At 59.8% G+C, this 55,576-nt stretch carries 55 protein-coding genes (1 of these 55 cut by a window edge); 30 read left to right on the forward strand and 25 right to left on the reverse strand.

Translation table 11 applies throughout. From position 1 onward, the window contains the following. Positions 1 to 30 precede the first annotated feature (30 nt). Positions 31 to 261, reverse strand: a complete 231-nt coding sequence (locus tag EKL15_RS03855) for a DNA polymerase III subunit theta (RefSeq protein ID WP_033638067.1) — start codon at positions 259 to 261, stop codon at positions 31 to 33. 344 nt (positions 262 to 605) lie between these two features. On the opposite strand from EKL15_RS03855, the gene ftnA reads away from it, so the two are divergent. From ftnA to EKL15_RS03885, 6 genes are all read left to right on the forward strand, one after another. Further along, on the forward strand, positions 606 to 1,124 hold the full coding sequence (gene ftnA, locus EKL15_RS03860) for a non-heme ferritin (protein ID WP_197794413.1): 519 nt from the start codon (positions 606 to 608) through the stop codon (positions 1,122 to 1,124). A gap of 291 nt (positions 1,125 to 1,415) precedes the next feature. Next, complete coding sequence (gene yobA / locus EKL15_RS03865) at positions 1,416 to 1,832, forward strand: CopC domain-containing protein YobA (RefSeq protein ID WP_046686875.1); 417 nt, start codon at positions 1,416 to 1,418, stop codon at positions 1,830 to 1,832. 2 nt (positions 1,833 to 1,834) lie between these two features. Further along, on the forward strand, positions 1,835 to 2,716 hold the full coding sequence (gene copD, locus EKL15_RS03870; RefSeq protein WP_203088840.1) for a copper homeostasis membrane protein CopD: 882 nt from the start codon (positions 1,835 to 1,837) through the stop codon (positions 2,714 to 2,716). 69 nt (positions 2,717 to 2,785) lie between these two features. Then, positions 2,786 to 3,127, forward strand: a complete 342-nt coding sequence (locus EKL15_RS03875) for a YebY family protein (RefSeq protein ID WP_025302452.1) — start codon at positions 2,786 to 2,788, stop codon at positions 3,125 to 3,127. Between the two features lie 489 nt (positions 3,128 to 3,616). Beyond that, positions 3,617 to 4,024 (forward strand): hypothetical protein, encoded by a 408-nt coding sequence (locus EKL15_RS03880; protein ID WP_102984833.1) that lies wholly within the window; start codon positions 3,617 to 3,619, stop codon positions 4,022 to 4,024. Positions 4,025 to 4,159: 135 nt separating this feature from the next. Then, a complete protein-coding gene (locus EKL15_RS03885; protein ID WP_060419421.1) occupies positions 4,160 to 4,510 on the forward strand; it encodes a DUF4377 domain-containing protein in 351 nt (116 codons plus the stop codon). 50 nt (positions 4,511 to 4,560) lie between these two features. On the opposite strand, the gene EKL15_RS03890 is transcribed toward EKL15_RS03885, so the two are convergent. Then, positions 4,561 to 4,863, reverse strand: coding sequence for a hypothetical protein (locus tag EKL15_RS03890; protein WP_049202506.1), 303 nt, complete (start codon positions 4,861 to 4,863; stop codon positions 4,561 to 4,563). 286 nt (positions 4,864 to 5,149) lie between these two features. Between EKL15_RS03890 and fabV the strand changes: the two genes are divergently transcribed. From fabV to EKL15_RS03910, 4 genes are all read left to right on the forward strand, one after another. Beyond that, entirely contained in the window at positions 5,150 to 6,349 is a 1,200-nt protein-coding gene (gene fabV / locus EKL15_RS03895) for an enoyl-ACP reductase FabV (protein ID WP_048322950.1), read from the forward strand. 226 nt (positions 6,350 to 6,575) lie between these two features. Further along, positions 6,576 to 6,794, forward strand: a complete 219-nt coding sequence (locus EKL15_RS03900) for a hypothetical protein (protein ID WP_203088841.1) — start codon at positions 6,576 to 6,578, stop codon at positions 6,792 to 6,794. A gap of 171 nt (positions 6,795 to 6,965) precedes the next feature. Further along, positions 6,966 to 7,271 carry a hypothetical protein gene (locus tag EKL15_RS03905; protein ID WP_084826386.1) on the forward strand — a complete coding sequence of 102 codons (306 nt, stop codon included), beginning with the start codon at positions 6,966 to 6,968 and terminating at the stop codon, positions 7,269 to 7,271. 43 nt (positions 7,272 to 7,314) lie between these two features. Next, complete coding sequence (locus EKL15_RS03910; protein ID WP_060419415.1) at positions 7,315 to 7,650, forward strand: hypothetical protein; 336 nt, start codon at positions 7,315 to 7,317, stop codon at positions 7,648 to 7,650. Positions 7,651 to 7,687: 37 nt separating this feature from the next. On the opposite strand, the gene dcuR is transcribed toward EKL15_RS03910, so the two are convergent. The 3 genes from dcuR to EKL15_RS03925 all read right to left on the reverse strand — a co-directional run bounded on the left by dcuR (position 7,688) and on the right by EKL15_RS03925 (position 10,981). Beyond that, positions 7,688 to 8,407 carry a two-component system response regulator DcuR gene (gene dcuR, locus EKL15_RS03915; protein WP_060419412.1) on the reverse strand — a complete coding sequence of 240 codons (720 nt, stop codon included), beginning with the start codon at positions 8,405 to 8,407 and terminating at the stop codon, positions 7,688 to 7,690. Continuing rightward, entirely contained in the window at positions 8,400 to 10,013 is a 1,614-nt protein-coding gene (locus EKL15_RS03920; RefSeq protein WP_149572279.1) for a sensor histidine kinase, read from the reverse strand. The genes dcuR and EKL15_RS03920 overlap by 8 nt, the downstream gene beginning before the upstream one ends. A gap of 125 nt (positions 10,014 to 10,138) precedes the next feature. Further along, the gene (locus EKL15_RS03925) at positions 10,139 to 10,981 is read right to left on the reverse strand and encodes a class I fructose-bisphosphate aldolase (RefSeq protein ID WP_047727766.1); all 843 of its coding nucleotides are present in this window, start codon (positions 10,979 to 10,981) and stop codon (positions 10,139 to 10,141) included. 484 nt (positions 10,982 to 11,465) lie between these two features. Here EKL15_RS03925 and EKL15_RS03930 point away from each other — a divergent pair, with 484 nt between their 5' ends. The 5 genes from EKL15_RS03930 to EKL15_RS03950 all read left to right on the forward strand — a co-directional run bounded on the left by EKL15_RS03930 (position 11,466) and on the right by EKL15_RS03950 (position 16,899). Then, a complete protein-coding gene (locus EKL15_RS03930) occupies positions 11,466 to 12,395 on the forward strand; it encodes a sugar ABC transporter substrate-binding protein (RefSeq protein ID WP_033642730.1) in 930 nt (309 codons plus the stop codon). Positions 12,396 to 12,470: 75 nt separating this feature from the next. Beyond that, the gene (locus tag EKL15_RS03935) at positions 12,471 to 13,955 is read left to right on the forward strand and encodes a sugar ABC transporter ATP-binding protein (protein ID WP_203088842.1); all 1,485 of its coding nucleotides are present in this window, start codon (positions 12,471 to 12,473) and stop codon (positions 13,953 to 13,955) included. Between the two features lie 15 nt (positions 13,956 to 13,970). Further along, positions 13,971 to 15,011: an ABC transporter permease gene (locus EKL15_RS03940; protein WP_025160279.1), complete on the forward strand. Its 1,041-nt coding sequence runs from the start codon at positions 13,971 to 13,973 to the stop codon at positions 15,009 to 15,011. Between the two features lie 63 nt (positions 15,012 to 15,074). Next, complete coding sequence (locus EKL15_RS03945) at positions 15,075 to 15,995, forward strand: sugar ABC transporter substrate-binding protein (protein ID WP_203088843.1); 921 nt, start codon at positions 15,075 to 15,077, stop codon at positions 15,993 to 15,995. A gap of 139 nt (positions 15,996 to 16,134) precedes the next feature. Next, entirely contained in the window at positions 16,135 to 16,899 is a 765-nt protein-coding gene (locus EKL15_RS03950; RefSeq protein ID WP_100396270.1) for an SDR family oxidoreductase, read from the forward strand. A gap of 29 nt (positions 16,900 to 16,928) precedes the next feature. On the opposite strand, the gene lhgO is transcribed toward EKL15_RS03950, so the two are convergent. The 5 genes from lhgO to metQ all read right to left on the reverse strand — a co-directional run bounded on the left by lhgO (position 16,929) and on the right by metQ (position 22,840). Then, complete coding sequence (lhgO, locus tag EKL15_RS03955) at positions 16,929 to 18,119, reverse strand: L-2-hydroxyglutarate oxidase (RefSeq protein ID WP_100396271.1); 1,191 nt, start codon at positions 18,117 to 18,119, stop codon at positions 16,929 to 16,931. After that, complete coding sequence (locus EKL15_RS03960; protein ID WP_064291239.1) at positions 18,119 to 18,838, reverse strand: FadR/GntR family transcriptional regulator; 720 nt, start codon at positions 18,836 to 18,838, stop codon at positions 18,119 to 18,121. The genes lhgO and EKL15_RS03960 overlap by 1 nt, the downstream gene beginning before the upstream one ends. Beyond that, positions 18,835 to 20,790 (reverse strand): TRAP transporter permease, encoded by a 1,956-nt coding sequence (locus tag EKL15_RS03965; protein ID WP_203088844.1) that lies wholly within the window; start codon positions 20,788 to 20,790, stop codon positions 18,835 to 18,837. Before EKL15_RS03965 ends, EKL15_RS03960 begins: the two co-directional genes overlap by 4 nt. Before the next feature lie 13 nt (positions 20,791 to 20,803). Then, a complete protein-coding gene (locus EKL15_RS03970; RefSeq protein WP_203088845.1) occupies positions 20,804 to 21,838 on the reverse strand; it encodes a TAXI family TRAP transporter solute-binding subunit in 1,035 nt (344 codons plus the stop codon). A gap of 186 nt (positions 21,839 to 22,024) precedes the next feature. Continuing rightward, positions 22,025 to 22,840 (reverse strand): methionine ABC transporter substrate-binding lipoprotein MetQ, encoded by an 816-nt coding sequence (gene metQ, locus EKL15_RS03975; protein WP_180548436.1) that lies wholly within the window; start codon positions 22,838 to 22,840, stop codon positions 22,025 to 22,027. A gap of 236 nt (positions 22,841 to 23,076) precedes the next feature. Here metQ and EKL15_RS03980 point away from each other — a divergent pair, with 236 nt between their 5' ends. Further along, the gene (locus tag EKL15_RS03980; RefSeq protein WP_049202527.1) at positions 23,077 to 23,595 is read left to right on the forward strand and encodes a hypothetical protein; all 519 of its coding nucleotides are present in this window, start codon (positions 23,077 to 23,079) and stop codon (positions 23,593 to 23,595) included. Between the two features lie 147 nt (positions 23,596 to 23,742). Continuing rightward, positions 23,743 to 24,168 (forward strand): universal stress protein, encoded by a 426-nt coding sequence (locus EKL15_RS03985; protein ID WP_141958920.1) that lies wholly within the window; start codon positions 23,743 to 23,745, stop codon positions 24,166 to 24,168. A gap of 43 nt (positions 24,169 to 24,211) precedes the next feature. Here EKL15_RS03985 and ygjK read toward each other — a convergent pair whose 3' ends face one another. Both ygjK and ygjJ read right to left on the reverse strand, forming a co-directional pair. After that, positions 24,212 to 26,587: an alpha-glucosidase gene (gene ygjK / locus EKL15_RS03990; RefSeq protein WP_100396273.1), complete on the reverse strand. Its 2,376-nt coding sequence runs from the start codon at positions 26,585 to 26,587 to the stop codon at positions 24,212 to 24,214. Between the two features lie 17 nt (positions 26,588 to 26,604). Beyond that, positions 26,605 to 27,675, reverse strand: coding sequence for a protein YgjJ (ygjJ, locus tag EKL15_RS03995; protein ID WP_203088847.1), 1,071 nt, complete (start codon positions 27,673 to 27,675; stop codon positions 26,605 to 26,607). A 336-nt stretch (positions 27,676 to 28,011) separates the two neighbouring features. Here ygjJ and ebgR point away from each other — a divergent pair, with 336 nt between their 5' ends. From ebgR to EKL15_RS04035, 8 genes are all read left to right on the forward strand, one after another. Next, complete coding sequence (gene ebgR, locus EKL15_RS04000) at positions 28,012 to 28,992, forward strand: transcriptional regulator EbgR (RefSeq protein WP_049202529.1); 981 nt, start codon at positions 28,012 to 28,014, stop codon at positions 28,990 to 28,992. Positions 28,993 to 29,161: 169 nt separating this feature from the next. Continuing rightward, entirely contained in the window at positions 29,162 to 32,251 is a 3,090-nt protein-coding gene (gene ebgA, locus EKL15_RS04005) for a beta-galactosidase subunit alpha (protein WP_203088849.1), read from the forward strand. After that, positions 32,248 to 32,700, forward strand: a complete 453-nt coding sequence (locus EKL15_RS04010; protein WP_055312129.1) for a beta-galactosidase subunit beta — start codon at positions 32,248 to 32,250, stop codon at positions 32,698 to 32,700. Before ebgA ends, EKL15_RS04010 begins: the two co-directional genes overlap by 4 nt. A gap of 58 nt (positions 32,701 to 32,758) precedes the next feature. Further along, positions 32,759 to 34,261, forward strand: a complete 1,503-nt coding sequence (locus EKL15_RS04015) for an amino acid permease (RefSeq protein WP_049202532.1) — start codon at positions 32,759 to 32,761, stop codon at positions 34,259 to 34,261. Positions 34,262 to 34,362: 101 nt separating this feature from the next. Continuing rightward, positions 34,363 to 34,677 (forward strand): helix-turn-helix transcriptional regulator, encoded by a 315-nt coding sequence (locus EKL15_RS04020; protein WP_060440186.1) that lies wholly within the window; start codon positions 34,363 to 34,365, stop codon positions 34,675 to 34,677. Beyond that, positions 34,674 to 35,003 (forward strand): SRPBCC domain-containing protein, encoded by a 330-nt coding sequence (locus EKL15_RS04025; protein ID WP_180548441.1) that lies wholly within the window; start codon positions 34,674 to 34,676, stop codon positions 35,001 to 35,003. Before EKL15_RS04020 ends, EKL15_RS04025 begins: the two co-directional genes overlap by 4 nt. A 45-nt stretch (positions 35,004 to 35,048) precedes the next feature. Next, complete coding sequence (locus tag EKL15_RS04030) at positions 35,049 to 35,642, forward strand: ATP-dependent Clp protease proteolytic subunit (RefSeq protein WP_197756447.1); 594 nt, start codon at positions 35,049 to 35,051, stop codon at positions 35,640 to 35,642. A 616-nt stretch (positions 35,643 to 36,258) separates the two neighbouring features. Beyond that, positions 36,259 to 37,524 carry an MFS transporter gene (locus EKL15_RS04035; protein WP_203088851.1) on the forward strand — a complete coding sequence of 422 codons (1,266 nt, stop codon included), beginning with the start codon at positions 36,259 to 36,261 and terminating at the stop codon, positions 37,522 to 37,524. 25 nt (positions 37,525 to 37,549) lie between these two features. On the opposite strand, the gene EKL15_RS04040 is transcribed toward EKL15_RS04035, so the two are convergent. The 6 genes from EKL15_RS04040 to EKL15_RS04065 are packed head-to-tail and all read right to left on the reverse strand — an operon-like array spanning position 37,550 to position 44,482. Beyond that, on the reverse strand, positions 37,550 to 38,416 hold the full coding sequence (locus EKL15_RS04040) for a hypothetical protein (protein WP_060419394.1): 867 nt from the start codon (positions 38,414 to 38,416) through the stop codon (positions 37,550 to 37,552). A 44-nt stretch (positions 38,417 to 38,460) separates the two neighbouring features. Further along, on the reverse strand, positions 38,461 to 39,213 hold the full coding sequence (locus EKL15_RS04045) for a molecular chaperone (RefSeq protein ID WP_238423616.1): 753 nt from the start codon (positions 39,211 to 39,213) through the stop codon (positions 38,461 to 38,463). Further along, positions 39,213 to 40,553, reverse strand: coding sequence for a fimbrial protein (locus EKL15_RS04050; RefSeq protein ID WP_197848431.1), 1,341 nt, complete (start codon positions 40,551 to 40,553; stop codon positions 39,213 to 39,215). Before EKL15_RS04050 ends, EKL15_RS04045 begins: the two co-directional genes overlap by 1 nt. Before the next feature lie 28 nt (positions 40,554 to 40,581). Beyond that, positions 40,582 to 43,116 carry a fimbria/pilus outer membrane usher protein gene (locus EKL15_RS04055; protein WP_197848432.1) on the reverse strand — a complete coding sequence of 845 codons (2,535 nt, stop codon included), beginning with the start codon at positions 43,114 to 43,116 and terminating at the stop codon, positions 40,582 to 40,584. A gap of 20 nt (positions 43,117 to 43,136) precedes the next feature. Continuing rightward, positions 43,137 to 43,889: a molecular chaperone gene (locus EKL15_RS04060; RefSeq protein ID WP_238423617.1), complete on the reverse strand. Its 753-nt coding sequence runs from the start codon at positions 43,887 to 43,889 to the stop codon at positions 43,137 to 43,139. 59 nt (positions 43,890 to 43,948) lie between these two features. Then, complete coding sequence (locus EKL15_RS04065) at positions 43,949 to 44,482, reverse strand: fimbrial protein (RefSeq protein ID WP_015377562.1); 534 nt, start codon at positions 44,480 to 44,482, stop codon at positions 43,949 to 43,951. Between the two features lie 618 nt (positions 44,483 to 45,100). Here EKL15_RS04065 and EKL15_RS04070 point away from each other — a divergent pair. Continuing rightward, positions 45,101 to 45,538: a LuxR C-terminal-related transcriptional regulator gene (locus EKL15_RS04070; protein WP_204275756.1), complete on the forward strand. Its 438-nt coding sequence runs from the start codon at positions 45,101 to 45,103 to the stop codon at positions 45,536 to 45,538. 7 nt (positions 45,539 to 45,545) lie between these two features. Here EKL15_RS04070 and EKL15_RS04075 read toward each other — a convergent pair whose 3' ends face one another. Further along, positions 45,546 to 46,016 carry a helix-turn-helix domain-containing protein gene (locus EKL15_RS04075; protein WP_208523541.1) on the reverse strand — a complete coding sequence of 157 codons (471 nt, stop codon included), beginning with the start codon at positions 46,014 to 46,016 and terminating at the stop codon, positions 45,546 to 45,548. A 189-nt stretch (positions 46,017 to 46,205) separates the two neighbouring features. On the opposite strand from EKL15_RS04075, the gene EKL15_RS04080 reads away from it, so the two are divergent. Then, the gene (locus EKL15_RS04080; RefSeq protein ID WP_100396280.1) at positions 46,206 to 46,658 is read left to right on the forward strand and encodes a tautomerase family protein; all 453 of its coding nucleotides are present in this window, start codon (positions 46,206 to 46,208) and stop codon (positions 46,656 to 46,658) included. 86 nt (positions 46,659 to 46,744) lie between these two features. On the opposite strand, the gene EKL15_RS04085 is transcribed toward EKL15_RS04080, so the two are convergent. Then, positions 46,745 to 47,626, reverse strand: coding sequence for a LysR family transcriptional regulator (locus EKL15_RS04085; RefSeq protein ID WP_100396281.1), 882 nt, complete (start codon positions 47,624 to 47,626; stop codon positions 46,745 to 46,747). A gap of 181 nt (positions 47,627 to 47,807) precedes the next feature. Between EKL15_RS04085 and EKL15_RS04090 the strand changes: the two genes are divergently transcribed. Next, on the forward strand, positions 47,808 to 48,752 hold the full coding sequence (locus EKL15_RS04090) for an amidohydrolase family protein (RefSeq protein ID WP_203088853.1): 945 nt from the start codon (positions 47,808 to 47,810) through the stop codon (positions 48,750 to 48,752). 128 nt (positions 48,753 to 48,880) lie between these two features. Here the strand turns inward: EKL15_RS04090 and ychF are convergent, their stop codons facing one another. Then, complete coding sequence (gene ychF / locus EKL15_RS04095) at positions 48,881 to 49,972, reverse strand: redox-regulated ATPase YchF (RefSeq protein ID WP_004941048.1); 1,092 nt, start codon at positions 49,970 to 49,972, stop codon at positions 48,881 to 48,883. Between the two features lie 334 nt (positions 49,973 to 50,306). On the opposite strand from ychF, the gene EKL15_RS04100 reads away from it, so the two are divergent. Beyond that, positions 50,307 to 51,836 (forward strand): SulP family inorganic anion transporter, encoded by a 1,530-nt coding sequence (locus EKL15_RS04100; RefSeq protein WP_100396283.1) that lies wholly within the window; start codon positions 50,307 to 50,309, stop codon positions 51,834 to 51,836. Between the two features lie 37 nt (positions 51,837 to 51,873). On the opposite strand, the gene pth is transcribed toward EKL15_RS04100, so the two are convergent. Continuing rightward, positions 51,874 to 52,464: an aminoacyl-tRNA hydrolase gene (pth, locus tag EKL15_RS04105; protein WP_004941053.1), complete on the reverse strand. Its 591-nt coding sequence runs from the start codon at positions 52,462 to 52,464 to the stop codon at positions 51,874 to 51,876. A gap of 301 nt (positions 52,465 to 52,765) precedes the next feature. Between pth and ychH the strand changes: the two genes are divergently transcribed. Next, on the forward strand, positions 52,766 to 53,044 hold the full coding sequence (gene ychH / locus EKL15_RS04110) for a stress-induced protein YchH (RefSeq protein ID WP_025160276.1): 279 nt from the start codon (positions 52,766 to 52,768) through the stop codon (positions 53,042 to 53,044). 185 nt (positions 53,045 to 53,229) lie between these two features. Here ychH and prs read toward each other — a convergent pair whose 3' ends face one another. The 3 genes from prs to lolB form a co-directional block, all read right to left on the reverse strand. Beyond that, positions 53,230 to 54,177 (reverse strand): ribose-phosphate diphosphokinase, encoded by a 948-nt coding sequence (gene prs, locus EKL15_RS04115; protein WP_004941061.1) that lies wholly within the window; start codon positions 54,175 to 54,177, stop codon positions 53,230 to 53,232. Positions 54,178 to 54,351: 174 nt separating this feature from the next. Continuing rightward, complete coding sequence (gene ispE, locus EKL15_RS04120) at positions 54,352 to 55,218, reverse strand: 4-(cytidine 5'-diphospho)-2-C-methyl-D-erythritol kinase (protein WP_033638162.1); 867 nt, start codon at positions 55,216 to 55,218, stop codon at positions 54,352 to 54,354. Further along, positions 55,215 to 55,576: the 3' portion of a lipoprotein insertase outer membrane protein LolB gene (gene lolB / locus EKL15_RS04125; RefSeq protein ID WP_100396284.1), read on the reverse strand. Its footprint extends 262 nt past the window's final position; only the last 362 of its 624 coding nucleotides appear in the window; its start codon lies beyond the right edge, outside the window — the gene reads right to left on this strand; its stop codon occupies positions 55,215 to 55,217. The genes ispE and lolB overlap by 4 nt, the downstream gene beginning before the upstream one ends.

Here is a 55,576-nt window from a genome sequence, read left to right on the forward strand (position 1 = left end):
AAAAACCCCGCCGTTACGGCGGGTTTTTTGTTATTTGACCTTCGGCTCGTACGGCAGGCGCGAAAACCTGTGGGATTCCGCGCGGTAGTGCGCCACGCGCTCGCGAAAATAGTCGCGCAGCGCTTCCGGCTGCTCACGCTCCACCACTTCCGGGATCACCGGCATGTTGTAGCGCTCTTTGTACGCCACGCCTGAGGCGGCGAGATCCACGTTCACCCGGTCCATCTCTTCTTTAGACAGCTCGGCCAGATTGTAACCCACGCTATGCTCCTTACTTACTTTGCCGCTTTGAACCTGCGCAGAAGGTAATCCACCCGGCGGCGCTTGGCAAGCCCGTTGCGCCGCTGCTGCGGGCGATATTTGTCCGGGAGTAATGCAATCTATTTATTCTTTTAAATAAGAATGATTCGCTTTTTGATTAAAATAAAAGATGAAAATAATTATCATGTTAATTCTCAATGTGGTGTTGATATTTTAATTTATTGATATATATGATTTTTATAATTAATGTGATTTGAGTGTAAATAAGGTGTTTTTATTTTTGCGGCAGCAGGGCATAATGCGCGGAAATTAAATTCATGACCTGCAAAATAAAAGGAATCATTATGCTGACGCAAGAAATGACTCAAAAGCTGAATGAGCAACTGAATCTGGAGTTCTACTCCGCCAACCTGTACCTGCAGATGAGCGCATGGTGCAGCGATAAAGGCTTTGAAGGCGCCGCCGCATTTCTTAAAGAGCACTCTCAGGAAGAGATGCAGCATATGCAACGTCTGTTCGACTACCTGAGCGACACCGGCTCTCTGCCGCTGCTGGGCACCATCGCCGCGCCGCCGGTGACGTTCGAATCGCTGGCGGACGTGTTCCAGCAGACCTACGAACACGAACAGTTGATCACCCGTCAGATCAACGAACTGGCGCACGCCGCCATGACCGCACACGATTACTCCACCTTCAATTTCCTGCAGTGGTACGTGGCGGAGCAGCACGAAGAAGAGAAACTGTTCAAATCCGTGCTGGATAAGCTGGCGCTGGTGGGCACCAGCGGCAAAGGCCTGTTCTTCATCGACAAAGATCTGAAGAAAATGGGCGCGATGGGCCAGGGCGGCAACGGCCAGGCTTAATCCGCATCAGAAAATCGAAAACCGCGCGCGGGCGAGCCTGACGCGCGGTTTTTTTTACCCTGCGTTTATCGCGGTTATGCGGCGATACGTGCTGCCGGATCGCAAAATGCCAGTGATGCGCTCGACTTGCCGCAGCCTGGTCGTTATGATTTACCGCGATACGCTACAGGGATGGTAGAGTCAAAACAGCGGGTTAGCCGATACAACCCGTTTTTCTGTTTACCCGTGGCGCAATCATTTGCGGTGGGTTGGGGCCGCTGATACATCGCCTTGGCTGTGGCCTTAACCCTTATGACCCTCTTTATACTGTTAAGGGATACCACTGTGATCGGTAAAATTCGTTCCTCCTGTCGCCTGCTTTCCACCGTTTTCGTCCTGTTCGTCGGCCTGTCTTCGCAGCAAGCGCTGGCGCACGCCCATCTGAAAGTGGAAACGCCGAAGGCCGACGCCAGCGTCAGCCCGGCGCCGAAGGCGCTGACCCTCAGCTTCTCCGAAGGCATCGAGCCGAACTTCAGCGGCGTGAAAATCACCGGCCCGGACAACGCCGTGGTGAAAACCGGCAAGCTGCAGCTCGATCCGAACAACAACACCCAGGTCAACGTGCCGATCGAAGGCGAGCTGAGCGCGGGCAAATACAACGTCAGCTGGCATGTGGTTTCGGTCGACGGGCATAAAACCAAAGGCCAGTACAGCTTCACCGTAAACTGATCGTGAGTCTGGCGACCCTGTTCGTTCTGTGTCGCTTGGTGCACTTTGCGGCGGTGATGCTGATGTTCGGCATCAGTCTGTTCACCGCCTTATTGTCACCGCAGCGCCTCTCCCCGATCCTCTCCCGCGATGTGCGCCCGCTGCTGCTTGCGGGCACCTGGATTGCCGGGCTTTCCGCCGTGGCGCTGCTGGCCATTCAGGCCGGGCAAATGGGCGACGGTTGGCAAGACGCCTGGCGGCTGGAGGTTTGGTGGGCGGTGCTCGGCACCACCTTCGGCGAAGTGTGGCGCTGGCATCTGGGCCTGTCGCTGCTGGCGATCCTGAGCCTGCTGCTGCCGGAAAGGCCGCGTGCGCAGGCGTTGGCGCTGTGTTCGGCGCTGCTGCTGGTCAGCCTGGCGTTCATCGGCCATGCGGCGATGCACGAAGGCACGCTGGGCGTGCTGCACCGCGCCAACCATGCGGTGCACCTGCTGGCCGCCGGCTACTGGTTCGGCTGCCTGGCGCCGCTGCTGGTTTGCCTGCGCTACCTGCAGCCGCCGCAGTGGCGCAGCGACGCTATCACCACGCTGATCCGTTTCTCGCGCTGGGGGCACCTGGCGGTGGCGGCGGTGATCGTCACCGGCATCGTCAACAGCCTGATCATTCTCGGTGGTTGGCCGCTCAACCTCGGCTCGCCTTATCAGCGCCTGCTGCTGATCAAAACCGCGCTGGTGGCGCTGATGGTAATGGTGGCGCTGGCCAATCGCTACGCCATCGTGCCGGCAATGAGCCGCGTGCCGGCGCTGGCGCAGCGCGGCGTGGTGCTGGCCTGCTGGCTCGAAGTCGGGTTGGGGATGGCGGTGCTGCTGCTGGTCAGTTTATTTGCAACCTATGCGCCGGTTTGACATTTCGGCTTGCCGCAACCGGGCAAGCTGCGGGAAAATCGATGTGAATAGCAACCTTAGGGCCAACACATGAAATCGGTATTACTCGGCATTACGCTGCTGGCAACCGCGACCGGCGCGCTGGCGGCAGACAAACTGGTGAACATCACCAAACTGGAATACGGCAAACAGTGGGCGTTCACCAAGGAAGAAGTGACGCTGCAGTGCCGCAGCGGCGGCGCGTTGTTCGTGCTCAACAACAGCACTCTGATGCAATACCCGCTCAACGACGCAGCGGAGCAGCAGGTGAAGAAGGGCCATCAGCGCGCGCAACCGCTGGAGGTGCTCCTGCTGGACGACCCTGCCGAACCGGGGAAAAAAATGAGCCTGGCGCCGTTTATCGAACGCGCCGAGAAGCTGTGCGCTGACTAACCGCTTGTTTGCCAACGTCTTGCCCAACGTACGCGGATTGATGCGCATTTGCCGCATAGTTATTTCGTCACGAAACTATCACGCGGCCGCCGGGCGGCTGGCAAAACTGGCGCGGTAGGCTACTCTTAAAGTGCACGGCTGAACAAGCCCTGCATTAAATGCCAACTTTTAGCGCACGGCTCTCTCCCAAGAGCCATTTCCCTAGACCGAATATAGGAATCGTATTCGGTCTTTTTTTGTGTGATTGATTTATAAGGAAATTTCATTTAAGGCACCACCAGCAATCCCCGCTCCTCTTTTCGAGTCATAGCCACCAACCCGATCTCCATCCTTATTCCCCACCCGCACATATCGCTAATTTCGCCGCACCAAAAGTTATTACGTCATTTATGGCGCTGATAAGCTCCGATCATTGCTCCCATCACCGTTAAATGAGAGTGGCATTATGGGGAATATCAAAGCATTAGGTGTTGTAAAAGGAAACCAGCGTTGAACGATCGGTTGAGCCAGTTGAAGATGGCGTTGCCCGGCTATCTCGAGGCGTGGCGTGAGGGGGCTTTACCCTCTGACTGGGGGAAGATGGCCAACCCCGAAGTGGTTGCCGCCCTGTTGGCGGAGTGGGAGGCGCTAAGCGAATTGGCGTCTCGGTTCGAAACAACCACTGAAACTCCCTCCGATCTCGCCGCGTTTTGGCAGGCGCGTGCTGAGCTGATGGCGCAGCGCAATCTCGAACTCAGTGTCCAACTGGCGACGCCAGTCCGTCTGCCTGGCACGCGGGTAGCCTTTTTTGGCTATGTGAAAACGGCGGTGATGGATGCCAGGCAGGTGAAGGCGGCGATTCGTGATGCCGGTTTTCTCATTGATGGCGATGATAAAAACGACAGCGTACCGTCATGACCGCTGTCCTGTAACGCGTGAGTTTGGAGAATAAACGCGAACGAATAATGTCGCTCCTGTGATACGGAGCAAGGTTCAATTCATCCAGTCAATTTGTTAGGATCGCCTGACCTACATGACTATTGGTGCAGTACATTGAAAATTAAAGCGTTGTTATTTGTTGCGTTGGCCGCGCTGGCCGGCTGCAGCCAGGAGGGAACCTCGATGAATCAGCCCGCGAACGAGAAAGGCGGCCAAACGGAGGTGTTGCTGGTGAACAGCGCGCTGGTGGACTGCGTGGGCGTCGGCCCGATGAAGTGCATGCAGGTGCGCCGTTCCGCGCAGCAGCCGTGGGAGTTGTTCTATACCGGTATCGAGGGTTTCACCTTCGAACCGGGCTATCAGTATCGGCTGAAAGTGCTTGTTACTCCGGTGGAGAACGTGCCGGCCGATGCTTCATCGCTGCGCTATACGCTGATTGAGCAGATGGAAAAGAACAAGGCGTAATGGATCTACCTTGTCACCACCAAATGGCGTTTCATTTGGTGGTGACGTCTTCAGGAAAGTTTGTCTTTTTTCTTTCTTCTGGAGGATTCGAAAGTGGCGAAGGCATGTGCAAGAGCAAACCCCAACGCACAGTAGCGTAGAGGCCAATTTTCTTTGGCCCATGTTTCAGAGTCAGCAATAAACATCGCGTTGCCGTTGGCAAAAAGGGTAAATTGCCAGCAAAGGATTAAAAAGCATATCGTAACCAGAACGACATAACCCTTGGAACCCAGAGGCGGTCTGAAGCCGTATTTCACGGCCAGACAGGCCGCGGCAGCGAGAGTTGAAAGAATATAATATAAAGTCGGTTCCATTACTGTTCCTGGTGATTTTATCTTCCCTGATATTCGACCGAAAAACAGCCACACCATAACGCAACGCCAGAAGCATGATCAACTTTTGCTGATTTGAAGAGGGAAGGCTTGAACGCGCTGAGGGTGCGACGCGTGGCGCGTGGAGGCAGCACGATGCGGAGTTGGGCAACCCTGATCCCTCGACTAAACTGGTCTGTTCACTGCGCTTGTTTTCGCACTTTCTTAAGTATATCGAGAAAATCAGGTATATTGTCCTTCGGTTTTTAGCTACCAAGAAAAAATTACTATGATTATCAAACCTAAAATTCGTGGTTTTATCTGCACCACCGCTCACCCGGCAGGCTGTGAAGCCAACGTCCGTGAGCAAATCGCCTACGTTAAGTCGCGCGGCGAACTGAAAAACGGGCCTAAAAAGGTGCTGGTCATTGGTGCATCCACCGGTTACGGTCTGGCCTCGCGCATCAATGCCGCTTTCGGCAGCGGTGCGGCCACCATCGGCGTATTTTTCGAGAAGCCTGGCAGCGAAGGCAAAACCGGTTCCGCCGGTTGGTACAACTCCGCCGGTTTCGACAAGGCAGCTAAAGAAGAAGGCCTGTACGCGAAAAGCATCAACGGCGATGCATTCTCCAACGAGTGCCGTCAGACCGTGATCGATCTGATTAAAAAAGACCTGGGTCAGGTTGACCTGGTGGTTTACTCGCTGGCTTCGCCGGTGCGTAAGATGCCGGAAACCGGCGAAGTGGTGCGTTCCGCACTGAAGCCGATCGGCGAGCCGTACAAATCCGTCGCGCTGGACACCAACAAAGACGTGCTGGTTGAAGCCGTGGTCGAGCCGGCCAACGAGCAAGAAATCGCCGACACCGTGAAGGTGATGGGCGGCCAGGACTGGCAGCTGTGGATGGACGCGCTGGACGAAGCGGGCGTGCTGGCGGATAACGCGCAGTCTGTCGCTTACTCCTACATCGGTACCGATCTGACCTGGCCAATCTACTGGCACGGTACGCTGGGCAAGGCGAAAGAAGATCTGGATCGTGCGGCGCACGCCATCAACCAGAAGCTGCAGGCCAAAGGCGGCGCGGCTTACGTTGCGGTGCTCAAGTCGGTGGTGACTCAGGCTTCCTCCGCCATTCCGGTAATGCCGCTGTATATCTCCATCGTGTTCAAGATCATGAAGGAGCAGGGCATTCACGAAGGCTGCATCGAGCAGATCCAGCGTCTGTTCGCCACCAAGCTGTACAGCGGTGCGGCGCCGGACACCGACGAGAAACACCGTCTGCGTCTGGATGACTGGGAGCTGCGCGACGCCGTGCAGGAAACCTGCCGTGAAATCTGGCAGCAGCTGAACGACAACAACATCAACGAACTGACCGATTACCAGGGCTACAAGGCGGAATTCCTGCGCCTGTTCGGCTTTGGTCTGCAGGGCGTTGACTACGACGCCGATCTGAGCGGCGAAGCCAACTTCGATGTGATCGAGCTGGTCTAAGCGCGTCGAGCGGTCAAACAAGGTCGGGTTAGCCCGGCCTTTTTTATTGCACGCGAATTATCGGGTGGCTAAGCGAAAATGTTTATTTCAGGTTAATAGGTTAACCAGGTGATTAACATCGACGGGCGGCGTTGAAATAACAGCGGTTATTAAACTAAAGAAAGTCATTTTTTTATTTACCCTTGCCGCCGGCTGCGGGTATTTTATTTCCTTTAAGGAGAAAACTATGACATGGCGTTATTGGGCCCCGGCATCGTTATTGTTGTTGAGCGCTTGCAGCGCGATTCAGCCGACGTCGACGTCCCCAGACTGGTCTCAGCCGCAGCCTGCCACGCGGGAGCAGCGGCAGCACATCATGGCGGGCGAGTCCGCCTCCTCGGTATTGCACGAAGGAAATGTCGGCATTGGCGGCACCTTCGATGGGTCGAAAATATTCGATCGTTAAGCCGCTAAATATATTCAGCCAAATTAATGCGCGCATTCTGCCGATATTGTCGGAGGGTTTACCTTTCCTGCGTTATTCTGCCGTGGCCCGACCATTTATTGCGTTAGCAGACAATTCGTTTTCCTTATAGGGAACTGCCGGTTTATTTCGGTGTAATCAAAGGAGTTGCCCATGGCGAAGGACATGGCCGCGATCTTTCTCTTGCTGTTGCTGCCGCTAAGCCAAAGCGCCGGCGCGGCGCGCTACGACAGGCAATGTGAAGGCGTGTCGCCGGTGCTGTTTCAAAAGCGGCTGAAAGCGCTGGCGCAGGATCTGCGGCAGGAAATGAGCGAGGAAGCGACACCGGCAGAGCGCGATGCGGAAGAGCTGGCGCGGCTGGCGGAGTGCGGTATCGAGCCCGGCAAAGCGCCCGTCACCGGCGGGCAGCGCGCGCCCCGTTCAGAGGAAAAGCCGCCGGCATCGCCGAACGGTTGTTGAGCCGGCGTGCGCGCAGAGTAAAACGATGTAAAAGGAATCATTAATGAAAAGGATAGTGTTGGCCGGCGCGGCCTTGTGTTGCGCCAGCTTCGCGCAGGCGCGGGTGGATTTGGAATACCATGCGGCGGCGCCGAAGGACAGCAAGGTCACCGAGGAGTATCAGAAAAAGCGCGACGCATTGCGCCACAAGGTGTGGAATGTCGATAATCTGACGCTGGCCAACGAGCAGGCGATTGCGCGCGAACAGCAGCGCGAGGCGGCAGAGAGCGCCAAACGGCAGCAGCATCACCTGGAACAGCAGGAGAAAAAGCAGCGCTGCCTGCGGAGACACTCGAAAGATCCTCACCGCGAGGCGAAGTGTTACATGCACAGCTTCTAACATTAACCGTCCGGGCGCCATCAGCGCCCGGCGTCGTTTAGGCCGGGCGGCAATGCTCTTTCAGCATGGCGATCGCGTCCGGTTTCAGCTGATACAGATAGACCGGGCGGCCGGTGGCGCCGTACAGAATACGGGTGCCGAGAATGCCGCTCTCCGCCAGATAGATGAGGTACTTGCGGCAGGACACCCGCGAAATGCCGATGGCGTTGGCCAGGTTGTCGGTGGAGAATTCGCTGTCATGCTGCTGTTCGATCCACTCGCACACCGTGCTCAGGGTAATGCTGGTCAGCCCCTTCGGCAGCTTCTTGCTCTCCTGGCCGCCGGGCTGGCGGCGCAGCAGGCTGTCGACGTCGGCCTGCGAAAACTCGCGCTGCGCCAGAATCTGCGACTGCTGCCGGTAGTGGCTCAGCGCCTCCTTGAAGCGGCTGAACTGGAACGGCTTGATCAGATAATCCACCACGCCGTAGTGCAGCGCCTTTTGCACCGTGTTCACGTCGCTGGCGGAGGAGATGATGATCACATCGGTCTTCTCACCCAGTTCGCGCAGGCCGGGCAGCAGATCCAGCCCGTTCTCCTGCTGCATGTAGATATCCAGCAGCACCAGATCGATGCTGACGTCGGCATCGGCCAGCAGGGCGCGCGCCTGGTTCAGGGTGGCGACCGTCGCCTGGCAGTGAAAACCGCTGACCTGGCTCAGGTAGTATTTGTTCAGCTCCGCCACCATCGGGTCGTCGTCGACAATCAGTACGTTAATCATGGGCTCTGCTCTTGGCCTGATAGGGAAGGTGCACGAAAAATTGGGTCAGCTCGCCCGGTTCGGATTCGAAATCGATGCTGCCGCCCAGTTTCTCCAGATGGCTGCGGATCAGCGCCAGGCCAATGCCGCGTCCCGTTCCCTTGGTAGAAAATCCGTGTTCGAAGATGCGCGCGCCGATCACCGGATCGATACCGGGGCCGTCGTCGCTGACGATACAGTGTAATTGATCGTCGTGGTGATGGAAGCTCAGGCCGATCTCGTGGCCCTCAACGCCGTCGATGGCGTCGATGGCGTTTTCGATCAGGTTGCCGAGCACGCTGATCAGCACATGGGTGGTTTCCGCGTCGTCGGTTTCCGGCAGCAGGCTGGTTTCCTCGATGGTCAGCTCAACGCCGGCTTCGTGGGCGCGGCTGATCTTGCCGATGAAGAAGCCCGCCACTTCCGGCGAGTGAATCTTGCGCAGCAGCGCGCCGATCTCTTCCTGATAGTTGCTGGCGGTATTGATGATGTAGTTTTCCAACTGCTGGTAGGCCTTCATGTGCAGCATGCCGAGTATCACGTGCAGCTTGTTCATAAATTCGTGCGACTGCACCCGCAGCGCATCGGCGTAGTGCGCCATGCCGCTCAGGCGCTGCAGCAGGCGGCTGACCTCGGTCTTGTCGCGGAAGGTGGCGATGGCGCCGGTCACCTGGCCGTTGACGATCACCGGGACGGTATTGGTCAGCAGTTCGCTGCCGTTGAAGCTGATCTGCCGATCGCGCAGCGGTTTGCCGCTGGCCAGCACTTCCGCCAGATGCAGCTGCGCCGGCCAATGCTTGCTGGCGGCTTCCAGCAGCAGGTTTTCCACCGGGCCGCTTTGGCGCAGCAGGCGCTTGGCCTCGTCGTTGACGATGGTGATGCGGGATTCATTATCGACCGCGATCACGCCTTCTTTAATCGATTGCAGCATGGCGTTGCGCTGTTCGAACAGGTTGGAGATTTCGTAAGGCTCGAAACCCAGCATGATGCGCTTGAGTGCGGAGACCAGGAAGAAGGTGCCCAGGCTGCCGACCAGCGCGGCGAAGGCGATGGTCCAATAGATGATCCAGCGGCTTTCCGCCACCACCCGCTGCACGGTATCCAGCGCGATGCCGAGCGCCACTACGCCGATTTGCTGTTTCTGCGCGTCATACACCGGCACGAACACCCGCAGCGCCGGGGCCAGCGTGCCGCGGTTGATGGCGCTGTTGACGTTGCCTTGCAGCGCGGGCGCCAGATCGTCGCCGATAAAATGCTGGCCGATCAGCCAGGGTTTGGGGTGCGAATAGCGGATACCCTGCATATCCACCACCACCACGAACAGCAGCTCGTTTTGATGGCGCACCTGCTCGGCGAAGCGCTGAATGGCGCCGCTTTGGTCGCGCCGCTGCAGGCCGTCAACCACCGTGCTGGAGAGCGCCAGCGTATTGGCGACGGCGATGGCTTTCTGCTGCAGCTGATCTTGCCCCTCGCGGCTCATCTGCACGAAAAACAGCGCGAACACCACCAGCAGCACCGAAGCGATGATGGCGGACACCATCAGCGTGATGGAGGTGCTCAGCTTGAGCGGCACCCGTTGTTTTGGCATGGCGGTTCTCCGAATGGCGATATCACGGCGTATTCTAGCGAGGAATGAGGCAAGCTGCAGTTACCGGCAGCAGGTTATAGCATGCTGCCGGGGAGCGGGGGGCTTATTTTAGTTACAAAAGCGGGTCACTGCTGGTGGTAGATCTCCAGCGCCTGTTGGCCGCTGGCGCCCTGATGGATGATTGCCATCAACGCGCGCACCACCTGCGACGGATTGCTGTGTTGATAGACGTTGCGGCCGTAGACCATGCCGGAGGCACCCTGGGCCATCAGCGCGGCGGATTTCTCCAGCACCGGCCCCAGCTCCCCCTTGCCGCCGCCGCGCACCAGCGTCGGGCAGCGCGCCGCTTCCACCACGCGGTGAAAATCTTCCACCCGCTCGGTTGGATCGGCCTTGATGATGTCGGCGCCCAGTTCGCGCGCCAGCCGCACCAGCGGCACGATCTTCTCCACGTCACCCAGCGAACCGTAGGCGGCGCCCTGGCCGGCCGGGGCCATCACCAGCGGTTCGATCATCAGCGGCATGGCGTATTGGTCGCAGGCGTGGCGCAGGCGGCCGATGTTCTCCACGCACTGGCGGAAAATGCCGGGCTCATCTGGGATCATATACAGATTGACCACCACCGCGGCGGCGTCCATTTGCAGCGCCGCGAGGATCGGCGCCTCCGGGTTGTGCAGCACCGCCCACATTTCGCGGTGGCGCGCGGCGTTATAGGCGTTGCCGACGTCGGTGCGCATCACCAGCGCCGGTTTTTCGCGCTGCGGCGCGCGCTGCAGCAGATCCGCCTGGCCGTAGTTGACCTGAATGGCGTCGGGGCGCGCGGCGATCAGGTTGCCCATCACCCGTTCGATATCTTCCAGGCCGATCAAGAAATCCGGTTCGTTGGCGATGCCGTGATCGATCGCCACGTCCAGGCACTTGCCGTTGTTGAACAGGCGGTTCATCCGCACCTTACTGCTGAGCTGCATGTCAGGTCCTCCTGAGATAGGGATATGTCCATTATTGCCGAGTAAGGATGGTCGGGAAACGCGGAAACCGCAAACTGCGTGGCCGCTCGCAGTTTTTGCCGGCGCACGAAAGAGGAACGCTCGCCGGCGGCTTTCATTTCATTTGTTAGATCCGTGTCATGTTTTTGTTAATAAGCCATTCCAAAATGCATGTTTCGCTTGTTTGGGTTAAAAAGTTTCAATAATCTAAATTATGAAATAAACATTTAAAAACGTGCTGAAGGTGCCGTTTGTTGTGCCAGGGGTTTATTTCAATTGGTTGTTTTTAATCTGTTTTGAGATATTGATCACCATTTTTCCAACGGCCTTTATACGGCGATAACGCGGTAAATTCGCCGTATCAAAGGGATAACACCGACCGTATTGTTGTTTGAATGTAAAAAATATTTTTCATTAGCTGTCAACCAACAGACCTCTTCATTCTAACGATTAAAGGGTAACGAACATGAAGCTGAAGAAACTGATCGCCGCCTCGGTACTGATGTGCATGCTGCCGGCCAGCGTGTTGGCGAAAGACATCAAGATCGGCGTTTCCATGGCTTACTTCGATGACAACTTCCTCACCATTCTGCGCCAGTCGATGCAAAACAAAATGAAGGCCGACGGTAACGTCAGCGGCCAGTTCGAAGACGCCAAAGGCGATATCGCGCAGCAAATTCAACAAATCGAAAACTTCGTCAGCCAGGGCGTCGACGCCATCATCCTCAACCCGGTGGATACCCAGGGCGTCAAGCCGATGATTAAGCTGGCCGAGAAGGCCAAGATCCCGCTGGTGTTCGTCAACCGCAAACCGGAAGTGGCGCTGCCGGCCGGCATGGCCTACGTCGGCTCCGACTCCAAGCTGGCCGGCAAGCTGCAGATGGAAGCGCTGGCCAAGCTGATGAACGGCAAGGGCAACGTAATGATCCTGATGGGCGAGCTGTCGAGCGAAGCCACGCGCGACCGCACCCGCGGCGTGGAAGAGGTGGCGGCCAACTATCCCGGCATCAAAATAGTCGACAAGCAAACCGCCAAGTTCTTCCGCAAAGAGGCGGTGGACGTTACCACCGACTGGATTTTGTCCGGCCAGCAGATAGACGCCATCGCCTCCAACAACGACGAAATGGCCATCGGCGCTATTTTGGCGCTGAAGCAGGCCAAGAAATCCGGCGTGCTGGTGGCCGGCGTTGACGGCACGCCGGACGCGCTGGAGTTCATCAAGAAGGGCGATCTGGCGTTGAGCGTGTTCCAGGACGCCAAAGGCCAGGGCGAAGGCGCGGTGCAGACCGCCGTTCAACTGGTGAAAGGCGAGAAAGTGGAGAGCAACGTGCTGATCCCTTACCAGCTGATCACCCAGGCCAATTACCAGCAATTCGCCGATAAAAACAAGAAATAAGCCGTGAAGCCCGCCGCGGGCGCCGGTGTGGGGCGAACGCGGCGGAAAACGTGGGTCAGTGCGGAGGTAAGCGGTATGTACCCTTATGTTCTTGAGGCCGAAGGCATCAGCAAGCAGTTCCCCGGCGTCAAAGCGCTGGATAAGGTCTCGATTAAAATCAAACCCGGCAGCGTGCACGCGCTGATGGGGGAAAACGGCGCGGGTAAATCGACGCTGATGAAATGCCTGATCGGCATCTACCACCCGGACGAAGGCTCGATCAAAATCAAAGGTCGGCCGGTCACCTTCAGCGACACGCTGCAGGCGCTGCATTCGGGCATTTCCATGATCCACCAGGAGCTGAACCTGATGCCCTACATGACGGTGGCGGAAAACATCTGGCTGGGGCGCGAGCCGGCGCGGCTGGGGTTCGTCAACCACGAACAGCTGAACGAACAGACCCGCGAACTGCTGGCGCGGCTGAACATCAAACTGCAGCCGGAAACGCTGGTGGGCGAGCTGAGCATCGCCAACCAACAGATGGTGGAGATCGCCAAGGCGGTATCCTACAACGCCGACGTGCTGATCATGGATGAACCGACCTCGGCGCTGACCGAAGGCGAAGTGGTGCACCTGTTCGCCATCATTCGCGAGCTGCGCGAGCAGGGCAAAGGCATCATCTATATCAGCCACAAGATGGACGAGATCTTCGCCATCACCGACGAAGTGAGCATTTTCCGCGACGGCACCTTCATCGCCTGCGACAAAACCGAAAACCTGACCAAACAGTCGCTGATCACCATGATGGTGGGGCGAGAACTGACGCAGATGTTCCCCAAATTCAACAACAATATCGGCGAGGAAGTGCTGCGGGTGGCGGGGCTGCGCCGCAGCGGCTGGTTCCATGACGTATCGTTCAGCGTCAAGCGCGGCGAGATCCTCGGCGTTGCTGGGCTGGTGGGCGCCGGGCGCAGCGAAGTGATGGAGAGCCTGTTCGGCATGCACCCGGCGGACGGCGGCGAGATCTTTATCGAAGGCCAGGCGGTAAAAGTGGATTCCCCGGCGAAGGCGATCGAGAGCGGGCTGGCGTTCCTCACCGAAGACCGCAAGAAATCCGGCCTGTTTCTGGTGCTGTCGGTGGTCGAGAACATGAGCATCGTCAACCTGTCGGAATACATCGGCAAGAACGGTTTCGTCAGCCACGTGCAGATGGCCAAAGACTGCATGGATCAGATTAAAAAGCTCAACATCAAAACGCCGACCATGGATCAGATCATCAATAACCTCAGCGGCGGCAACCAGCAGAAGGTCTTGATCGCGCGCTGGCTGCTGGCGCAGCCGAAAATCCTGATCCTCGACGAACCGACGCGCGGCATCGACGTGGGGGCGAAAGCGGAAATCTACCGCCTGATCAGCGAGCTGGCCAACCGCGGGGTCGCCATCATTCTGGTCTCCTCCGAGCTGCCGGAGATCCTCGGCATGAGCGACCGGGTGATGGTGATGCACGGCGGCCGCATCACCGGCATTTTGGACAAAGACGACGCGGACCAGGAGAAGATCCTGGCGCTGGCCTCAGAATAACGAAGGGTGAACACCATGAGTAACGTAAAGATTGAGAAGCCGCTCTCCGCCGATTCAACGGGCAAGGGAACGCTGTTCTCCGGGCTGAGCGGCAAAATGCCGAAGGATACCGGCATCTTCATCGTGATGATCGGCATCGCGCTGATCTTCGAAATCCTCGGCTGGTACATGCGCGATCAGTCATTCCTGCTGAACCCGAACCGCCTGCTGCTGATCGTGCTGCAGGTGGCGATCATCGGCATCATCGCGGTGGGCGTCACCCAGGTGATCATCACCACCGGCATCGATCTCTCCTCAGGCTCGCTGATTGCGCTGACTGCGGTAGTGGCGGCCAGCTTGGCGCAGACCTCGGACAGCATCTCGCCGATGTATCCGGGGCTGCTCGATCTGCCGGCGGCGATCCCGATCGGCGCGGGGATCGGGGTGGGCATCGTCTGCGGCTTTATCAACGGCTTCCTGATCACCCGCACCGGCATTCCACCGTTCATCGCTACGCTGGGGATGATGGTGTCGGCGCGCGGCCTGGCGCAGTACTACACCAAGGGCAACCCGGTCAGCTTCCTGTCGGACGGCTTCACGTCAATCGGCCAGGGCGCGATGCCGGTGATCATCTTCCTGGTGATTGCGGTGATCTTCCATATCGCACTCAAGCACACCCGCTACGGCAAATACATCTACGCCATCGGCGGCAACATGACCTCGGCGCGGGTTTCCGGCATCAACGTCAATAAGTACCTGGTGACGGTTTACACCATCGCCGGCGGCCTTGCGGGGTTGGCGGGCGTGGTGCTGGCGGCGCGCGTCAGCAGCGGCCAGTCGAGCATGGGGATGTCCTACGAGCTGGACGCCATCGCCGCGGCGGTGATCGGCGGCAGCAGCCTGATGGGCGGCGTCGGGCGCATCACCGGTACGTTGATCGGCGCGGTGATCCTCGGCCTGATCAAAAGCGGCTTCACCTTTATCGGCGTCGATTCTTACATTCAGGACATCATCAAAGGCGTGATTATCGTCGCCGCCGTGTCGATCGACATGCGGCGCAACCGTAAAAAACACTGATTGCCGTGAATTGCCGCCGGCGCCAGGGTTGGCCGGCGGCGCTTTTTTACCGGGGGACACATCATGAATTACCTGAAAGGGCTGTGGCTGGCGGTGGCGCTGTGCGCGTCTACCCCGGCATGGGCGCAAACCATCGGCGTGTCGATGGCCTATTTCGACCAGAACTTCCTCACCATCATCCGCCAGGCGATCGACAAGGAGGCTAAGGCGCGCGGCATCACCGTGCAGTTTGAGGACGCGCGCGGCGACGTCGGCCGCCAGACCGATCAGGTGCAGAGCTTTATCAGCACCGGGGTGGACGCGATTATCGTCGATCCGGTCAATTCGGCCAGCACGCCGGTGATGACCAAAATGGTCCAGGCCGCCGGCGTGCCGCTGGTGTACGTGAACCGCACGCCGGGCGACGCCAAACTGCCGCAGGGCGTGGTGTTCGTCGGCTCCGACGAGCGGGAATCCGGCACGCTGCAGATGGAAGAGCTGGCGCGGCTGGCCGGCTATCAGGGCAACGTGGCGGTGATGGTCGGCAACCTGACCGACGCCGGCGCGCTGCAGCGCACCAAAGACGTGGAGCAGGTGGTGAGCAAGTACCCGAAAATGAAGGTGGTGCAGAAGCAGAGCGCCAACTATTCACGCAGTGAAGGTATGGACCTGATGATGAACTGGCTGACCAACGGCGAAGCGATCGACATCGTCGCCGCCAACAACGACGAGATGGCGATCGGCGCAATCATGGCGCTGCAGCAGGCGGGCAAGGCGGACAAGAAAGTGCTGATCGGCGGCATCGACGCCACGCCGGACGGCCTCAAGGCGCTGGCCTCCGGCAAGATGCAGGTCACGGTGTTCCAGGACGCGGTCGGGCAGGGCAAAGCCTCGGTCGATGTGGCGCAGCGCATGATCAACGGTGAAAAGCTCGAGCCGTATTACTGGATCCCGTTCGAGCTGGTGACACCGACCACGATGCAGAAGTATGCGGCCAGGCCGTGAGTTAACCGTCCGATCCGCGTTGCCGGGGCGCTGCTTGCAGCGCCTTTTTTATTGGCGTCAGTTACATGTCCGCTAGCGGCCAGCGCGGCGCGGGATCTTGCTTCACACTGAGGATCTTTAAACCGCGTGAGGATGAGCGATGAACGCATTGAACGGCAAGGTGGCGGTGATCGGCGGCGCCAGTTCGGGGATCGGCAGGGCGGCGGCGCTGCTGTTCGCCCGCCAGGGGGCTGCGCTGGTGTTGGGCGCCCGGCGCGAGCGGCTGTTGGCGGAGCTGGTGGAGGACATTCGGCGCGAGGGGGGGCGGGCACTCGCGGTGGCGGGCGACGTGCGCGATGAAGCCTTCGCCGAACGGCTGACGGCAACGGCGGTCGACGAATTCGGCGGGCTGGATATCGCCTTCAACAACGCCGGCACGCTGGGGCCGCTGGGACCGTCGCTGGCGCTCACCGCGCCAGAATGGCGCGAGGTGCTGGAAACCAACCTGTCGAGCGCCTACTACGGCGCCAAATATCAAATCCCCGCCATGCTGGCGCGCGGCGCGGGCTCGGTGATTTTCACCTCCACCTTCGTCGGCCACACCGCGGCGTTTCCCGGCACGGCGGCCTATGCGGCCGGCAAGTCGGGGCTGATCGGCCTGACGCAGGCGCTGGCGGTGGAGTTCGGCGGGCGCGGCATTCGGGTGAACGCACTGCTGCCGGGCGGCACCGATACGGCGATGGGCCGGCAGATGAGCAATACCCCGGAGGCGCTGGCGCAGGTGGCCGAACTGCACGCGCTGAAGCGGCTGGCGATGCCGGAGGAGATCGCGCAGGCGGCGCTGTATCTGGCGTCTGACGCTTCCTCATTTATCACCGGCACCGCGATGCTGGTGGATGGCGGGGTGTCTATCCAGCGCGGCTGAGACCACGGGCGCCGTGGCCTCAGCGGGCGTCAGAAAGCGGACAGGTGGCGGCGCACGATCTCGCGGCCGATCTCCAGCGAGGCAGTCGCCGCTGGAGAAGGGGCATTGCACACGTGCAGCGAGCGTTTACCCTGCACGAAATGGAAGTCGTCCACCAGCTTGCCGTCGGCGGTCAGCGCCTGAGCGCGCACGCCGGCCGGGCCGGGCCGGATATCCTGCTCCTGCAGCGCCGGGATCAGCCGACGGGCGTTCTCGGCAAAGCGGCGGCGCGACAGCGAACGGCGCATTTCCGCCAGCCCTTCGCCGAGGTAGTTGCCGGCGATTTTCCAAAAGCCGCGATAGCCGAGCACCTCGCTCAGATCGCGCAGGCTGAAGTCGCATTTGCGGTAGCCTTCGCGTTTGAAGGCCAGCACCGCATTGGGGCCGACGTCGCGTTTGCCGTTATACATGCGGGTAAAGTGCACGCCGAGGAAAGGGAAATCCGGGTTGGGCACCGGGTAGATCAGATGGTTGACCAGGTGGTTTTTCGCGTCGTCCAACACATAGTATTCACCGCGGAACGGCACGATCTTCATGCCGGTTTCGTAACCGGCCAATTTGGCGATGCGATCGCTGAACAGCCCCGCGCAGTTGATCAGCAGCCGTCCCTCGAAGGTGTCGCCGGCGGCGGTGACGGTGACGCCGCCGGCGTGCTCGCGGATGGCCTCAACCTGATGGCCGTAGGCGATCTCGCCGCCGCGCCGCACAATGATCTCCGCCAGCTTGGCGGCCACCTCCGCGTAGTTGACGATGCCGGCGTCGGGCACCAGCAGCGCTTCAAGGCCATTGACGTGCGGTTCGCGCTCCCGCAGCTGCGCCTGTGACAGCCGGGTGACCTGCAGGCCGTTTTGCAGCCCGCGCTGATAGATGTTCTCCAGCCGATCCAGTTCGTTTAGCTGGGTGGCGACAATCACCTTGCCGCATTGGTCGTGATACAGGTCGTGTTCGCGGCAGAAGGCGAACATGCTGCGGTTGCCCTGTTTTGCCAACTGCGCTTTCAGGCTGCCGGGCGTGTAGTAAATGCCGGAATGCACCACGTTGCTGTTGTGGCCGCTTTGGTGCGCCGCCGGGCCGCGTTCTTTTTCCAGGATCAGAATGCGCCGCTGCGGATCCGCTTCCTGCAGCGCATTCACCACGCCGAGCCCCACCAGGCCGGCACCGATAACGATCGCGTCGTACATCACGGCTCTTGCTCCTCGTTTTCCAGGCGGCGTAATTTGCCGCGTACGTTGTTCAGATGGCTTTGCATGGCGGCGGTGGCCGCCGCCGCATCGCTGTCGCGAATGGCGATAAACACCCGCTCATGTTCGTCGATCACCCGCTGGCGCTCGGCCTGCCGCCCTAGGTTTTTGCTGAGCGAGTACACCAGCACCCCCAGATACAGCTCGTGCATGTTATCGAGGATCTGCACGAAAAAGGGGTTATGCGAAGCCTGCATGATGGCGCGGTGGAACAGGTAGTCCTGCCGATAGCCGATCTGGCCGTCGTTCAGCGTACAGTGACGAAAGGCGAGGTGCGCCTGTTCGATCGCCTGCAATTCCTGTTCGGTACGGCGCTCGGCGGCCATGCGCGCCGCCTGCTGCTCCATGACCTCGCGCATTTCCAGCAGCGCTTCCACCTCGCGGCGGTCGGCTACCTCCATCACCAGCGGTTCGTATTTGCTCAGCAGCGAATGCTGTTCCACCCGGTGGCCGCCGCCCTGGCGTGAGGAGATGATGCCGCTGACCTCCAGCACGCCGAGCGCCTCGCGCACCGGCACCCGGCTGACGCCGAACGCGTCCGCCAACACGTTTTCCGACGGCAGCTTCTCGCCGACCGGAAAGGTGCCATCGTTGATACCGGCTTTCAGCTGCGCCAGCACCTGATGAGAGGCTTTCTGGCGCGTGACCTTGCGGATCATGACGCGCCTCCCGGCAGCGCGGCGCGCTGTTTATAGCGCAGCAGGTGCATGGCGGCGGCGGCGGCGATCAGGGCCGCACCGCCCAGATCGGTCATCAGGCCCGGTTTGATCAGTAAAATCGCCGCCGCGGTAAACAGCACCCGCTCCAGCCAGTGGGTCTTCATCAGCCAGAAATTGGCGCTGGCGATCGACAGGGCGTAGATCCCCACCAGCGCGCTGATCACCATATGCAGCACCGACAGCGGGTTGAGATCGTCACCCTGCATCAACAGCATCGGGTTGTAGACCAGAATGAACGGGATGATAAAGCCCGGCAGCGCCAGGCGCACCGCGTCCCACGAGGTTTGCATCGGATCGGCGCGGGCGATGCTGGCGGCGGTGTAGCTGGCCAGCGCCACCGGCGGCGTGATGTTGGACAACGCGCCGAACCAGAACACGAAGAAATGCGCCGCCAGCGGCAGCACGCCGGCTTTGATCAGGATCGGCGACACGGTCACCGCGACCACGATGTAGAGCGCGGTCGAGGGTAGCCCCATGCTGAGCACGATGCACACCAGCATCACCACCAGCAGGATCATCCACAGGGTGTTGTCGGTCATGGCGACGATGTTGAACGCCAGCGTGGAGCCGATGCCGGTCATGGTCACCACGCAGATGATCACGCCGATGGCGGCGCAGGCGATGGTGACCTGAATCGAGCCGCGCGCCGCGTCATTCAAGGCCAGAACGATTTTTTTCGGCGTCATGCGCACCGAACTGTCGGGGGTGAGCCAGCTGGCGACGATGATGGCAATGATGCCGAGGAAGCCGGCATAGATCGGCGTTTTGCCCAGCAGCAGCGTGCCGATGACGATGACGAGCGGCAACAGCAGCAGCCCGCGCGCCTTCAGCACCGCGCGCACCTCAGGGATGTTCTCCTTGTTGATGCCTTTCAGGCCCTGTTTCTTGGCTTCCAGATCGATAGCCATGATCAGCGCGGCGTAATAGAGCAGCGCCGGCACGATGGCGGCGATGACGATGGTGGTGTACGAGATGCCGAGGAAACCGGCCATGATAAACGCCGCCGCGCCCATGATGGGGGGCATGATCATGCCGCCGGTGGAAGCGGTGGCTTCCACGGCGCCGGCGAAGCGGGACGACAGCCCGATGCTTTTCATCAGCGGAATGGTGAAGGTGCCGGTGGTGGCGACATTGGCCACCGCGCTGCCGCTCAACGAGCCGGTCAGTGCCGACGAGATCACCGCCACCTGGGCCGGGCCGCCGCGGCGGCGTCCGGCGGCGGCCAGCGCCAGATCGTTGAACAGCGCGGTCGCGCCGCTGACGCTGAGAAAGGCGCCGAACAGAATAAACACCACGATGGCCGTGGAGGCGGTGGACAGGGTGATGCCGAAAATCCCCTCGCCGGTCATGAACAGCCGATACAGCAGGCGTTCTACCGAGAAGCCCCCGTGGCCGAAGATGCCCATGAAGTACTGCCCGAACAGCGCATAGATAATGGCGAAGCTCGCCAGGCCGGGGATGAAATAGCCGGTGGTGCGCCGCGCGGCTTCGAACAGCACGCCGATACCGATCGCCGCCATCACATAATCGGTGGTGTTGGGGATGCTCTTGCGCACCACGTGCAGATCGACGTAGTTAACGTAGAAATAGCCGTAGCTGACCAGCGTCAGGATGATGAACAGATAGTCCCAGCGGTTGAAGCTGCGGGTGGCGTACCGGGCCGAGAAGGGAAACAGGATAAAGCCCAGGATCAGAATACCGCTCAGGAAAGTGGTGTTGCGGTAGAACTCCTGCGTGTTGGACAGCGCGTTGGCGTAGATGGCATAGGCGGAGATGGCGATCGCCAGGACGGTTGCCAGCTGCAAATAGACGCCGCTCAGCGGCCGATTGCCGGCGCCGGCTTCTTTGTCCAGATCGACGGCGGGCTGCGGTGAAGAAGAGTGAGTGCTCATACGTCCTCCTGGATTAAGGGTTGGCGGCCAGCGCGGCGGCTTCCGGCGGGATCAGATAATCGGGTATCTCGACGCCGGCTTCGCGGTAGTAGCGATAGGCGCCGAGGTGCAGCGGCACGGAAACGCCTTTCAGCGCATTTTCCAGCGAGATGTATTTGGCCGAGCTGTGTACCTGGTGCACTTCCGGCAGGTTCTCGAACATCGTTTTGGTCAGGTCGTACACCAACTTTTCATCGAGCCGGCTGAGGGCCACCAGAATATTGGGCTGTGCGATGGTGGCGACCGCCTTGGGCTGGCGCGGGTAGGTCTCCGCCTTGATGTCGAAACGGAACCAGGAGTTGGCGATGGCGTTGATGCTGGCCAGCTGTTCGTCGGTGACTTCCAGGATGCGTGCCGGCACGCCGCTGGCATACATATCGGTGACGGCGGCGGCCGGCACCCCGGCGGGCAGGGCGCCGCCGTCCAGGCGCCCGTCGCGCATCGCGGAAACCGTGTCGCCGTAGCCGAGGTATTCCGCCGACAGCGACTTTTTGGTCAGGTTGACGCCCTGCAGGATGATCATCGTCGACTGTTCGGTGCCGCTGGCCTGCGGCCCGACGGAAAAGCGCGTGCCGGCGATATCGTTCAGCGTGCCGTCTTTCACCCGGCTTTCCAGCATCACGAAGTGTTCGACGTTGGGCCACAGCATGGAGATGGAGCGCAGATCGCCGTAGGCGCGGCCGTCGAAGTTACGCACGCCCTGATAGGCTTCGACGGCGATCAGGCTTTGCAAAATCGCCAACTGCGCCTCGTCTTTTTGCAGCAGGTCGATATTCTCGATCAAGCCGGCGGAGGATTGGCCGGTGACCTGAATCCCCTGGTGCTTCAGCCGGTTGCTCCAGACGTTGGCCAGCCCGACGCCCATCGGGTAGTAGGTACCGCCGGTGGAGGCGGTGGCGACGGAGAGGAAGGTTTTATCGGCGTTTTCCGCTTTGCCGGCGATGGCCAACAACGCGGCGCCGACCACGGCGCAGGTAACAAGTAACGTTTTGATTTTTCTATTTTTCATTATTTTCCCCAGCGGTTTTTTGAAACAAATAGAAAACATTTACGCAAACTTGTATACAACATGGCAGCTTTATTCACCTAAAGCGCAGTGCTTGATTTGTGATCTGAGCGGGCGAAAATTGAACGATGCAGCGGGGGGCGGAAATGAAAAACCCGTGGCCGGGCGCCACGGGCATGCGGGGGAGGGTTACCAGCCTTTGACGGCGTCGCCCTTGTAGATGTCGGCGGCGCTGGCCGCCACTTCGTCGGTCTGATAGGCCTTGACCAGATCCTTCACTTTCTCGCTGTCTTTGTTGTCGATGCGGCTGGCGAAGATGTTGACGTACGGCGAGTTTTTGTCTTCGACAAACAGCCCGTCCTTGGCCGGCGACAGGCCGATCTGGCTGGAATAGTTGGTGTTGATGATCGCCAGCGTCACTTTCTGATCGTCCAGCGCGCGCGGCAGCTGCGGCGCTTCAATCTCGACGATCTTCAGCTTTTTCGGGTTGCCGACGATGTCCAGCGCGGTCGGCAGCAGGCCGACGCCCTCTTTCAGGGTGATCAGCCCCTGTTTTTGCAACAGCAGCAGCGAGCGGCCCAGGTTGGTCGGATCGTTCGGCACCGCCACCTGCGCGCCGTCCGGCAGCTGGCTGAGTGCGGTTATCTTCTTCGAATAGCCGGCGATCGGGTAGACGAAGGTGTTGCCCACCGCCGCCAGCTTGTAGCCGCGCTCCTGCATCTGCTTGTCCAGATACGGCTTGTGCTGGAAGGCGTTGACGTCCAGATCGCCGTTGTTCAGCGCTTCGTTCGGCAGCACGTAGTCGTTGAAGGTCACCACCTCCACGTCCAGATCGTATTTCTGCTTGGCGACCTTTTGTACCACCGCCCACAGCGACTGATCGATACCGGCGCTGATGCCGACCTTGATGTGGTGATCGTCCTGTGCCGTCGGGCCACAGGCGGTCAACAGCAGCGTGCCGGCGGCGGCCAGCGCCAGGGCGAGGTTTTTCAGCGTAAATGTCATTTTCCCAGGGTCCTTTTCAACATTGCCTGCTAATTTTGGCGGGCAGAATAGTGGCAGTGACTGTAGGTAATCGCTGGGCTAAAACAAAATACTGATTCACTATGACTCATAGCGATTAGCTATGAGCGGCCGCCGCCTGGCGCGGTGCGGATTGTTTTGACGGCGAATCGGCGGGCTTATTATGATAGCCGTTGGCCCGTGAGGGCAGACTGGGTACTGAAACGAAGGAAAAGACAATGCGATTGAACACTTGGAGCAAGGCGCTGCTGCCGCTGGTGGTGTTGGCCTGCGTCTCGGCGACTCAGGTTCGGGCGGCGGAGAGCGATACCGGGCCGATCCCCAAACAGCTGCTGGGCAACTGGCGCGTCAGTAAAATTGTGCCGACCCAGACCACCGGCTGCTGGGATCAACAGCAGGCGCAGAGCCTGATCGGCGGCAAAATCAGCTACAAAGCGGATGCGTTCAGCTGGAACGGCACGGCGCTGAAAAGCGAAGGGGCCACCGTCAGCACCGTAGAAGCGCAGGAGTTTGTCGAGGACAATTCCGGCAGCAGCTCCTACATCGATTTCCCGATGCTGGGCATCAGCACGCCGTCGGTCGAACGCGTGGCCATTCAGCACGCGGATACCGCCATCAAAGGCATCACCGATCAGGGCACCGATGGGGTGCCCGGCGATAACGTGCTGGTGAAAGACGCCAACACGCTGATCCTGTCGCTGTGCAACGTCTGGTTTGAGGCGCAGCGCGAGAAGTAATTTTTGCCTTCAGCCCCGGCAACGGGGCTTTCCCACCGCGTCGCCACCCGTCATACGCGCCATTTCTGAACTAAAATTAACCATAACGATATGACCCCGGCGTGATATCGGAGCCTCGGCTCTACCGAGTCCATGACAGGAGGCGCTATGTGTTACCACCATATTGTCATCGCCACCGATCTGAGCGATGACGGCAAACGGCTGGTCGAAAAGGGGGCGCTGCTGGCGGAGGCGCTGCAGGCCAAACTCTCACTGATCTATGTGGACGTTCACTACGACACCTACCACGCGGCGATCGGCTTTTCGGAGCGCAGCTATGACGGCGTGCCGTTCGAAGAGAAGATCCGCAAAGAGCTGGAGCCCACCACGCAAAACGTCAATTACCCGATCGCGGAGGTGATTATTGGGCGCGGCGGCTTCGTCGATGAACTGCGTACGGCAGCCGTGGATAAGAACATCGATCTGCTGGTGTTCGGCCATCACCACGATCTGTGGAGCAACCTGTTTTCTTCCACCCGCAATGCCATCAACCAGCTGAATATCGACGTGCTGGTGATCCCGATCCGCTCATAAACGCGGGCCACCGCCGGGCAACGATGGCGGTGGCCGCTGCGGCTTATTGCGTGAAGAAGTCGTTATACAGCATGTACAGGTGCGCCGCGCTCCAGGAGAAGTTCGGCGCGCCTTGCTGCTTGCCGGTGAGCGGGTTGTAGTTCTCGCGGATCGGCCCGTCGGCGACCAGGCCGTCGGCGTGGCGGAAGAAGGCCTGCGCCATCGCCACCGCATCGTCGCGATAGCCGTAGCGCTCCATGCCCTTGAGGCCGAAATACAGCTGATCGACCCACACGCGGCCGCGCCAGTAGATGTCCGCGCCGAACGCCGGATTGGTCAGCGCCGCGGTGCCGAGCGGCACGTAGGTATTGAACTCGCGCGGATCCTTCATCACCCTGACCACCGCATCGGCGTGCGGTTGGCTGGCGGCGCCGTTGAACAGCGGCGACCAGCCTTCCGGCCCTTTGCCGCGTTCGACGATCGGTTTGCCGGCGCAGCCGTTGGCCAACGGCCGGCTTTCGATGCGGATGTCATAGAAGAAACCGCTCTGCTTGTCGAACATGCAGGTGTTGATGTAGGCCGCCAGCCGGTCGGCTTTGGCGCGGAAGGCAGCGGCCTCGGCACCGCGGCCCAGAATATCGGCCATCTCCGCCAGATAGCGGTTGTCGCTGTACATATAGCTGGCCTGATCCACCGACTCCTGCAGCAGCGAGTAGCCGAGCAGCGTACCGTCCGGCGCGCGGTTTTCGGCGAATTTTACCTGCCAGTCTTCGCGTTTGCCGCCCTGCGCCACGTAGCGCGCCAATTGATCCGGATCGATAAAGCCGAATATCGCCGCGTCGTCGCGGCCCGACTCCCAGGAGGCGGCGGTCTGCGCCGGGATCTCGATGCTGTCGTACTGCCCCTCGCGCACGATGCGATCGTAATTGTCGAGGCCGGCCAGCGTTTGCTCGCGCTGCCCGCGTTTGACGGTAAACAACATGCGCCCGTCGGGGGTATTGTGCGCTTTGTCACGGGTGGCGCCGTACTCCGGCACGCCGTTGCCGTTGTGATCGCGGTTGCGCAGCCACCAGTCATGGTAGGCCACCAGCTTCGGGTACATCTCCGCCAGCCAGTCCTTATCGCCGGTGACGCGATACACCTCCATCACCGCCCAGGCCGCCAGGCTCGGCTTGGTGTTGCGCTCGTTCCAGTTGCCGCCGTCGCCGCCGCGCTCCGGGCTGGGGTTGTAGGCGATAAGGTCGGGCAGAAAACCGGCGTCCCACGGGCGCAGGGCGTCGCCCGGTCGGATCTGGAAGGCGAACACTGCGCGAATGTTGTCCTTGGCCACGTCCGGGTTGAAGTGCGCCATGGCGTAGGCCTGTTTCCAGGTGTCCCACGGCCAGGTTTGGTTGCCGGAGAACCAGCGCCCGGTCACCGACGGGGTGACCGAGTCGAACTTCATCGCTCCGGCTGCGCCGCGCCAGTTGCCGTTCAGCGTTTCCATCGCTTTGACCGCCACGCGGGTTTGTTCCGGCGTGGCGTGCGGGTTGCTGAGCCCAGTGGCGAGATAGCGTTCCCAGCGCTGGGCCGACGCGGCCATATAGCGCTGCGGGTGAGCGAGGATATCGGCGATAGCGCGCTGTTCGCGCTGTGCCTCTTCGGCGGTGAGCAGGTGCGAGTAGGTGGTGTACAGGGTGGTGGAACCGGTGATGCGCGCCGTGGCGCGGAAGCGGTGGCCGTCGACCGTGGTGCGCTGCGGCAGCGATTTGTGGATCTGATATTCGGACTGGCCCGAGGTCATCAGCTGCGACGGCGCGCGCACCTTGCCGAAGGTGACGCGCAGGCCGTCAGCCGTCGGCACAATGCGGCGCGTGTAGTCCGGAAACGCCTGCTCGAGGGTCGCCGGCGGCTGCGGCTTTTGCTCTTTGGCCGCGTAGCGCTCCAGCAATTCACCGTCCCACACCAGCTCCAGCGGCGTGTCGGTCAGGATTTGGGTTTCCAGCAGCGAGGTGCGCGCGGCGGCGAAGCGCAGCGTCAGGTTGACGGTCACGCCCGGCGCGCTGAGCCGCTGCACCAGGGCGCCGGGCAGGCTGTAGGCCGTCATGGTGAAATGCACCGGTTTACCGTCTCGATAGACGCTGAGCCGATCGAAATTGTTGGCCATAAAGTTGATGTACTCTTCGGTCAGCAGCGCCGGGCCGGGGAAACCGCCCATGCCTTCCGGCCCGCTCGGCAACAGGTGGCCGTGCCAGGCGCCGAGATCGAAGAACGGATTGAAGCGCTGGTGATCGTCGAAATCGTAATCGAGCATAAAGTGCGGCGCGCCGCGGCGGTCGATGACGTTTTTATAGCGCTCGGCCAACGGGGCGTCGGCGTCGGGCGTTTTCGGCACACAGCCCGTCAGCGCCCATGCGAGGATGAGGGCAGTGGCCAGCGGGGTCAGGGGAGTCATGTTCATCGTAGGAGCCTCAACGGTTACCAATAGAAATATTGCATCAGAAACACCGAGTTGCTGGCACCGGTGCTGTCGTTGCGCATGAAGAATTTGCTGTCCAGCGCGGTGGCCAGTTTGCCGCCGGCGTATTCGTACCAGACGCCAAACTGGGCGTATGAGGTGGCGGTGTCCGCCGCGCGATCAAACCGGTGGCGGGCGTAGCTGTAGGCGGTGGAGAGATACAGCCCTTTGGCGGTTTCCGTCATCGCGCTGAGCATCAGGCCCGATTCGCTGCCGGGATGGCCGCCGCTGTCGCCTTTGCCGGTGTGGTGCCAGACGCGGCCGGCCAGGTGTTTGCCGCGCAGCCCCAGCAGAAACAGCTGCCCCAGGCCGTCGGTCACTTCCAGGCCGGTCAGCAGCGTCAGATTCTCCTGCAGGTCGTACTGGGTGTAGCCGTTGACCATCGCCCGGTAGGTATACTTGTCGGAATAGCGGTCGTATTTACCGAAGTGCAGCAGCGCCTTGCTCTCGTCGATGCGGCTTTCCGGGGCCGCCGTCACGCTGTAGCGAAAGCGCCCGGTCAGGTTTTGCAGCTTGGCGGCATAGCTGAGATCGCGGGTGTTGGGGATCACGTAGCCGTACTCCGGTGTGAAGTCGCCCCACCACTGCAAATCGTCGAGCGACGAATCGTTGCGCACGCTGAGCATCATCTCGGTGCCGTCGTCGGTGCGGTAACCGCCGTAAAAGCGGTTCAACCCACCCTCGAAGCCGCCCCAGCTGTGGTCCGGCGTCCAGGCGTGGCCCTGGCTGTCCGCCTGCACGGTCCAGCCTTCGCCGTAAATCAGGCCGAACCAGTGGCCCCGTTTGATCTCCAGGCCACCTTCGATATAGGTGCCGTCGCTGTATTTATGCTGATGTTCGCCGTTCAAATAGACGCTGCCGCCGATGCCGAGCTCGCCGTAAAAACGCAGGGCGGTCGCGGTGCTATCGGGTAGCGGCGGCGGCGGGAGCTGATTGCGCTCCGCCGGGGTCACCGGTTCCTGCGCCGCCCAGGCGGGCGCATTAACGAGCAGCAACAAGGGCAACAGGGCGTGATGGCTTAGTGATTTCATGGGGCATAGCCTGGTGTTGGATGGATCGGAACGTCAGCCGAGCGGCGGCTCACGCGAGGTCGCTCCCGGATCCCTGGGAGAAGAGAAAAAGTCCGCCCTCATGGGGCAGTAAACGGCAGGTATATTAGTAAAATATTTAGTAAAAAATACGCTTAAATCAGTAAATCGTTAACTTGATCACAGCGGGCGAAATGGGTATCTTTCGCTGCAGGCGCCCGGCAACGGCTGACATGAGCGTGCGCTGACCCGGTCTGGGAAGGAGAGGAGGCGGGCGGCGCTGTACGCCGTGGCGCTATCCGATTAAGCTACCGTTTTTCGTCTGTGCATTGGGACTCTATGGCCACACTGAAGGAAATTGCTGAAGCCGCTAATGTGTCCGTCGCCACCGTTTCGCGCGTGTTGAATGACGACCCCACCCTGAGCGTGAAGGCGCAAACCCGCCAGAAGATCCTGGAAGCGGCGGAGCGCCTCGAATACAAGGTTGCACCTTCCAAACGGCAAAGCGGGCAACGCCTGCATTTCGCCGCGCTGTTCACCTATACGCAGGGCGTGGAGATCAACGATCCCTATTACCTGGCGATGCGCTACGGCATCGAAACGCAGTGCGAAAAGCTGGGCGTGGCGCTGAGCGCCGGATATGACTTCAACGGCGACAAGGCACTGCCGGCCGCCGACGGCCTGCTGGTGATCGGCCGGCCACAGCCCGCGCTGTATGAGCAGCTCAGGCAGCAGGAAACGCCGGTCGTATTCATCGACGGCGTGGTGGAGGATGAGCGGTTCGACTGCGTCAATGTCGACCTGTACAAGATCAGCCGCAAGGTGATCGACTACTTCATCGGCCGCGGCTATCAGCGCATCGGCTTTATCGGCGGGCGCGACGATCCGGCCGGCATCGACCAGCGCGAGCAGGCGTTCGTCGAGTATGGCCGGCAGCAAAACGTGGTGCGAGCGCAGGACATTTACCACGGTGATTTCAGCAGCCAGTCGGGCTACCAGTGCGCCAAAGCGATGTTGCAGAGCAAGAATGGCTATCCGCCGGCGCTGCTGGTGGCGACCGATTCGATCGCGATCGGCGTGCTGCGTGCGCTGCACGAACACGGCATTCAGGTGCCGGGGCAGATCGCGCTGATCAGCGTCAACGACATTCCCACCGCCCGCTTTATTTTCCCCGCCTTGTCCACGGTGCGCATCCCTTCGGAGACCATGGGCGCACAGGCCGTCAACCTGCTGGCGGAGCGGCTGCGCGATGAGCGCGCCGTCCCGCTGTCGATCTTCGTTCCCAGCTCGCTGCAGCTGCGCGACACCACCGTCGCCTGACCGGCCCCGCTTCGGCGGGGCGTTGCGTTGGCGCCCAAAATTAACGTCATGATAAAAAAAGGCATTTGAGATTTATTGTGATCCTGTCGTCATTTGGTAAATATCAACTGTAGTTTTTACTAAATATTTACTATCGTTTCCGCATTGCACAGGTGTCGGGAGACGTGACGTGAATAATTGGGAAAACATTGAAAAACAGTCGGAGCACCGGTTGGCGCCGCGCGCGAGCTTCTTCAGCTACGCGGACGCCGGGCAGGCGCTGAGCTTCGATCGCAACGCCAGCCGGCGCTTCCAGCTGCTGAGCGGCCGCTGGCGTTTTCGCTTCTTCGAGCACCCGGCGCAGGTGCCGGCGGCGTTTTACCGGGAGCCGATGAACGACTGGGGCGATATGGCGGTGCCGGGCATGTGGCAGCTGGAAGGGCACGGCCACCTGCAGTACACCGACGAGGGCTTCCCGTTCCCGATCGACGTGCCTTACGTGCCGACCAACAATCCCACCGGCGCCTATCAGCGCCCCTTTACGCTCGACGCCGGCTGGCAAGATCAGCAGGTGCTGATCAAATTCGACGGCGTGGAAACCTACTTCGAAGTGTACGTTAACGGCGACTATGTCGGCTTCAGCAAGGGCAGCCGGCTGTGCGCCGAGTTCGACATCAGCCCCTATGTGCGGCAGGGCGAGAATCTGCTGTCGGTGCGGGTGATGCAGTGGGCCGATTCCACCTACATCGAAGATCAGGACATGTGGTGGATGGCCGGCATCTTCCGCGACGTCTATCTGATCGGCCAGAGCGCTATCCACATTCACGACCTGACGCTGGTCACCACCTTTGATGAGCGCTATTGCGACGCGCAGTTGGCGATCGACGCCGAGCTGCGCCATCTCGGTGTGCAGGCCGCCGAGGGCTGCCGCCTGCAGGCGCAACTGTTCGACGGCGATCGCTGCGTGGCGGAGCAGTGGCGCGACGATCTGCGCATCGAGCAGGCGCTGAGCTGCCGTTTCGAACTGCCGGTCAGCCGCCCGCAGCAGTGGAATGCGGAAAATCCCTACCTGTATCAGCTGTTGCTCAGCCTGTATGACGGCGCCGGCAACCTGCTGGGCGTGGTGCCGCAGCGGGTGGGTTTCCGCGAGATCGCGGTGCGCGACGGGCTGATGTACGTCAACGGGCGCTACCTCAAGCTGCACGGCGTCAACCGCCACGATCACGATCACCGCAAAGGGCGCGCCGTCGATATGGCGCGGGTGGAGCGCGACATCGTGCTGATGAAGCAGCACAACATCAACTCGGTGCGCACCGCCCATTACCCCAACGATCCGCGCTTTTACGAGCTGTGCGATCTCTACGGCCTGTTCGTGATGGCGGAGACCGATCTGGAAAGCCACGGCTTCGCCAACGTCGGCGATCTGAGCCGCATCACCGACGATCCTCGCTGGGAACAGGCCTACGTCGAGCGCATCGAGCGCCACGTGGCGGCGCAGAAAAACCACCCGTCGATCATCATCTGGTCGCTGGGCAACGAGTCCGGCTACGGCTGCAACATTCGCGCCATGGCCCGGCGCTGCAAAGCGCTCGATCCGACCCGTCTGATCCACTATGAAGAAGATCGCGACGCCGAAGTGACCGACGTGATCAGCACCATGTATTCCCGCGTGGCGATGATGAACGCCTTCGGCGAATACCCGCACCCCAAACCGCGCATCCTGTGCGAGTACGCCCACGCGATGGGCAATGGCCCCGGCGGGCTGTTCGAATACCAGTCGGTGTTCAACCGTCACGCCAGTTTGCAGGGGCACTACATCTGGGAGTGGTGCGATCACGGGCTGCTGAGCCACGACGCGCAGGGGCGCGAGCGCTACCAGTACGGCGGCGATTACGGCGACTACCCGAACAACTACAACTTCTGCATGGACGGCCTGATCTATCCGGACCAGCGCCCCGGCCCCGGCCTGCGTGAATACCAGCAGGTGCTGTGCCCGGTGGAGGTGACGGCGGAAGAGGGGGCGGGTGACGTGCTGCGGGTGAAAAACCGCTATTGGTTCAGCTCGCTGGCGGATATCACGCTGAAGGTCAGCGTCAAGACCGACGGCCGCCAGGTGGCAAGTTACGAATTCAAGCTGCCGCATCTACAGCCGGGCGAGAGCGAAGACATGCATCTGCCGGTGTTGGCGCTGGGGCAGGGGGAAACGCTGATCGACGTGGCGGTGCATAAGGACAGCGCCACCCGCTACAGCGAGAGCGGCCAGCGGCTGGGGCATTATCAGCATCTGCGCCAGGCGGCGACGCGGCGACCGGCTCCACCGTTGGCCGATGCGCCGGCGCTGCAATGCCGCGAGGAGAATCATCAGCTGCTCGTCAGCGGCGGCCGGTTCCAGCTGGCGTTCTCGCTGCTGAGCGGCGAACTGCTGTCGTGGCGGGTAGACGATGAAGAAATGGTGGGGCGCGCGCCGCGCATCACCTTCTTCAAACCGTTGATCGATAACCATAAACAGGAATATGAGGGGATTTGGCTGCCGCAACATTTCCCCATCATGCAGCAGCACTTCCGCCGCCTCAGCCGGCAATGGCAGGGCGAAGATCTGCTGCTCGAGGTGCACAGCCTGATTGCGCCGCCGGTGTTCGACTTCGGCATGCGCTGCACCTACCGCTGGCGCATCTCCCCGCAGGGCTACGTCAGCCTGGATCTGTCCGGTGAGCCTTATGGCGATTTCCGGCAGATTATCCCGAAAATCGGTCTCGATTTCGGCATCAGTCGCCGCTTCGTGCAGGTGGAATACTACGGCCGCGGGCCGGGCGAGAACTACCGCGACAGCTGCCGAGCCAACCTCATCGGCCACTACCGGCAGCGCGCCGAGGCGCTGTTCGAACACTATCCGTTCCCGCAGGACAACGGCAACCGGCAGGACGTGCGCTGGCTGAGCCTGCAGGACGCGGCGGGCAAGGGGATCTTCATCCAACCGCGGCGGCCGATCAACTTCAGCCTGTGGCCTTACAGCGTCGAGATGCTGCACCAGGCCCAACACATCAACGAGCTGGAACCGAGCGACTGCCTGACGCTGAACCTGGACGACCAGATCCTCGGCCTCGGCTCCAACTCCTGGGGCTCCGAAGTGCTGGATACCCACCGGGTCTATCTGGCGCCGTTCAGCTACGGCTTCACGCTGGTGCCGTTCGACGGGCGGCAAACGCAGGGCGCCGCGCTCGCCGGTTATGACTTCGCGCCTGCTCACCACCACCCGCAGTCTGCGGAGGAAAACGCATGATCATTCTCGAATCCCTGGCGGAGTTCCAGCGCATTTATCACAGCGGCAAGAAGTGGCTGCGTTGCATGGAAGCGATCGCCAATGTCGAGCGCATCAGCCCAAACGTGTGCCATTCGATCGGCGACTCGCTGACGTATCGGCTGAGCGTCGGCGCCGGCCGCCAGCACGGCTGGCTGGAGGGCAACCGCCGTTACTTCGACGTGCACTATTACCTCGACGGGGAAGAGACCGTCGAGGTTGCCGACAAACGGGCGCTGACGACGGTGGCGCCCTATCAGGACGAAACCGACCGCGAGTTTTTCAGCGGCGAAGGCGAGAGGCGCCGGGTCGGCAAAGGCAACGTGGTGATCTTCGAAAACCACCAGGCTCACCGCTTCGCAGAAAGCGGCAAGGTAAAAAAAGTCATTTTAAAAGTGACGGTGGAAGACAGCTATTTCGTCAATAAATAGCGCGCTCGCCGATCGATAACAACAAACCGAAGTCCCCTACACCATTCGGAGAATCTCTATGGCTGCGTCGAACAGAAACACCATCGGCAAGTTTGGTCTGCTGTCGATGACGTTTGCGGCAGTGTTCAGTTTCAACAACGTGATTAACAACAATATTCAGCTCGGCATCGCCTCGTCGCCGGTGTTCCTGGTGGCGACGATCATTTACTTCATTCCCTTTTGCCTGATCATCGCCGAGTTCGTCTCGCTCAACCGCAACTCCGAGGCCGGCGTTTATGCCTGGGTGAAAAGCGCGCTCGGCGGGCGCTGGGCGTTTATCACCGCCTACACCTATTGGTTCGTAAACCTGTTCTTTTTTACCGCGCTGCTGCCGCGCGTCATCGCCTACGCTTCTTACGCGTTCCTGGGCTATGACTATGTGTTTACCCCGCTGACCACGGCGATCATCAGCATCTTCCTGTTCGCCTTCTCGACCTACATCTCCAACAGCGGCGCAAAACTGCTGGGGCCGATGACCTCCGTCACTTCGTCGCTGATGCTGCTGCTGACGTTTTCCTACATCGTTCTGGCGGGCGCAGCGGTGCTGGGCGGCATCGAGCCGGCCGACCCGATCAACGTGCAGGCGATGACGCCGAACTTCAACTGGGCGTTCCTCGGCATTACCGCCTGGATCTTCCAGGCGGCGGGCGGGGCGGAGTCCGTGGCAGTGTACGTGAACGATGTGAAAGGCGGCAGCCGCGCCTTCGTGAAGGTGATCATCGTTTCCGGGCTGTTCATCGGCGTGCTGTATTCGGTGTCTTCGCTGCTGATTAACGTATTCGTGCACCGCACCGATCTGCACTTTACCGGCGGCACGGTTCAGGTGTTCGAAGGCCTGTCGGCGCACTTCGGCCTGCCGACGGTGCTGATGAACCGCTTTGTCGGCATTGTTTCCTTCACCGCCATGTTCGGTTCGCTGTTGATGTGGACGGCGGCGCCGGTGAAGATTTTCTTCACCGAAATCCCGAAGGGCATTTTCGGCGAGAAAACCATTCGCCTGAACCGGCACGGCGTGCCGACGCGCGCGGCCTGGATCCAGTTCTTCATCGTCATCCCGCTGATGCTGATCCCGACGTTGGGTTCCAGCAGCGTGCAGGATTTGATGAACACGCTGATCAACATGACCGCCGCCGCCTCGATGTTGCCGCCGCTGTTCATCATGCTGGCCTACCTGAATCTGCGGCTGAAGTACGACCGGGTGGCGCGCGATTTCAAAATGGGCTCGCGCCTGCAGGGCATCGCCATCGTCAGCGTGCTGATCGCCATCTTCACCGTCGGTTTCTTCGCTTCGACGTTCCCGACCGGCGCCAGCATCATGACCATCGTGTTCTATAACGTCGGCGGGTTGGTGGTGTTCCTGGGATACGCCTGGTGGAAGTACAACCGCTACTCGAAGACCCTGAACGCCGAGGCGCGCTACCACGAAGACATGCCGCTGGCGCGCCTCGCGCTGGAAGCGCAGGAAGGGGCGCCGGCCGGGCAACCCGCGCTGACCACGCCCGCTTGCAATAAGCCGCTGTAATCTCACCTCTATCGGCTCCGCGCTCAGGCGCGGAGTCTCGCTTGTGTAAAAAATCCACGTCTGCGTTTGCATAATACATAAGTGAATACTAATGTGTTTATATGAACGAAAATGACATCTTCAAGGCGTTGGCCGATCCGACCCGCCGCACCATCTTCGACAAACTCGCCGCCGGCAGCATGAACGCCAGCGCGCTGCGCGAAGGGCTGCCCATCAGCCAGTCGGCGATGTCGCAACATCTGGCGGTGCTGCGCAATGCCGGGCTGGTGCGCGAGGCGAAGCAGGGGCGCTGCGTCAATTATCAGGTCGACCCGGACGGGCTGGCGCAGATCGCCCTGTGGTTGGCGAAGTACCGCGCCTGGTGGCCGGCGCGCATCGACGCGCTGCAAACCTTACTGAAGGACATGGATCAATGAACAAACGGGCTGAGCCGCCGCCGCACGATCGGCTGGTGTTGGAGTATTCGCTCGATGCGCCGGCGGAAAAAGTGTGGCGGGCGCTCAGCATTCCCGAGCTGCGCGAGCAGTGGCTGCCGACGGGGGATCTGGCGCAGGCCGAGCCGCTGGCCACCACGCCGGGCGAGGCGGTGAGCTATCGCCTGCGCGACGACCAACCGCCGTTCCTCGAAAGCGTAGTGACGCTGCAGATTGTGCCGGATGCCGGCGGCGGCAGCCTGTTGCGGATTATTCACCAGCTCGACGCCGCCAACGACGGCCCGACGACGGTGATGCGCGCCGCCTGACGCGCTAAACACACTTCCCTTTGTTGCCAACCCAGGAGTTCACCGATGCGTGAGAAGATGATGCTCGTCCCGATGGTGGTGGAACAGACCAGCCGGGGAGAACGTTCCTTTGATATTTATTCGCGCCTGCTGCGCGATCGGATCGTGTTCCTCAACGGTGAAGTCAACGACGACGTGGCCGAAATGCTGTGCGCCCAGCTGCTGTTTCTGGAGGCGGAAAACCCGGAAAAACCGATCCATCTGTACATCAACTCGCCGGGTGGGGCGATCACCAGCGGGTTGGCGATTTACGACACCATGCAGTACCTGCGCGCGCCGGTGCATACCCTGTGCATGGGCACCGCGCGTTCGATGGGCTCGTTCCTGCTGATGGCCGGCGAGCCGGGGCACCGCATGGCGCTGCCCAACGCCAGCCTGCACGTGCACCAGCCGCTGGGCGGCTTTCAGGGGCAGGCCTCCGACATCTTGATCCACGCCGAAGAGATGAGGCGCACCAAAGACCGGGTGATCCGGCTGTACGCCCAACATTGCGGCCTGAGTGATGAAGCGGTGGAGCAGGCGCTGGATCGCGATCGCTTCATGACCGCCGACGAAGCGGCGGCCTGGGGGCTGATCGATAAGGTGCTGCGGGAGCGGTAAACGTTGGTGGCCGATAATTGATTTCTGTCGGCCTTTCCTCAGGATATCCGCATTCGTGTTAATGAAATAAATAATAAAAATGAGCATGCCTTATTTGGCATTGTTTAATATTTAACTTGCTTGCTAGTTATCTGTTTGATTAGTTAACCCTCTGCCAAGCTACGCTGTTCATCTTTATCGTGATAGATGAATAATGTGGCATATTTCTTCTTTATATATTATCACTTGTGATTTTCTTTGGCATTTATAAAGTTGGTGTATATATTATTGTTTTTATTTTTTAACACCAGTGCCGATCACAAGTTTTGGAAAATAGTCTTGCCATTAGCTTGTCTATACAACTATACCTATGGCTGAGATATGACAAAACTAGACTTTCCACCATTACGTCATCGTTCTGATATCAGTGACTTCTGGCGGCGGTTGCCAGCCGTTCAGACATTTTCAGGTCATTCTCATTCGGTGTCGTTTTTCGGAGTAATGTTATTGGGAGTGGCTTGAAAACCTGTCTGGATGCGGCAGGTTATGACACGCACTTCAAAGAAGGCTGTGCGGGGCCCAATTTCCTAAACTCGAGCTTTGGCGAACAAAGTGTTAATTACGATGGGAATTTATAATGAAAAAGACCAGGCAGTTCCGCGGTTGGTATATGGTTGGCGCCGTACATCTCTTGCTGGCGGTTATTTTTGGCTCCGCTTACTCATTCGGGGCATTTTTTACCGCATTACAGACGAACTTTGACGCCGGGCGTTTTTCTACCGCCTCAATCTTCTCGCTGACGGCGTTAATTTACTATGCCGTTGGGGTATTTTCCGGTGCCTGGAGCGATCGCACTTCGGTGAGAACGGTAACCGGTATCGGTATTTTACTGCTTTCGCTGGGATTCTTTGGCAGTAGCCTGCTGGCGTCGTCACTGTCGACGTTTTTGCTCACGTTTTGTCTGTTGGTAGGGGTTGGCGTCGGATTGGTTTACGTGCCGGCTGTTTCAACCATCCAACGTTGGTTCATCGTTCATCGCAGTTCGGCTTCCGGCTTGGCGCTGGCCGGCACCGGCTTGGGAACGCTGGTGGGACCAATGGTGGCCGGTGGGCTGATGCAACATTTGTCCTGGCAAAGCACTCTGCAAGTTTATGCCGTCGCTATCGCCGTGTTGGGGTTGTCTGCCGCCTTCATTTTACGAGGCCGGCCAGAGGACGTGGGCGAATATCCCGATGGGCTTCGTCCCGTTGAGGCGACCTCAATGCAGTGTCCAGGGTTCAGCGGTAGCGTCACGCTGCGAGAGGCCGCTGGCCGAGCCCAATTTTGGTGGTTTTTCATCGCGATATTTTTCGGTTCGATCGGGCTGTTTCTGGCATTGGTTCATATTAATCCTTATGCGCTGCAACAGGGGCTGAATGCAACGCAGGCCAATCTGCTCATCGGCTTGATCGGCGTGGGTAATATCGGCGGCCGTCTGGCGTTGGGGCGTATCGGCGACCGCATGGGCGCGCGACGTTTTTTAGTCATTGTTACGTTGAGTTTGGCCGTGTTGTGCGGCTTTTGGAGTGTGGCGCACAGCTTAACCGCGCTGGTGATTTTCGCGCTGTTGTTCGGTGCGGCCAACGGCGGTTGTATCGCGCTGTACCCGGCAGTGGCCAGTACATGGTTCGGCACCGCCAATCTGGGCGCCATTTTGGGGGCGTTGTACATCGCCGTGGGGATCGCCGCCGTTGGCGGGGGGAGTGCTGCCGGTTGGCTGTATGACCTGTATCAGAGTTACACGCTGTCCATTGCGTTGGCCGGCATTGCGGCAGTGTTATCCGCCGGGAGTGTCGTCTTGGCCGCCGCCTACGGGACGCTTCATGACCGCCGACGAAGCGGCGGCCTGGGGGCTGATCGATAAGGTGCTGCGGGAGCGGTAAATCGGCTCAGCGGGGCTCGGCGGCCTGCGGCGTGTGCCAAACCCGTTCAAGCCCGAATTCGACCATCGCGAAATAGAGGCTGAAATAGCGTTCTGCCATGATAAAGAACGAGCTGTTGAGTTCGATCACCACGTTATTGGTGGTGGTCAGCAGGCCCGATTTTTCCGCCGCCTGCAGGATGCGGTTTACGTGCGCGCGTGAGACGGAGCACGACTTGGCGATTTTCGCCGAGGAGAGCAGCAGAAAGGGGGAGTCCTGCCGGATGCTTTCGATATGCAGCATCAGTAGCACCATGTGGCCGGCGTCCTTGCTGATAAACAGTCCGGATTGCGGCACCAGATCGATCAGGTAGATCTCCTTGAGCATCAGCTGCCCGTAGGCGGCGAAAAAGGTGGGCAGAAAGTCGGGCGCCGCCAGCAGCGCCGCGATGGGCATCTGTGGCGCCAGCGCCTGATAGGGCCGCGCCATGGAGGCGATCAGCGCCTGGGTTTCCGCCAGCGCGTGCGGCGTAGGCTTATAGCGCAACTGGCGTTTGTCATGTTCGCAGGGTTTGACCTCCAGCCGGCGGCCGACCCGCAAAAAGAACAGAAAGGAGTCCAGGGAGTTCTCGCTGATCATGTTCTTTCCTTTAAAAAAGGCTTTGATGTCTTTCAGCCCGGCGGCGGGCTGGTGATAGTAAATGGACAGGATGGTGGAACAAATGATGAACCGGCTGTTCCTGAAGATGATTTTGTAAAACAGCGGATGCTTCTTGTAGGTCTCTTTCAACAACTCCCCGTGTTTGACGATGGCGGCGTGAAATCCCGGTGACTGCCTGATGTTGTTGGCCTGTTTCTCCAGGTGAAACTGTAGCTGGAATCTGCTTAGACTCATTTTTCCCTATTTCCTGTACTTAAAAAATGTGCTGCTTTTTATCGTTATGGGTTTGCTGTGTATGACTTGACGATCTGTTGGCCCTGGTCGTTGATGAGGGTGGCCTGAACGGTGATCTGTGAAGGGAGTGTCGGCGCCGCAAAGCCGTCGAGGTGATAATCCCGCATGCTGAACGGCGCGGTCATCATGTCGCTTTCTTGCCGCACCGGGTAATCACGTTTTCCTATGTGTACGCTTATGCGGGCGAAGGAGAGATAAAACGCCGACCGGTTGTGGCAGCGCAGCAGATAGCCGCCCGGCGATTTTTGCAGCGAGAACGAGACGGCCTCGGCCGCGTTTTCGGCGTTTCCCTTTAGCGCTTTGGGGCGGTAGAAGATTTTCATCTGCGTGTTCATCGCCAGCGTCACGCGCGACGCCAGCGGCGGCGTGGTCGGCTGGCTGGGCGGGATCTCATACAGGTTAAGCCAGAACACCGACTCCCTGTCGGTGGGCAGGGCCGCGCCGGCAAACAGGATCCGCAGCCCTTTCAGCGCCGAAGGCGGCAGGGCGAATACGCTGGGCAGGGTGACAAACGGCGCGCGCGACAGTTCGGGGGCGGCATTGACGTCGCCGTTATCGACCCAGGTTTGCGCCACGATCGGATAGCCGTTGGTGTTGAGCAACATCAGGGTTTTTTCCGTGTCACCCTCGCGGAAAATCACCCGGGTGGCGGAGGCGATGATGCCCGCCTGCGCGCCCATGGCCGCCAGCGCCAGCAGCAGGGCGCATCCCATTGTCAGATATTTCTTTCTCATCATTATTGCACCTTAACCCAGACGTAGGCCCTGGCGTCCACTTTGCCGGCGGTGACGGTTTGCCCGGGCAGCCGGGCAAGCGTGGCGGTGAGCTGGGTGGTGTAGTGGGTAAACCCCGCCGCGGTGCTGCCGCCGCCGCTGGCGCCGTTGAGCACCGGGTACCAGCCGGCGTCGTTGCCCTGCGGGCATTGCCCGGCGCTGCAACGCGCCCAGCCGACGAAGTTCATCGGCGCGCCGTTGCCGGCGTTGGCGAGTGCGATGCCCACGCCGGTGGCGACGCTGCTGTCGGTGCCGTAGCCGCTGGAGAGCAGGTAGCTCACGCCCCCGTTGGCGCTGACCAGCCCGAGCTGCTGCGCCGCGACATAGCTTTCATACGGTACCTGCAGGCCGAGGGCGGTATTGTTGCTGCTGACGCCGGACACGGCGGCGTTGTCGCATTCGATATTGATGGTGAACTGCGCCTGAGAGGTTTGCCCGGCGGTCAGCTGGCTGACGGAAATGGTCGGCAGGATCACCAGCGGCGTGACGTTGCGCGCCACGCAGGTGGCGGTATAGGTCAAGGAGGAGATCGGTGCGGTGCCCATGCCCATCGCGTTCCAGCGCCCGGTGCCCCAGGTGGCGTAGTTGGTGGCGGAGTCGCTGCCGATAGGATCCGAGGCGATGCCGGGCCCCTGAAAGGTGACATAGCCGTTCGGCTGCGTGCAGGTATAGTTCGAATTGCCAGTGGTCGAGGCCATGCCCACCAGCGGGTTGCCGGCGCTGTAGCCGCAGTAGTTGCTGGCACCCGCGCCCGGCAGCGAGCTGATGCGGATCAGATCGGCACGGATGGCGCTGAAGTCTTTCACCCGGATCTGAATTTTGCTGCCGACGGTGGCGTAGCGGGTAATCGGCGCCGACTGCCAGTAGCGGGTAAAAACCTTGCCGGAATCCAGATGGGTCAGGCGGATGCCGACGTAGGGGAAGTAGGTGGCGTAGTAGTTGGGGTTGCCGTCCTGGGCGCCCAGATCGTAATAGCCGCCGACGCGATCGTCGCCGTTGGTGGCGAAGACTTCATAGATCTGCCCCGCGTCGCCGGCGTCGCATTCATACAACACTTTGTTGGGATCGGGATAGCGCGTGCCGGAGGTGAAGTCGAACACGCTGGTGCCGAGCGGCGTGCCGACGGGCTGCAGGTAAGTGCTGGTCAAATTGACCCGGCCCAGCGCCGTGCCCACCCCGCAGGGATCGCAACCGGAATCGATCGCGGGAGAAACCCGGGTGCATTGCGCCAGCGCGGCGGGCGCGCCGAACAGCGACAGGGCGAGCAGCGCCAGGGCGGCGAACGGGTAAAGAATGCGTTTCATCGTCTCTCCTGAAAATAAGTTTAACGGGCTAGCGGCACGGGGCGCTGAGCCGTTGAATCGGGCCGTCTTCCCCGGCGGGCAGGCGGTAATGCAGCGTGCACTGCTGGCCGGGGGCGTCGCCCCAGTTCAGCGTCAGTTCCCCGGCGCGCTTATCGCTGCGCAGATACACCTGATTGGCCTGGCCGACCATGCCTACGCTGTTGCCCGCGTTGTCCAACACGTTGGCGCCCATCGGGATCGGTGCGTTATCGGGCCGCTGCGCGGTGATCAGCAGCGCCTGGCCGCGCACGGTGTTGAAGTGCAGGCGCACCGTGGCTCCTGCATAAGGAGCGACGCGCCGCTGGCCGTCTTCCAGTTCCGCTTTATCGTTCATGCCCTCGGGATTCAGCGCGACGGTGTTGTAGTGATAGGGCACCAGCGACGGTGCCAGGGCGTAGCCGAAGCGATCGACGCGCGCGCCCTGGCCGTCCATCACCCGTGCGCCGCTGGCGCCGGGCGCCTCGATCAGGGCGAAGGTATCGCCGACATACGGCCCTAGTGTCACGCCGCCGCGGTGCGCCACCACCGCCCCCTGCAGCGACAGGGAGCCTTGTCGGTACTGGCGCGCGGTGGAGAACGAGCCGGTGACGTTGGCGTAAGGCAGACGGGTTTGCAGGTTGCCGCCCCAGATGCTTTGTTGGCGATCGTCATCGGTGGTGAAGTTCAGGCCGTAGCTGACCGGCTGTTCGTCGCCGACGCTGCCCGACAGCGCAGCCTGATAGTTGCCGCCCTGGCCCTGGCTGTGGTTGGCCAACAGCGAGACGCTGGGGGCGGATGACGAACGGCCGAGCGGGAAGCTCAGCGACAGGGCGGTGACGGTCTGCGCGTTCTGCGCCAGCGGCGCGCTGTAGACGTTATCCAGCGGCCCGTAGCCGCGGTAGTCGCCGTTGCTGTAGCCCAGGCTGCGGGTGCGGGTGACGGAGAGGTTAAGCGCCACGCCGTTGCCGAAGGTTTTTCCCCAGCCCAGCTGGAGCTGATTGTCGCGGCCGCGCTGATCGCGGTAGTCCTGAGTCGAGCCGGACATCGTCAGGCTGCCGAACGCCCCCATCCCCTGATTGACGGCGACCTCGAAGCGCGAACGCTGGCGGTAGGAGTCGGACTGCCAGTTTTGGCCGGTAGTGGCGGCGCGCCGTACGCCGAGCACGTCGCTGAGATCGCGAAAGCCTTCGGTGGAGTAGCGGTAGCCGGCGATGGATAAGGTGGTGTCCGTCGGGCTGAAGGTTCGGCTGTAAGAGAGGTGCAGCATCCAACCGGAGGCGCCGCCGTCCGGCAGGCTGGCGTGGGAATAGGTGGTGTCCATGCCGAAGGCGCCCAGCCAGCTGCTGTACACGCCGCCCAGCATCATCGCCTGATAACCGTCCGCCAGCTGATTGCCGAGGTTGAAGGTCAGGGCGTTGGTCAGGCCGTGCTGCCAGGTCACTTCGCTGAACAGATCGTTGTCGCCGACGTAGCGGGAACGGCCGACGATCGCGGAGTAGCGCGACTGACCGGGGCGGATGGATTCCGGCACCGCGGCGAACGGCACGGTGAAGGTACTGACGCTGCCGTCGGCTTCCGTCACCACCACGGTGAGATCGCCGGCGTAGTTGGTGGCGTACAGATCGTTGATGGCGAACGGCCCCGGCGCGACGGTGGTTTCATACAGCGTGCTTTTGCCCTGCAGCACCGTCACGCGCGCGTTGCTTTTCGCCACGCCGCGTACCACCGGCGCATAGCCGCGCTGCGAATCCGGCAGCATGCGGTCGTCCGAACTGAGCTGAATACCGCGAAATCCCAGGCCGGAGAAGAAGTGCCCGTCGGTAAAGCCTTCGCCCAACAGCATTTCGCTGCGCCAGGGCAAAATTGCGCGCTGGACGTAGCGGCGGCTGGTGTCCAGGTGGCCGCCGAACTCCCGATCGTAGCGGTAGCTGGACTGCTGGCGGTAGCGCCATAGCCCGAGGTTGAACCCGCCGTTCAGGTTGGCGTAGGTCGAGTCGAGATCGCGGGTTTGCCCCTGTCGATAACTGACGTGGTACTGGTTGAGGTTGTAATTGACGAAGGCCATCGATTCGCCGCTGTCCAGGCTGGCGGGATTGACGCTGCCGCGCGGCTGGCCGTTCAACAGCGCCTGCGGAATGCTCAGATCCAGCCGCAGCCGCGAAATGTCCGCGTTCACCGCGATGTCCTTGAGATCCCGACCGGGCAGCAGGCATTCTGCTTCGGCGGCCGCCGGCGGATTTTTCAGCCCGAAGCGCGCTAACTGCGGCCGATCGAAACAGGGCAGCACCTGCTGGCCTGCGCGCACGAAGCGAATTTGGTCGCGCTCGAGAAACTGGCCGTTGAGGTACAGATCGATCTGATAGCTGCCGGGAGCAACGGCGTCCTGCTGGTTGAACTGGCTCAGGGCGCTGTTGCTCAGCACGCTGCCGCGCAGCAGCGCGGGATCGAAGGTATAGCCGTCGGCGGCGGCGCAGCCCAGCGGCAGCGCCAGCAGCGCGCAACACCAGCGCGCAGGCAGCGGCGTCGCCTTGCGGACATCGAACATGAAAACCTCCCTGTCTGGTTTCAGCGCGCGACGTCCAGGGTGCGTGAGATTTCCACCCCATAGTCATTGATGACGCGCAGTGCGACCTGCCGCACCTCCCCGTTCACCGGCCAACTGGCCTGTGAAAACGGCGGGATCAGATCCGCCTGCGGGATGGTGATGCGCTTCGCGCCGCTCATGATCGCGGCCTGGCTGACGTTGGCGAAGTAGCCGGTCGGGTTGTCGACGCGCAGCGCGTTACCGGCCTGGCGCAGGCTGAGCCGATCGATGACGTGGTTGGCGTCGCCGGCCAACCCGGCGGGGCGATAGAACACCTTCAGCCGATTGGTGACCACCAGCAGCAGTTTGTTCTTGTCGCTGTCCGTCTGGCGCACGGCGGGCACCTGCAGGAAGTTGAGGTAGAACAGCGATTCGCGATCGCGCGGCAGCGGCTGGCCGACGAACGACAGCCGCACCATCTGCCCGCTGTGCGGATTCATGCGGAAGATTTGCGGCGAGGCGACAAAGGGCGCATCGGCGTTTTCCGGCGTGGATTTGGGGTTATTGATGTCGAGCCAGATCTGCATCAGCGCCGGGGTGCCGTCGTCGTTGGTGAACTGCAGCGTTTTTTCCCGCGCCTCGGCGGGGTAGATCACGCGGTTGCCGAGCAGCGTCACGCTGGCCGACGCGTGGGTAGCGGCAAAACTCATCAGGCAAAGCGACAGGGCGGCCCATCGGCGGGCGGAGCGGGTTATCTGCGGCATAAACGTGAACCGATAAAGGGAGCGAGTCATTCAGCGCCGCCCGGCGAAGGGCGGCGCTGGCATCAACAGGTATGGCGCCTGACGCCGGCTTATTTGTAGCTAATGGCGAACTGTGCGGTGGCGATCACCGAACCGGCCGCCACGCCGGTGTCTTCCGCGTAGTAGCGGGCCACCAGGTTCTGCGAGGTGGAGGTGGCATCTTTGGCCAGCGTCATCGCCGACGTGGTGACGGTCGAACCGCTGGCGAACGACAGCGGCGTGGTGGCGTCGCTGTCCAGCAGTTGAATGGACACTTTGGCCGCATCGCCCGCGTTGCCCAGGTTGCCGTTGGTGGTTGGGTTGTTGCCCGCCAGCACGGTTTTGATCGCCGTATCGCTGGTTGCGGCCGCACAGCCGGTCACGTTGACGGTGAAGGTGGTGTCGCCGGCGGTGGCGCCTTTGGTGGCGAGTTTGCTGGCGGCGACGGTCGGCAGCAGAACGACCGGGTTGGATTGGTTGCCGTTAATATTCACCGAGCAGGTTTGCGTGCTGACTTCGCCTTTAAATTGCACCGTATTGGACGAAGCGGCCGCACAGGCGCCGGAGAGAGCCAGCATGGATAATGCGACTAATTTAACATTCATGTGAAATGCCCTTTAATTTACTTTAGAGAAAAGCTTTCCTGACAGTAATAAATTACTGACGTGCGGTTGTGGGTTAATCATGTTGCGCAATTGTTTTTTAAACGCGTCGGCAAACATGGATTTTCATCCTAACAAACTAAGAATTTTCCCTATAGGTGTTTTGAATAAGGCAATAAGACGAGAAGGCCTGCTGTTACATTTTTTTTCATTTGTGCTTATATCATACAAAATAGAAAATAGATCTATATCATTACGTTGCGATTTTATTGGATTGCCAGTTTTTGTGATTGAAATAATTTGAAACATTCATGCCTTTTTTGCGTATTAATCAACGTGCTGACGGTTGCGTGATTATTTGAAAAACATGTTATCAAGATGTTTTATATCGGTGTGCTTTGCAGGCGAATTACCCCAAAAAAGAGCAGCGACAAGCCGCCTGAGGTGTGGAAGCATGCGTCCATGCTGATAAGGAGAATTAAAGTGAGAGTGATTTATATCGATGGTTCACCGCTGTGCCGGCTGGGCATGAAAACATTATTGGGCGGTGGGGTGATAACCTTATCCTCACCCAATATGAACATCATTAAAAATATAAGCCCGGCGCCTGATTTAATTATTATGGAGTTTCCCCAGGAGATTTACCGGTTCGAGGCGTATTTAAAATTCATTAAATATTCACGCAGTGAATATAAAGACGTCCGGTTACTGTTCTTCATCGATAAGACTTCACCGCTGATCCTGGCGTTTATCGCTGCGGCGCAGCCGGATGCGATTTTGCACAAACGGGAAGCGCTGCAGGTGGTGCGAGAGACCTGCGCAACGCTGGCCCGCCAGGAGACGAGCGAACGGCACGTGGTGAACCGGCAGCGGGCGGCGGCAATCACGCCTGGCGAGGCAGCGGTGCTGTGTGAAACCGCCCGCACCGAAGATATCCGCCTGACCGCGCGGCGGCTTAACCTGCACCCGAAAACCGTTTATTCGCACCTCAATAACGCCGGCAAAAAGTTCGGCATCCGCAATCGGGTTGAACTGCTGAAGATGATTGCGCTGTTGTAGCGCGCCGTTAGCGGGTTTTGCCGACGGCCAGCCGCCATCGCGTGATCTCATCGGCGCCGGGCCCGGCGGCCAGCGCCAGGTTTTGCGGCGGCAGCGATTCGCCGGTCACGGCATCGACCACGCGCAGGGTGGCGGGGTGGCCAGTCGCACGGTCGACCACGCGCAGCGGCGGCCCGGCCAGCTCGGACAGGTTCCACTTGTCGCCAATCTGGATCATCGCCATCACCAGCAGACCGAGATCTTTTCCCTTCTCCGTCGGAAGATACTCGTAGCGATCGGGGCGCGTCTGGTATTGCCGCTTTTCGATAAGGCCGCTGCCTTCCAGCGCCTTGAGCCGATCGGCCAACGTGTTGTTGGTGATGCCGGTCGATTGGCGCAGATCGTCATAGCGCGAGAGCCCCAGCAACAGATCGCGCATGAGAATCGCGCCCCAGCGATCGCCCAATGCCGACAGCACGTGGGCCACCGAACACGTCATGCCCTCAAACCCTTTTGCTTTCACTTTGCCTTGCCTCCGTTTGCCGCCCTAATGCGGATAATTTTATCGCCTCGGCTTGATCACTTCAATGATTGGAGTTATTACTCTTATTATTGGAGTTTTGTTTGACACAGGCTGCCGGCCAGAACGATTGTCGATACCCCGCAGCTTTACCGAGGAGATAACGCGATGCCACTGTGGCAGATTTACCACCCTGAACCGGCCTTCAGCGCCGCCGATAAACGCGCGATTGCGCAGAAGGTCACCGCCCTGTACCAGGACTTTTTGCCGCGCTTCTACGTCAACGTCTTCTTCCACGCGCTGCCGCCAGGTTCGGCCTATCTCGGCGGCGAACCGGCCGATGACTTCGTGCGGGTGACCATCGACCATATTGCGCGCGCCATGGACAACGACGCAGAGCAGCAGCAATTCCTGGCGGCCTGCACCCGCATCCTGCAACCCTACCTTGCCGCGCGCGGGTTGCGCTGGGAGCTGCACGTGGACGAAACGCCGTTCTCACTGTGGACTATCGAAGGTTTGAAACCCCCGTTGCCGGGGACGGCAGCGGGGGAGAAATGGCGCAGCGAGAATCGGCCTTCGGTGTGGGGGGGGAGCGGCGCTGACAGAATGCCCGATGCTTAAAAGCGACGATGAGCGCCGGTTTTTTATCTTCGCTTAAACAAAACCGGCATCACCGCGTGGGGGCTACGAAGGTAACCCGGCAGGCATCATAGGCTGTGTTGTACATCTGATATGAATGCATTAACGATGGCGGATTTTTCATCCTTACGATAGATGAAAAAAACCTCAGTTGCGTTATCGACGGCGGGGAGCGGCCTGTAGGTGATGTTGGGCAGTTTGATTGAGGATAGCGAAGAGGGAACGATGGCGATGCCCAGGCCGGAGGCCACCATGCCGAGCACGCTTAATGTGCTGTCCAACCGATAGGCCACTTTGATGTCTTCTTCAATAATGGCGTTCAGGATACGAAGCTGGCCTTCGTCTCCGCTGTTTTCCGAGTAGATGATAAAGTCTCGCCCAGAGAGGTCTTCCTTTTTCAAGGCCTCTTTTTTCGCCAGATCGGAGTCTTCCTGAATCACGACGACCCAGTCAAATTTTTTTATGGGTATAAAGCCGAGCTCCGGTGGGATATTGAGATCCAGATTGGGGCAGTAGCTGACGTCGATATTTCCGTTGGCGATCTCATCGATTTGTTTCCAGTATGACAGCTCTTTGGCGCGGAAGTTAACGTCGGGGTGCTCTGCTTTAAATCGATGAATATCGGCGGTGACTAATCCTGCCGCCACGGCATTGCCGACAAATCCGATGCGCACATTGCCATTCTCACCTTTCGCCGCCGCTTTGGTTTCGTCAAGCGTACTTTTTATTTTCTCATAAATATCCGGCGCGTTTTTTAAAAATACCTCTCCCACCTCAGTGAGTTCGACATTACGGTTGTTACGAATAAAGAGTGGTGCGCCAATCTCTTCTTCCAGCGCTTTTATCTGCATGCTGAAAGCCGACTGCGTAATATGAATGCGCTTGGCCGCTTTGCCAAAATGTTTTTCTTCAACGAGGGCCAGGAATGCCTGGATATGGCGAAAATTCATGGATTAGATTCCTGTATCAGTCGTTCAAAAAAATGAATTGGATATATGGTTTCCATGAAAATACCCTCTAATAGAGCTCGCGTTAAAGTGTAGATTATTTCTGAAATGCGGGCTAGTCAACAACACTCAGCGTGTTGCTATATATTTCAACGATAAAATATATGCATAGTGGAGGCGCTAAATGAATTCATTAGCCAGAATCGACGTTCATACTCACCTGGTCCCGCCCTTTTGGGGCAGCGCGCTGCCGAACCACGGCGGCGATCCGTCCGGCTGGACCTTGCCCAAATGGACGGCGGACGACCATCTTCGCTATATGGACAAACAGCAAATAGCGACCAGCGTCCTATCGTTAACCGCGCCAAGCGTGGTTGGCTGGGAAGGTCAGGCTCGCCGCGATATGGCCAGGAAAATCAATGAATATACGGCGAATCTGGTGGCGAAATACCCCACGCGGTTTGGTCACTTCGCGACCGTGCCGTTGCCGGACGTTGAGGGGGCGGTGCGTGAAGTTGAGTATGCACTGGATGTGCTGAAAGCCGATGGCGTGGTGTTGTTAACCAATTATGAAGGGGTCTATTTAGGTGATAAAAAGTGGGCTCCGCTTTGGGCGGCGCTTAACCAACGCTCTGCCGTTGTTTTCATTCACCCTGGTCATCCCATCATGGATTTGCTGGATGGCGTTCCTGGCCCCTTGGTTGATTATCCGTTTGATACTACACGCAATGCCGTCCATATGGTGTTGAACGGCGTTATGGATAATTATCCTAACGTGAAAATTATTCTTTCGCATGCCGGCGGTTTCTTGCCTTATGCCGTTTTGCGTTTTATATTGCTGGCAGAGTCACTTAATCCAAATGGGCCGTCAGCTCAGGAATTGGACGGTAAATTTAAGCGCTTTTATTTTGATACCGCATTGTCTTCCGGCCCTAATGCATTCTCCAGCCTACTGGCGTTTGCGAATCATAATAATATTCTGTTCGGCAGCGATTATCCTTATGCGCCTGAGCCCGTCACCGCTAAGTTTAATCATATTTTTGACACCGAGACAAACCTGACCGATGCGCAGAAAGTAAACTTCAATCGGAATAACGGTCTCGCGCTTTTCCCGCGGTTAAATAAATAAAGGTTTATGCTGGGATGATGCCGCATTGCTTTAAGCGCTGGCACGTTCCCTCCCGAAAATAAAAAATCCACGCCGAAGCGTGGATTTTTCCGTTTCCGGCAGCGGAGAAATACGCTGCGGGGAAGGGGTTAGACGTTAAACAGGAAGTTCATCACGTCACCGTCTTTGACGATGTAGTCTTTACCTTCTGAGCGCATTTTACCGGCTTCTTTGGCGCCTTGTTCACCCTTGTAGGTGATGAAGTCGTCGAAGGCGATGGTTTGCGCGCGGATAAAGCCTTTCTCGAAGTCGGTGTGGATCTTGCCGGCCGCCTGCGGGGCGGTGGCGCCGACCGGGATGGTCCAGGCGCGCACTTCTTTCACGCCGGCGGTGAAGTAGGTCTGCAGGTTCAGCAGCTCATAACCGGCGCGGATCACGCGGTTCAGGCCCGGCTCTTCCAGGCCCAGCTCGGCCATGAACTCGTCGCGCTCTTCGTCTTCCAGCTCGGCGATATCGGATTCCACAGCGGCGCACACGGCAACTACCACGGAGCCTTCGGCATCGGCGATTTTACGCACGGTGTCCAGGTACGGGTTGTTCTCGAAGCCGTCTTCGTTAACGTTGGCGATGTACATGGTCGGCTTCAGGGTCAGGAAGCTCAGGTATTTGATCGCCGCTTTGTCTTCTGCAGTCAGATCCAGCGCGCGCAGCATGCCGGCGTTTTCCAGGTGCGGCAGGCATTTCTCCAGCGCCGCCAGCTCGGCCTTGGCGTCTTTGTCGCCGCCTTTGGCTTTCTTCTGCACGCGGTGGATGGCGCGCTCACAGGTGTCCAGGTCAGACAGCGCCAGCTCGGTGTTGATGACGTCGATGTCTTCGGCCGGATCGACCTTGTTGTTGACGTGGATGATGTTGTCGTTCTCGAAGCAGCGCACCACGTGGCCGATGGCTTCGGTTTCGCGGATGTTGGTCAGGAACTGGTTGCCCAGGCCTTCACCCTTGGACGCGCCTTTCACCAGGCCGGCGATGTCGACGAATTCCATGGTGGTTGGCAGAATGCGTTGCGGCTTGACGATCTCGGCCAGCTTATCCAGACGCGGATCGGGCATCGGCACCACACCGGTGTTCGGTTCAATGGTGCAGAACGGGAAGTTGGCTGCTTCAATGCCCGCTTTGGTCAACGCGTTGAACAGGGTGGATTTGCCTACGTTAGGCAGGCCGACGATACCGCATTTGAATCCCATGTTGTAATCACCTTAAATATCTTAACTATCAGCCGGTTAGGTTTAATCGACTGCATAAAGGGCAAAATAATGCCGCCATTATACACGTAATGGGCGTTTATCTCGATCAGACTTGTTTGGCCGGGGCGAGCCCAGCGCCCGCGGCAGGTTTTTATTTGAGATTTGGATCACATTTACCCATACTGGCCGTTCCGATTAACCGACAGGAAACGCGCCGGATGTATTTCTTGCCTACGCCACCCTGAGTTGTGCCCGCCTGCAGTCTGCCGCGCCTTGCGGTACCCCATACCCGCTACGCGGGGAGATGATGTCATCTGTCATAAGTGAATAATGCATGTTTAATCTGAGTAACGTCAGGATCGCGGACGTTAAAAATGAAGTCCTGGCGGGCTTTGTGGTGGCGGTTTCGATGATCCCCGAGGCGGTCGGCTTTTCGCTGGTCGCCGGTCTTTCGCCGATCGTCGGTTTGCATACCGCGTTTATTATCGGCCTGGTCACGGCGTTGTTCGGCGGCAAGCCGGGCATGGTCTCCGGTGCCGCCGGCTCCATTGTGGTGGTGCTGATGAGCCTGGCGGCGCAGTACGGCATGGGTTACGTGCTGTGGGCCACGCTGTTCGCCGGGGCGATTCAAATCCTGATCGGCGCCTTCCGGCTGGGCAAGTTCATTCGTCTGGTGCCGCTGCCGGCGATCCACGGCTTCGTCAACGGTCTGGCGATCGTCATCATGTTGGCGCAGCTGAAGATGATCGCCGGGCAGGGGCCGCTGATGTACGGCCTGGTGGCGCTGGCGATTGCGGTGGTGGTGCTGTTCCCGCGCCTGACCAAGGCCATTCCGTCTTCGCTGGCGGCGCTGCTGGTGGTTTCGGCGTTGACGATCGGCCTCAATCTGCACACGCTGCGGGTGGGCGATCTGGCGGACATTTCCGGCGCGCTGCCGCACTTTAGCCTGCCGACGGCGCCGTTCACTCTGGAGATGGTGCGGGTGGTGTTGCCCTATGCGGTGGTGATCGCCCTGGTCGGTTTGATTGAATCGCTGCTGACCATGACGGTGCTGGATGAAATGGGCGGCAAGAAGGGGAACGGCAACCGCGAAAGCATCGCGCAGGGCGCCGGTAACGCGGTGTGCGGCCTGTTCGGCTGCTTCGCCGGCTGCGCGATGATCGGCCAGTCGATCATCAACTTCACCTCGGGCGGGCGCGGGCGCATTTCCGGCACGGTGGGTGCCATCCTGCTGATTTTGTTCGTGGTCAGCCTGTCGCGCTATATCGGCCTGCTGCCGGTGGCGGCGCTGGCCGGGGTGATGCTGGTGGTGTGTTACAACACCTTCGAGTGGAGCTCGCTGCGCCGTTTGCGCCGCATGCCGAAGGCGGACGCGCTGGTGATGATCGCCGTCACGCTGATCACCATTTTTACCGATCTGGCCGTGGCGGTGATCAGCGGGGTGATTATCTCGGCGCTGGTGTTCGCCTGGCAGCAGGCGCGCATCCGCGTGCGCCAGCGGCAGGTGACGGGCGACGTGGCGGTGTATCAGCTCGATGGCCCGCTGTTCTTCGGCTCCGCTGCCGCTTTCGCCGAGTTGTTCGATCCGCAGAGCGATCCGCAGAATGTGGTGCTGGATTTTGCCGGCACCCGGGTGATGGATTCCAGCGGCGTAGAGGCGATCGATAAGCTGACGGCGCGTTATCTGGCGGCGGGGAAAAGCATTCGGCTGCGCCACCTGAGCGGTGACTGCGTACGCCTGCTCAAGCGCGCCGGGCCGTTCTGCAGCCATGAGCTGGACGATCCGCAGTATTACGTGGCGGAAGAGGGCTTCACCGCCGATGACCGCCGCGTGAGCGAGGAGACCTTCAACCCGCGCGGCTAAATGCAGGCAGCGGGCAGGACGCCCGCTGCGGCAAGGTTCAGGCCTGCGCCTTGAAGCTGTGCAGGCGCTGAACGGTTTTTTCCAGCCCGTCCTTCATCAGCATCTCGGTGCAGCGCAGCGACTCGTCGATCGCTTCGTCAATCATCTTCTGCTCGCTGGCCGGCGGTTTGCCGAGCACGAAGCCCACCACCTTGTTCTTGTCGCCCGGATGGCCGATGCCGATGCGCAGGCGGTAGAAGTTCGGGTTGTTGCCGAACTTGTTCTGGATGTCCTTCAGGCCGTTATGGCCACCGTTGCCGCCGCCGAGCTTGATTTTGGCCACGCCGGGCGGCAGATCCAGCTCGTCGTGCGCCACCAAAATCTCGTTCGGCTCGATGCGGTAGAAGTTGGCCATCGCCAGCACCGCTTTGCCGCTCAGGTTCATGAAGGTGGTCGGCACCAGCAGGCGCACGTCGTTGCCCGCCAGGTTCAAGCGGGCGGTGTAACCGAAGAACTTGCTCTCTTCTTTCAACTGCTGATTGTGGCGCTGAGCCAGCAGATCGACGTACCAGGCGCCGGCGTTGTGGCGCGTCTGGGCATATTCCGCGCCCGGGTTGGCCAGGCCGACTATCAATTTAATACTGCTCACTGGGAGATTCGCTATGATCAGGGTAATGGAAAGGGCGTTAGTTTACCTGCCGGGGCGGCGAATGACAAAATCCGATCTCCGCCGTCGCCCTCGGTAAGAAAGACGAATGATTCATTAGCTGAATAATTCAATTTGTCCGCTAATTTTCAGCGGCGTGTTAAGAAGTGTCAATAATTCTTTACCATTTGTGATCGCCTCCGCAATCCCCTTGCCGCCACAAGGACTATACTTAACTTATCAAAGTGGGTTAACAAGTTGCAGCGTTATCCCGGTTGGCACATGGCAATCATGGAGGTGGCATATGAAACGTAGAAACGCGGACAGAATGGGCAACTTTTTTATGGGGCTGGGACTGGTCGTGATGATCGGCGGCGTCGGATACTCCATTATTGCTGAAGTATCTCAGTTCGATTTACCGCAATTTTTCGCCCACGGCGCCATCATGAGTATCTTCGTCGGCGCGCTGTTGTGGCTGGTGGGCGCGCGTATCGGCGGCCGCGAGCAGGTGGCGGATCGCTACTGGTGGGTAAAACACTTTGATAAACGGTGCCGTAACGACCAACATCGTTCGTCGCATTGATTAAAAAATCAGAAGGGAAGCGAGAGCAGGGCAAGGGAATATCTGCCGTGCATTAAGGTTTGAGGTCATGTTGGACTACGAGTAGAAAACCCGTTGTTGCTCACGCACCAACGGGTTTTTCTTTTTCTGCTGTCGGGCACGCTATCTTTCCGGCACGGTGGGCGCCGCACCGGAAAGACGACGAATCAATGCTCGAACATCGCAGAGATCGACTCTTCGTTGCTGATGCGGCGGATGGCTTCAGCCAGCATGCCGGACAGGGTCAGAGTGCGAACGTTTTTCAGTGCCTTGATTTCCGGCGACAGCGGAATGGTGTCGCAGACGATCACTTCATCAATCACCGAGTTCTTGATGTTGTCCACGGCGTTGCCGGAGAAGATCGGGTGCGTCGCGTAGGCGAATACGCGCTTGGCACCGCGTTCTTTCAACGCTTCAGCCGCTTTACACAAGGTACCGCCGGTGTCGATCATGTCGTCGACCAGCACGCAGTCGCGGCCTGCCACGTCACCGATGATGTGCATCACCTGAGACACGTTCGCGCGCGGGCGGCGTTTGTCGATGATGGCCATGTCGGTGTCGTTCAGCAGTTTGGCGATGGCGCGGGCACGCACTACGCCGCCGATGTCCGGGGAAACCACGATCGGGTTTTCCAGGTTCTGCTGCAGCATGTCTTCCAGCAGGATCGGGCTGCCGAACACGTTGTCTACCGGTACGTCGAAGAAGCCTTGAATCTGCTCAGCATGCAGATCCACCGTCAGAACGCGGTCAACCCCTACGCTGGAGAGGAAATCGGCAACCACCTTGGCGGTGATTGGCACACGCGCGGAACGCACGCGGCGATCCTGGCGGGCATAGCCGAAGTAAGGGATAACGGCGGTAATACGACCTGCGGAGGCGCGACGCAGGGCGTCGACCATCACAACCAGTTCCATCAGGTTGTCGTTGGTCGGGGCACAGGTGGACTGGATGATGAAAATATCACCGCCGCGTACATTTTCGTTGATTTGCACGCTCACTTCGCCGTCGCTAAAACGACCTACAGCGGCGTCACCAAGGCTGGTGTACAAACGGTTGGCAATACGTTGTGCTAGTTCCGGGGTGGCGTTACCAGCAAAAAGCTTCATATCAGGCACGAGAAGAACCTCAGGCTTGCGTCCAGAGAAGATATTGTCATACGACATCGCCAAGGGGCAGTCGGCGACGCCGGCGCAATATACATACGGGTATGTAAAACTAAAATTGAGACCGCAGGCAGCGCAGGGATAACAGGGCCAGGTGTGCATGACCCTGCGCAGCGAAACGTTGAGCTACGACTCAAACCGCCCGGAACGAATGCGATGTAGTGGGGAGACGTTAACGCCGCGCGCTACAAAACCACACAACCACTCCGGGGCTTGATTTAACACCTGACGGGCGGCGATTTCTGTGTCGAATTCAGCAAACACACAAGCACCTGTGCCAGTCAGGCGTGACGGGGCGTATTCTAACAGCCATGAAAGAAGCTGTTCAACCTCGCGAAAACGTTTTCTTGCGATCGGTTCGCAATCATTTGCGTACGGCGCCTGCAACAGCTCACTTAAGGAGCGAACCGGGGTGTCTCTTTTCAATTCGGGGTCACCGAAGATAACCGGCGTCGGGATGCCGACGCCGGGATGCGCCACCAGATACCACTTTTCCTGCGGCTCGGCCGGCTGTAGACGCTCGCCGATGCCTTCGGCGAAGGCGGCGTGGCCGCGCACGAACACCGGCACGTCGGCGCCGAGGCTGAGCCCCAGCTCGGCCAGTTGGTCGTCGCCAAGACCGCAGCGCCACAGTTCGTTGAGCGCCACCAGTACGGTGGCGGCGTTGGAGGAGCCACCGCCCAAGCCGCCGCCCATCGGCAGACGCTTGTCGATGCTGATGTCGGCGCCGCGCGGTGCGGTCTGCAGGCCGCGCTCATCGCAATAGCGCTGCAGCAGGCGGGCGGCGCGCACGATCAGATTCTGTTCGTCCGGCACGCCGTCGACCGGCGTCAGCAGATGAATGCGGTCGTCCTGGCGCGGATCAATGGTCAGGGTGTCGCCGTAGTCCAAGAACTGAAACAGCGTCTGCAGCAGGTGATAGCCGTCTTCACGACGGCCGGTGATGTACAGAAACAGGTTGAGTTTCGCGGGGGAGGGCCACTGGCGAATCATTTGAACGTCCAGTTATCCATTTTCAGCTTGATGCGCTGCTCGCCCTGCTGCAGTTCCAGGCGGTTCGGCAGCGTCGGCTGCACCTCGTTGCTGTAGCCCTGGTAATCCACTTTCCAGGTCTGGCCGCCTTGCTGGTAAGTCAGCTTGCTCAGGCGATATTGGTCATCCAGCGCAAAATCGCTGGCTTCGCCCGGCAGGCCGAGCATCCACTGGCGCAGGTTGTTCAGCGGGATCGCCATGCCGGTCAGCTTGCGGATCATCTCGTCCGGGTTGTCGCTGACGTAGCGTTTGCCCTGGTTGTCGGTCAGCTGCACCACGTTTTTCTGCACGTTGAGATCCATTTCCGTGCTGCCCAGCG

It is taken from the genome of Serratia sp. 4542 (assembly GCF_016805595.1).
Taxonomy (GTDB): Bacteria; Pseudomonadota; Gammaproteobacteria; order Enterobacterales; family Enterobacteriaceae; genus Serratia; species Serratia nevei.

What these genes read in the sequence shown, in the direction of transcription:
- ftnA (WP_197794413.1), top strand. Translation starts at nt 606, where the DNA reads ATGCTGACGCAAGAAATGACTCAAAAGCTGAATGAGCAACTGAATCTG.
- yobA (WP_046686875.1), top strand. Translation starts at nt 1,416, where the DNA reads ATGACCCTCTTTATACTGTTAAGGGATACCACTGTGATCGGTAAAATT.
- EKL15_RS03875 (WP_025302452.1), top strand. Translation starts at nt 2,786, where the DNA reads ATGAAATCGGTATTACTCGGCATTACGCTGCTGGCAACCGCGACCGGC.
- EKL15_RS03890 (WP_049202506.1), bottom strand. Translation starts at nt 4,863, where the DNA reads ATGGAACCGACTTTATATTATATTCTTTCAACTCTCGCTGCCGCGGCC.
- fabV (WP_048322950.1), top strand. Translation starts at nt 5,150, where the DNA reads ATGATTATCAAACCTAAAATTCGTGGTTTTATCTGCACCACCGCTCAC.
- EKL15_RS03900 (WP_203088841.1), top strand. Translation starts at nt 6,576, where the DNA reads ATGACATGGCGTTATTGGGCCCCGGCATCGTTATTGTTGTTGAGCGCT.
- EKL15_RS03905 (WP_084826386.1), top strand. Translation starts at nt 6,966, where the DNA reads ATGGCGAAGGACATGGCCGCGATCTTTCTCTTGCTGTTGCTGCCGCTA.
- EKL15_RS03910 (WP_060419415.1), top strand. Translation starts at nt 7,315, where the DNA reads ATGAAAAGGATAGTGTTGGCCGGCGCGGCCTTGTGTTGCGCCAGCTTC.
- dcuR (WP_060419412.1), bottom strand. Translation starts at nt 8,407, where the DNA reads ATGATTAACGTACTGATTGTCGACGACGACCCGATGGTGGCGGAGCTG.
- EKL15_RS03920 (WP_149572279.1), bottom strand. Translation starts at nt 10,013, where the DNA reads ATGCCAAAACAACGGGTGCCGCTCAAGCTGAGCACCTCCATCACGCTG.
- EKL15_RS03925 (WP_047727766.1), bottom strand. Translation starts at nt 10,981, where the DNA reads ATGCAGCTCAGCAGTAAGGTGCGGATGAACCGCCTGTTCAACAACGGC.
- EKL15_RS03930 (WP_033642730.1), top strand. Translation starts at nt 11,466, where the DNA reads ATGAAGCTGAAGAAACTGATCGCCGCCTCGGTACTGATGTGCATGCTG.
- EKL15_RS03935 (WP_203088842.1), top strand. Translation starts at nt 12,471, where the DNA reads ATGTACCCTTATGTTCTTGAGGCCGAAGGCATCAGCAAGCAGTTCCCC.
- EKL15_RS03940 (WP_025160279.1), top strand. Translation starts at nt 13,971, where the DNA reads ATGAGTAACGTAAAGATTGAGAAGCCGCTCTCCGCCGATTCAACGGGC.
- EKL15_RS03945 (WP_203088843.1), top strand. Translation starts at nt 15,075, where the DNA reads ATGAATTACCTGAAAGGGCTGTGGCTGGCGGTGGCGCTGTGCGCGTCT.
- EKL15_RS03950 (WP_100396270.1), top strand. Translation starts at nt 16,135, where the DNA reads ATGAACGCATTGAACGGCAAGGTGGCGGTGATCGGCGGCGCCAGTTCG.
- lhgO (WP_100396271.1), bottom strand. Translation starts at nt 18,119, where the DNA reads ATGTACGACGCGATCGTTATCGGTGCCGGCCTGGTGGGGCTCGGCGTG.
- EKL15_RS03960 (WP_064291239.1), bottom strand. Translation starts at nt 18,838, where the DNA reads ATGATCCGCAAGGTCACGCGCCAGAAAGCCTCTCATCAGGTGCTGGCG.
- EKL15_RS03965 (WP_203088844.1), bottom strand. Translation starts at nt 20,790, where the DNA reads ATGAGCACTCACTCTTCTTCACCGCAGCCCGCCGTCGATCTGGACAAA.
- EKL15_RS03970 (WP_203088845.1), bottom strand. Translation starts at nt 21,838, where the DNA reads ATGAAAAATAGAAAAATCAAAACGTTACTTGTTACCTGCGCCGTGGTC.
- metQ (WP_180548436.1), bottom strand. Translation starts at nt 22,840, where the DNA reads ATGACATTTACGCTGAAAAACCTCGCCCTGGCGCTGGCCGCCGCCGGC.
- EKL15_RS03980 (WP_049202527.1), top strand. Translation starts at nt 23,077, where the DNA reads ATGCGATTGAACACTTGGAGCAAGGCGCTGCTGCCGCTGGTGGTGTTG.
- EKL15_RS03985 (WP_141958920.1), top strand. Translation starts at nt 23,743, where the DNA reads ATGTGTTACCACCATATTGTCATCGCCACCGATCTGAGCGATGACGGC.
- ygjK (WP_100396273.1), bottom strand. Translation starts at nt 26,587, where the DNA reads ATGAACATGACTCCCCTGACCCCGCTGGCCACTGCCCTCATCCTCGCA.
- ygjJ (WP_203088847.1), bottom strand. Translation starts at nt 27,675, where the DNA reads ATGAAATCACTAAGCCATCACGCCCTGTTGCCCTTGTTGCTGCTCGTT.
- ebgR (WP_049202529.1), top strand. Translation starts at nt 28,012, where the DNA reads ATGGCCACACTGAAGGAAATTGCTGAAGCCGCTAATGTGTCCGTCGCC.
- EKL15_RS04010 (WP_055312129.1), top strand. Translation starts at nt 32,248, where the DNA reads ATGATCATTCTCGAATCCCTGGCGGAGTTCCAGCGCATTTATCACAGC.
- EKL15_RS04015 (WP_049202532.1), top strand. Translation starts at nt 32,759, where the DNA reads ATGGCTGCGTCGAACAGAAACACCATCGGCAAGTTTGGTCTGCTGTCG.
- EKL15_RS04020 (WP_060440186.1), top strand. Translation starts at nt 34,363, where the DNA reads ATGAACGAAAATGACATCTTCAAGGCGTTGGCCGATCCGACCCGCCGC.
- EKL15_RS04025 (WP_180548441.1), top strand. Translation starts at nt 34,674, where the DNA reads ATGAACAAACGGGCTGAGCCGCCGCCGCACGATCGGCTGGTGTTGGAG.
- EKL15_RS04030 (WP_197756447.1), top strand. Translation starts at nt 35,049, where the DNA reads ATGCGTGAGAAGATGATGCTCGTCCCGATGGTGGTGGAACAGACCAGC.
- EKL15_RS04035 (WP_203088851.1), top strand. Translation starts at nt 36,259, where the DNA reads ATGAAAAAGACCAGGCAGTTCCGCGGTTGGTATATGGTTGGCGCCGTA.
- EKL15_RS04040 (WP_060419394.1), bottom strand. Translation starts at nt 38,416, where the DNA reads ATGAGTCTAAGCAGATTCCAGCTACAGTTTCACCTGGAGAAACAGGCC.
- EKL15_RS04045 (WP_238423616.1), bottom strand. Translation starts at nt 39,213, where the DNA reads ATGATGAGAAAGAAATATCTGACAATGGGATGCGCCCTGCTGCTGGCG.
- EKL15_RS04050 (WP_197848431.1), bottom strand. Translation starts at nt 40,553, where the DNA reads ATGAAACGCATTCTTTACCCGTTCGCCGCCCTGGCGCTGCTCGCCCTG.
- EKL15_RS04055 (WP_197848432.1), bottom strand. Translation starts at nt 43,116, where the DNA reads ATGTTCGATGTCCGCAAGGCGACGCCGCTGCCTGCGCGCTGGTGTTGC.
- EKL15_RS04060 (WP_238423617.1), bottom strand. Translation starts at nt 43,889, where the DNA reads ATGACTCGCTCCCTTTATCGGTTCACGTTTATGCCGCAGATAACCCGC.
- EKL15_RS04065 (WP_015377562.1), bottom strand. Translation starts at nt 44,482, where the DNA reads ATGAATGTTAAATTAGTCGCATTATCCATGCTGGCTCTCTCCGGCGCC.
- EKL15_RS04070 (WP_204275756.1), top strand. Translation starts at nt 45,101, where the DNA reads ATGGAGTTTCCCCAGGAGATTTACCGGTTCGAGGCGTATTTAAAATTC.
- EKL15_RS04075 (WP_208523541.1), bottom strand. Translation starts at nt 46,016, where the DNA reads ATGACGTGTTCGGTGGCCCACGTGCTGTCGGCATTGGGCGATCGCTGG.
- EKL15_RS04080 (WP_100396280.1), top strand. Translation starts at nt 46,206, where the DNA reads ATGCCACTGTGGCAGATTTACCACCCTGAACCGGCCTTCAGCGCCGCC.
- EKL15_RS04085 (WP_100396281.1), bottom strand. Translation starts at nt 47,626, where the DNA reads ATGAATTTTCGCCATATCCAGGCATTCCTGGCCCTCGTTGAAGAAAAA.
- EKL15_RS04090 (WP_203088853.1), top strand. Translation starts at nt 47,808, where the DNA reads ATGAATTCATTAGCCAGAATCGACGTTCATACTCACCTGGTCCCGCCC.
- ychF (WP_004941048.1), bottom strand. Translation starts at nt 49,972, where the DNA reads ATGGGATTCAAATGCGGTATCGTCGGCCTGCCTAACGTAGGCAAATCC.
- EKL15_RS04100 (WP_100396283.1), top strand. Translation starts at nt 50,307, where the DNA reads ATGTTTAATCTGAGTAACGTCAGGATCGCGGACGTTAAAAATGAAGTC.
- ychH (WP_025160276.1), top strand. Translation starts at nt 52,766, where the DNA reads ATGAAACGTAGAAACGCGGACAGAATGGGCAACTTTTTTATGGGGCTG.
- ispE (WP_033638162.1), bottom strand. Translation starts at nt 55,218, where the DNA reads ATGATTCGCCAGTGGCCCTCCCCCGCGAAACTCAACCTGTTTCTGTAC.